Annotated in this window: 53 protein-coding genes, 1 tRNA gene and 1 riboswitch (2 of these 55 only partly in view); of the genes, 19 read left to right on the top strand and 35 right to left on the bottom strand. The window is 62.7% G+C overall.

All coding sequences use genetic code 11. From position 1 onward, the window contains the following. The 4 genes in view from hmgA to QZM35_RS29910 are tightly spaced (at most 28 nt apart) and all read right to left on the bottom strand, a layout consistent with a single transcriptional unit that may run on beyond the window. Positions 1 to 58, bottom strand: the start of a protein-coding gene (gene hmgA / locus QZM35_RS29925) for a homogentisate 1,2-dioxygenase (protein ID WP_301777368.1). Its footprint begins 1,277 nt before the window's first position; the window shows 58 of its 1,335 coding nt (coding positions 1-58); its start codon is at positions 56 to 58; its stop codon lies off the left edge, out of view. A gap of 15 nt (positions 59 to 73) precedes the next feature. Further along, positions 74 to 1,435 (bottom strand): MFS transporter, encoded by a 1,362-nt coding sequence (locus QZM35_RS29920; protein ID WP_301777367.1) that lies wholly within the window; start codon positions 1,433 to 1,435, stop codon positions 74 to 76. Beyond that, positions 1,432 to 1,662: a DUF2783 domain-containing protein gene (locus tag QZM35_RS29915; RefSeq protein ID WP_069247256.1), complete on the bottom strand. Its 231-nt coding sequence runs from the start codon at positions 1,660 to 1,662 to the stop codon at positions 1,432 to 1,434. Before QZM35_RS29915 ends, QZM35_RS29920 begins: the two co-directional genes overlap by 4 nt. Positions 1,663 to 1,690: 28 nt before the next feature. Then, the gene (locus QZM35_RS29910) at positions 1,691 to 3,352 is read right to left on the bottom strand and encodes an FAD-dependent oxidoreductase (RefSeq protein ID WP_089424611.1); all 1,662 of its coding nucleotides are present in this window, start codon (positions 3,350 to 3,352) and stop codon (positions 1,691 to 1,693) included. A gap of 364 nt (positions 3,353 to 3,716) precedes the next feature. Between QZM35_RS29910 and QZM35_RS29905 the strand changes: the two genes are divergently transcribed. Beyond that, entirely contained in the window at positions 3,717 to 4,520 is an 804-nt protein-coding gene (locus QZM35_RS29905) for an EAL domain-containing protein (protein WP_089424610.1), read from the top strand. A 205-nt stretch (positions 4,521 to 4,725) separates the two neighbouring features. On the opposite strand, the gene QZM35_RS29900 is transcribed toward QZM35_RS29905, so the two are convergent. Next, on the bottom strand, positions 4,726 to 5,136 hold the full coding sequence (locus tag QZM35_RS29900; RefSeq protein WP_089430670.1) for a GFA family protein: 411 nt from the start codon (positions 5,134 to 5,136) through the stop codon (positions 4,726 to 4,728). A 131-nt stretch (positions 5,137 to 5,267) separates the two neighbouring features. Next, the gene (locus QZM35_RS29895) at positions 5,268 to 6,059 is read right to left on the bottom strand and encodes an IclR family transcriptional regulator (protein WP_174973361.1); all 792 of its coding nucleotides are present in this window, start codon (positions 6,057 to 6,059) and stop codon (positions 5,268 to 5,270) included. A gap of 213 nt (positions 6,060 to 6,272) precedes the next feature. Between QZM35_RS29895 and QZM35_RS29890 the strand changes: the two genes are divergently transcribed. Further along, on the top strand, positions 6,273 to 7,460 hold the full coding sequence (locus tag QZM35_RS29890) for an acyl-CoA dehydrogenase (protein ID WP_021157157.1): 1,188 nt from the start codon (positions 6,273 to 6,275) through the stop codon (positions 7,458 to 7,460). Between the two features lie 150 nt (positions 7,461 to 7,610). Here QZM35_RS29890 and QZM35_RS29885 read toward each other — a convergent pair whose 3' ends face one another. Beyond that, positions 7,611 to 8,249, bottom strand: a complete 639-nt coding sequence (locus QZM35_RS29885; RefSeq protein ID WP_069247250.1) for a peroxiredoxin — start codon at positions 8,247 to 8,249, stop codon at positions 7,611 to 7,613. Between the two features lie 318 nt (positions 8,250 to 8,567). Here QZM35_RS29885 and QZM35_RS29880 point away from each other — a divergent pair, with 318 nt between their 5' ends. The 3 genes from QZM35_RS29880 to QZM35_RS29870 all read left to right on the top strand — a co-directional run bounded on the left by QZM35_RS29880 (position 8,568) and on the right by QZM35_RS29870 (position 9,870). Further along, positions 8,568 to 8,870 carry a YqjD family protein gene (locus QZM35_RS29880; protein WP_006494044.1) on the top strand — a complete coding sequence of 101 codons (303 nt, stop codon included), beginning with the start codon at positions 8,568 to 8,570 and terminating at the stop codon, positions 8,868 to 8,870. 123 nt (positions 8,871 to 8,993) lie between these two features. Beyond that, positions 8,994 to 9,383: a phage holin family protein gene (locus tag QZM35_RS29875; protein WP_011351086.1), complete on the top strand. Its 390-nt coding sequence runs from the start codon at positions 8,994 to 8,996 to the stop codon at positions 9,381 to 9,383. Between the two features lie 43 nt (positions 9,384 to 9,426). Then, the gene (locus QZM35_RS29870; protein WP_089424607.1) at positions 9,427 to 9,870 is read left to right on the top strand and encodes a DUF3318 domain-containing protein; all 444 of its coding nucleotides are present in this window, start codon (positions 9,427 to 9,429) and stop codon (positions 9,868 to 9,870) included. Positions 9,871 to 9,927: 57 nt separating this feature from the next. On the opposite strand, the gene QZM35_RS29865 is transcribed toward QZM35_RS29870, so the two are convergent. From QZM35_RS29865 to glyA, 7 genes are all read right to left on the bottom strand, one after another. After that, positions 9,928 to 10,374, bottom strand: coding sequence for a type IV pilin protein (locus QZM35_RS29865; RefSeq protein WP_089424606.1), 447 nt, complete (start codon positions 10,372 to 10,374; stop codon positions 9,928 to 9,930). Continuing rightward, positions 10,371 to 10,832 (bottom strand): hypothetical protein, encoded by a 462-nt coding sequence (locus tag QZM35_RS29860; RefSeq protein WP_301777380.1) that lies wholly within the window; start codon positions 10,830 to 10,832, stop codon positions 10,371 to 10,373. The genes QZM35_RS29865 and QZM35_RS29860 overlap by 4 nt, the downstream gene beginning before the upstream one ends. A 203-nt stretch (positions 10,833 to 11,035) precedes the next feature. Then, positions 11,036 to 11,869 (bottom strand): PilW family protein, encoded by an 834-nt coding sequence (locus tag QZM35_RS29855; RefSeq protein ID WP_301777366.1) that lies wholly within the window; start codon positions 11,867 to 11,869, stop codon positions 11,036 to 11,038. Then, entirely contained in the window at positions 11,859 to 12,260 is a 402-nt protein-coding gene (locus QZM35_RS29850) for a hypothetical protein (RefSeq protein ID WP_089431352.1), read from the bottom strand. Before QZM35_RS29850 ends, QZM35_RS29855 begins: the two co-directional genes overlap by 11 nt. Positions 12,261 to 12,265: 5 nt before the next feature. Beyond that, the gene (locus QZM35_RS29845; protein ID WP_089430666.1) at positions 12,266 to 12,829 is read right to left on the bottom strand and encodes a GspH/FimT family pseudopilin; all 564 of its coding nucleotides are present in this window, start codon (positions 12,827 to 12,829) and stop codon (positions 12,266 to 12,268) included. A gap of 153 nt (positions 12,830 to 12,982) precedes the next feature. After that, entirely contained in the window at positions 12,983 to 13,462 is a 480-nt protein-coding gene (nrdR, locus tag QZM35_RS29840; RefSeq protein ID WP_089424602.1) for a transcriptional regulator NrdR, read from the bottom strand. A 6-nt stretch (positions 13,463 to 13,468) separates the two neighbouring features. Then, a complete protein-coding gene (gene glyA, locus QZM35_RS29835; protein WP_021157166.1) occupies positions 13,469 to 14,716 on the bottom strand; it encodes a serine hydroxymethyltransferase in 1,248 nt (415 codons plus the stop codon). 137 nt (positions 14,717 to 14,853) lie between these two features. After that, a riboswitch (ZMP/ZTP riboswitch) is annotated at positions 14,854 to 14,954 on the bottom strand. Between the two features lie 180 nt (positions 14,955 to 15,134). On the opposite strand from glyA, the gene QZM35_RS29830 reads away from it, so the two are divergent. The 9 genes from QZM35_RS29830 (at position 15,135) to QZM35_RS29790 (ending at position 21,678) form a co-directional block, all read left to right on the top strand. Beyond that, the gene (locus QZM35_RS29830; RefSeq protein WP_089430665.1) at positions 15,135 to 15,881 is read left to right on the top strand and encodes an SDR family NAD(P)-dependent oxidoreductase; all 747 of its coding nucleotides are present in this window, start codon (positions 15,135 to 15,137) and stop codon (positions 15,879 to 15,881) included. A 102-nt stretch (positions 15,882 to 15,983) separates the two neighbouring features. Continuing rightward, complete coding sequence (ybgC, locus tag QZM35_RS29825) at positions 15,984 to 16,469, top strand: tol-pal system-associated acyl-CoA thioesterase (protein WP_089424600.1); 486 nt, start codon at positions 15,984 to 15,986, stop codon at positions 16,467 to 16,469. 130 nt (positions 16,470 to 16,599) lie between these two features. Next, a complete protein-coding gene (gene tolQ / locus QZM35_RS29820; protein WP_021157170.1) occupies positions 16,600 to 17,277 on the top strand; it encodes a protein TolQ in 678 nt (225 codons plus the stop codon). 10 nt (positions 17,278 to 17,287) lie between these two features. Then, a complete protein-coding gene (gene tolR, locus QZM35_RS29815) occupies positions 17,288 to 17,737 on the top strand; it encodes a protein TolR (RefSeq protein WP_011351075.1) in 450 nt (149 codons plus the stop codon). Beyond that, complete coding sequence (tolA, locus tag QZM35_RS29810; RefSeq protein ID WP_089424599.1) at positions 17,734 to 18,789, top strand: cell envelope integrity protein TolA; 1,056 nt, start codon at positions 17,734 to 17,736, stop codon at positions 18,787 to 18,789. Before tolR ends, tolA begins: the two co-directional genes overlap by 4 nt. Before the next feature lie 109 nt (positions 18,790 to 18,898). After that, positions 18,899 to 20,194 carry a Tol-Pal system beta propeller repeat protein TolB gene (gene tolB, locus QZM35_RS29805; protein WP_043189432.1) on the top strand — a complete coding sequence of 432 codons (1,296 nt, stop codon included), beginning with the start codon at positions 18,899 to 18,901 and terminating at the stop codon, positions 20,192 to 20,194. Positions 20,195 to 20,211: 17 nt separating this feature from the next. Further along, positions 20,212 to 20,724, top strand: coding sequence for a peptidoglycan-associated lipoprotein Pal (gene pal, locus QZM35_RS29800; RefSeq protein ID WP_089424598.1), 513 nt, complete (start codon positions 20,212 to 20,214; stop codon positions 20,722 to 20,724). A gap of 19 nt (positions 20,725 to 20,743) precedes the next feature. Next, positions 20,744 to 21,493: a tol-pal system protein YbgF gene (gene ybgF / locus QZM35_RS29795; protein ID WP_011351071.1), complete on the top strand. Its 750-nt coding sequence runs from the start codon at positions 20,744 to 20,746 to the stop codon at positions 21,491 to 21,493. Between the two features lie 108 nt (positions 21,494 to 21,601). Continuing rightward, positions 21,602 to 21,678, top strand: a tRNA-Lys gene (locus QZM35_RS29790). A 689-nt stretch (positions 21,679 to 22,367) separates the two neighbouring features. Here QZM35_RS29790 and QZM35_RS29785 read toward each other — a convergent pair. The 6 genes from QZM35_RS29785 to QZM35_RS29760 form a co-directional block, all read right to left on the bottom strand. After that, complete coding sequence (locus QZM35_RS29785) at positions 22,368 to 23,795, bottom strand: class I SAM-dependent methyltransferase (protein WP_301777365.1); 1,428 nt, start codon at positions 23,793 to 23,795, stop codon at positions 22,368 to 22,370. A 147-nt stretch (positions 23,796 to 23,942) separates the two neighbouring features. Next, a complete protein-coding gene (locus QZM35_RS29780) occupies positions 23,943 to 26,168 on the bottom strand; it encodes a glycosyltransferase (protein ID WP_174973345.1) in 2,226 nt (741 codons plus the stop codon). A gap of 55 nt (positions 26,169 to 26,223) precedes the next feature. Beyond that, on the bottom strand, positions 26,224 to 29,859 hold the full coding sequence (locus QZM35_RS29775) for a rhamnan synthesis F family protein (RefSeq protein WP_301777364.1): 3,636 nt from the start codon (positions 29,857 to 29,859) through the stop codon (positions 26,224 to 26,226). Positions 29,860 to 29,962: 103 nt separating this feature from the next. Then, on the bottom strand, positions 29,963 to 30,613 hold the full coding sequence (locus tag QZM35_RS29770) for an ABC transporter ATP-binding protein (protein WP_174973340.1): 651 nt from the start codon (positions 30,611 to 30,613) through the stop codon (positions 29,963 to 29,965). Then, on the bottom strand, positions 30,610 to 31,401 hold the full coding sequence (locus QZM35_RS29765) for an ABC transporter permease (protein WP_174973338.1): 792 nt from the start codon (positions 31,399 to 31,401) through the stop codon (positions 30,610 to 30,612). The genes QZM35_RS29770 and QZM35_RS29765 overlap by 4 nt, the downstream gene beginning before the upstream one ends. Position 31,402: 1 nt before the next feature. Next, on the bottom strand, positions 31,403 to 32,563 hold the full coding sequence (locus QZM35_RS29760; RefSeq protein ID WP_174973336.1) for a hypothetical protein: 1,161 nt from the start codon (positions 32,561 to 32,563) through the stop codon (positions 31,403 to 31,405). A 428-nt stretch (positions 32,564 to 32,991) separates the two neighbouring features. Between QZM35_RS29760 and QZM35_RS29755 the strand changes: the two genes are divergently transcribed. Both QZM35_RS29755 and QZM35_RS29750 read left to right on the top strand, forming a co-directional pair. Next, the gene (locus QZM35_RS29755; RefSeq protein ID WP_174973334.1) at positions 32,992 to 34,302 is read left to right on the top strand and encodes a hypothetical protein; all 1,311 of its coding nucleotides are present in this window, start codon (positions 32,992 to 32,994) and stop codon (positions 34,300 to 34,302) included. A gap of 174 nt (positions 34,303 to 34,476) precedes the next feature. After that, positions 34,477 to 34,983, top strand: coding sequence for a hypothetical protein (locus QZM35_RS29750; protein WP_301777363.1), 507 nt, complete (start codon positions 34,477 to 34,479; stop codon positions 34,981 to 34,983). A 30-nt stretch (positions 34,984 to 35,013) separates the two neighbouring features. Here QZM35_RS29750 and QZM35_RS29745 read toward each other — a convergent pair whose 3' ends face one another. The 8 genes from QZM35_RS29745 to QZM35_RS29710 all read right to left on the bottom strand — a co-directional run bounded on the left by QZM35_RS29745 (position 35,014) and on the right by QZM35_RS29710 (position 42,253). Beyond that, a complete protein-coding gene (locus QZM35_RS29745; protein ID WP_301777362.1) occupies positions 35,014 to 35,961 on the bottom strand; it encodes a fatty acid desaturase family protein in 948 nt (315 codons plus the stop codon). Next, the gene (locus QZM35_RS29740; RefSeq protein ID WP_089425854.1) at positions 35,958 to 36,575 is read right to left on the bottom strand and encodes a phosphatase PAP2 family protein; all 618 of its coding nucleotides are present in this window, start codon (positions 36,573 to 36,575) and stop codon (positions 35,958 to 35,960) included. The genes QZM35_RS29745 and QZM35_RS29740 overlap by 4 nt, the downstream gene beginning before the upstream one ends. Then, positions 36,572 to 37,729 (bottom strand): hypothetical protein, encoded by a 1,158-nt coding sequence (locus QZM35_RS29735; RefSeq protein ID WP_301777361.1) that lies wholly within the window; start codon positions 37,727 to 37,729, stop codon positions 36,572 to 36,574. The genes QZM35_RS29740 and QZM35_RS29735 overlap by 4 nt, the downstream gene beginning before the upstream one ends. Continuing rightward, on the bottom strand, positions 37,726 to 38,475 hold the full coding sequence (locus QZM35_RS29730; RefSeq protein WP_301777360.1) for a hypothetical protein: 750 nt from the start codon (positions 38,473 to 38,475) through the stop codon (positions 37,726 to 37,728). The genes QZM35_RS29735 and QZM35_RS29730 overlap by 4 nt, the downstream gene beginning before the upstream one ends. Then, a complete protein-coding gene (locus QZM35_RS29725) occupies positions 38,472 to 39,488 on the bottom strand; it encodes a hypothetical protein (RefSeq protein WP_301777359.1) in 1,017 nt (338 codons plus the stop codon). The genes QZM35_RS29730 and QZM35_RS29725 overlap by 4 nt, the downstream gene beginning before the upstream one ends. A gap of 65 nt (positions 39,489 to 39,553) precedes the next feature. Further along, positions 39,554 to 40,618, bottom strand: a complete 1,065-nt coding sequence (locus tag QZM35_RS29720; protein ID WP_301777358.1) for a glycosyltransferase family 2 protein — start codon at positions 40,616 to 40,618, stop codon at positions 39,554 to 39,556. 140 nt (positions 40,619 to 40,758) lie between these two features. Then, a complete protein-coding gene (gene yiaA / locus QZM35_RS29715) occupies positions 40,759 to 41,202 on the bottom strand; it encodes an inner membrane protein YiaA (RefSeq protein WP_069249222.1) in 444 nt (147 codons plus the stop codon). Between the two features lie 103 nt (positions 41,203 to 41,305). Continuing rightward, positions 41,306 to 42,253 (bottom strand): AraC family transcriptional regulator, encoded by a 948-nt coding sequence (locus QZM35_RS29710; RefSeq protein WP_175018990.1) that lies wholly within the window; start codon positions 42,251 to 42,253, stop codon positions 41,306 to 41,308. 129 nt (positions 42,254 to 42,382) lie between these two features. Here QZM35_RS29710 and QZM35_RS29705 point away from each other — a divergent pair, with 129 nt between their 5' ends. The 3 genes from QZM35_RS29705 (at position 42,383) to cysC (ending at position 44,532) form a co-directional block, all read left to right on the top strand. Beyond that, positions 42,383 to 42,712 (top strand): carboxymuconolactone decarboxylase family protein, encoded by a 330-nt coding sequence (locus tag QZM35_RS29705; RefSeq protein ID WP_011351062.1) that lies wholly within the window; start codon positions 42,383 to 42,385, stop codon positions 42,710 to 42,712. Positions 42,713 to 42,932: 220 nt separating this feature from the next. Next, positions 42,933 to 43,766 carry a class II glutamine amidotransferase gene (locus QZM35_RS29700; protein WP_089424591.1) on the top strand — a complete coding sequence of 278 codons (834 nt, stop codon included), beginning with the start codon at positions 42,933 to 42,935 and terminating at the stop codon, positions 43,764 to 43,766. Positions 43,767 to 43,899: 133 nt separating this feature from the next. Further along, complete coding sequence (gene cysC, locus QZM35_RS29695) at positions 43,900 to 44,532, top strand: adenylyl-sulfate kinase (RefSeq protein WP_254600195.1); 633 nt, start codon at positions 43,900 to 43,902, stop codon at positions 44,530 to 44,532. A gap of 144 nt (positions 44,533 to 44,676) precedes the next feature. On the opposite strand, the gene QZM35_RS29690 is transcribed toward cysC, so the two are convergent. From QZM35_RS29690 to QZM35_RS29660, 7 genes are all read right to left on the bottom strand, one after another. Next, positions 44,677 to 45,351: an N-acetyltransferase gene (locus QZM35_RS29690; RefSeq protein ID WP_301777357.1), complete on the bottom strand. Its 675-nt coding sequence runs from the start codon at positions 45,349 to 45,351 to the stop codon at positions 44,677 to 44,679. Beyond that, positions 45,348 to 46,676, bottom strand: a complete 1,329-nt coding sequence (locus tag QZM35_RS29685; protein ID WP_039361294.1) for an aminotransferase class I/II-fold pyridoxal phosphate-dependent enzyme — start codon at positions 46,674 to 46,676, stop codon at positions 45,348 to 45,350. Before QZM35_RS29685 ends, QZM35_RS29690 begins: the two co-directional genes overlap by 4 nt. 64 nt (positions 46,677 to 46,740) lie before the next feature. Continuing rightward, a complete protein-coding gene (locus QZM35_RS29680; RefSeq protein WP_089430657.1) occupies positions 46,741 to 47,658 on the bottom strand; it encodes a UDP-3-O-acyl N-acetylglycosamine deacetylase in 918 nt (305 codons plus the stop codon). Further along, on the bottom strand, positions 47,655 to 55,292 hold the full coding sequence (locus QZM35_RS29675) for a type I polyketide synthase (protein ID WP_301777356.1): 7,638 nt from the start codon (positions 55,290 to 55,292) through the stop codon (positions 47,655 to 47,657). Before QZM35_RS29675 ends, QZM35_RS29680 begins: the two co-directional genes overlap by 4 nt. A 3-nt stretch (positions 55,293 to 55,295) precedes the next feature. Beyond that, positions 55,296 to 56,825, bottom strand: coding sequence for an LTA synthase family protein (locus QZM35_RS29670; RefSeq protein WP_301777355.1), 1,530 nt, complete (start codon positions 56,823 to 56,825; stop codon positions 55,296 to 55,298). Continuing rightward, positions 56,822 to 57,613 (bottom strand): SDR family oxidoreductase, encoded by a 792-nt coding sequence (locus QZM35_RS29665; protein WP_301777354.1) that lies wholly within the window; start codon positions 57,611 to 57,613, stop codon positions 56,822 to 56,824. The genes QZM35_RS29670 and QZM35_RS29665 overlap by 4 nt, the downstream gene beginning before the upstream one ends. Further along, positions 57,606 to 57,671, bottom strand: the 3' end of a protein-coding gene (locus QZM35_RS29660) for a capsule biosynthesis protein (protein ID WP_174973315.1). It continues 1,140 nt past the right edge of the window; only the last 66 of its 1,206 coding nucleotides appear in the window; the start codon falls outside the window, past its right edge; the stop codon is at positions 57,606 to 57,608. Before QZM35_RS29660 ends, QZM35_RS29665 begins: the two co-directional genes overlap by 8 nt.

Genomic DNA, 57,671 nt, shown 5'->3' with positions numbered 1-57,671 from the left:
CGTTCGCGAAACCGCTCTGGTAGCCGGCGGTTGCCGGTTTCGACAGGTCAAGCGTCATCGTTTCCTTTCTCCCTCAATTCATCGCGGCGTTCGGCGCCTGCGCGTCGTTGCGCCGCGTCACACCGGCCAGCCCGAGGACGAACAGCGCCGAGCACAGCACGGGCACCGCGGCCGCGTGGAACAGCGCACCGTTCGACCAGTTGAGCGCAATCAGTTGTCCGCCGACGAGCGGCCCGAGCACCGAGCCGATCCGGCCGATGCCGAGGCTCCAGCCGATGCCCGTCGAGCGCAGCGACGTCGGGTAATACTGGCCCGCGAGCGCGTTCACGGCCGGCTGCCCGCCGACCACGCAGAACCCGCCCGCGAACACGACCACCAGCAGCCACGGCAGCGCATGCGCGACCGAGCCGATCAGCCCCACCGACACGGCCGCGCACGCGAAGCAGGCGAACAGCACGCGCACGAAGCCGTAGCGTTCGATGAACCAGCCGAGCGACAGCGTGCCGATCACGCCGCCCGTCTGCAGCACCGTGCCGACGATCACCGCCGTGCCCTGCGCATAGCCCGCGTCGCGCATCACGGTCGGCAGCCAGTTCGACAGGAAGTACAGATCGATCAGGTTCATGAAGCTGATCGCCCACAGCAGCAGCGTGACCGGCAGGCGGCCGTGGCTGAACAGCTCGGCGACCGGCGCGCCGGTTGCGGCGCGCTCGCGCACGACGATCCGCGTGTTCGCGTCGATGCCGGCCTGCGGCGCGAAATGCGCGAGCCACGCGCGTGCCTGCGCGACGCGCCCTTTCAGCACCAGGAACTGCAGCGACTCGGGCAGCCGCGCGACCATCGCGATCGTCAGCACGAGCGGCACCGCGCCGCCGACGAAGAACACCGACCGCCAGCCGAGCGCCGGAATCAGCGCGGCGCTGATGAAGCCGCCGAGCGCCGCGCCGAGCGTGAAGCCGCACGACACGATCATCATCCGCTTCACGCGATGCGCGGCCGGGCTGAACTCGCCGACCAGCGCCATCGCGTTCGGCATGATGCAGCCGAGGCCAAGGCCCGTGACGAAGCGCAGCGCCATCAGCACCGGGATCGAACCCGCGAACGGCGTCGCGAGCATCGTCACCGCGAAGAACAGCGTCGAGCCGATCAGCACCGGGCGCCGCCCGATCCGGTCGGCCAGCACCGACAGCCCGAGCGCGCCGAGCAGCATCCCGAACAAGCTCGCGCTGAACACGGGCCCCAGCGCCTGCTTCGGCACGCCCCATTCGGCGATCACGCTCGGTGCGACGTAGCCCATCGCCTGCGCATCGAATCCGTCGATCACGAGGCACAGCCCGCACAACACGAGCAGCATCCAGTGGAAGCCCGGGCGATGGGTCTCGTCGATCACGCGCTCGACTTCGAGCACGCGCGCGTCGGCCGGCGCCGCGCTCATTGCGTCACCTCGGCGGCCGGATGCACGGGCGGCGTCACGCCCTGGCGCGCGAGCGCCATCGCTTCGCGCAGCACGTCGGCGTCGCCGATCTGGTTCGCGAGCAGCAGGATCAGCTTCGCGTTGACGAGCTGGCTGTCGGCGTCGGACAGGTCGCGATGCATGTCGATCAGCGCTTCGTAGAACGCGTCCGGATCAGCCAGGCGCGGGCGGGTGTCGAGTGGGGGCATGACGGAGTCTCCGGTGTCTTTATCGTTTTCAGCGTGCGCAGGTCGCGCGCGCCAGTGCGTCGGCCAGCGCCTGACGGTCGAGCGTGCGCGTGCGCGCGCACACGTGCTGGTCGGGACGCAGCAGGTAGAACGTGCCGGGCTTCGCGTCGTAGCGTTGCGCGGCGAAGCCGTCGACATCCTCCACGACGACGACACCCGCGACCGCTTGCGCGTGCCCGGCCGGCACGACGAGCACGGGCCGCACCGGCAGCGCGAGGCCGTCGAGCGCCTGCGCGAGCGCGGCCGCATCGCCCGGCAACCCGAACAGCACGCCGGTGAAGCCGCTGCCCAGATGCTGCAGCAGCCAGCCCGACGCGCCCTGCGCACGCACCGGCGCATCGGCCGCCGCCGCGCCCGGCCGCATCGCGCCCGCGAAGGCGTCGCCGTTGCGGTCCGGTGTGTTCAGAGGCGAATCGGCGAGCACCGCCGGCACCGACAGGCGGCCGCTGTTCACGAGCTTGCGCGCGAACTCGCAGTCGCGCGCCAGCTTCAGCGTCGCGTCGCGGAACACGCGCGATACCGGGCTCTTCGGCGTGATGAAGTCGGTCGAGCGCGTCGAGTTGCGGATGTTCTCGTCGGCCGCGAACTCGCGCTCGCTCGCATACGTGTCGAGCAGGCTGTCGGCCGACCGGCCGTCGAGCACGAGTTTCAGTTTCCACGCGAGGTTGTCGGCGTCCTGCACGCCGCTGTTCGCGCCGCGCGCGCCGAACGGCGACACGCCGTGCGCGGAATCGCCCGCGAACAGCACGCGGCCGTGCCGGAACGATTCCATCCGCTGGCAGCGGAACGTATAGACACTCACCCATTCGAGCTCGAACTCGACGTCCGGCCCGAGCAGCGCACGCACGCGCGGGATCACGCGCTCCGGCTGCTTCTCGGCGACGGGATCGGCATCCCAGCCGAGCTGGAAGTCGATGCGCCATACGTTGTCGGGCTGGCGATGCAGCAGCACCGACTGATTCGGGTGAAACGGCGGGTCGAACCAGAACCAGCGCTCGGTCGGAAACTCCGCCTTCATCTTCACGTCGGCGATCAGGAAACGGTCCTTGAACGTGCGGCCGTGGCTTTCGAGGCCCATCATCGTGCGCATCGGGCTGCGCGAGCCGTCGGCCGCGATCACGTACTGCGCGCGCAGCGTCGCGACGCCCTCCGGCGTTTCGATCGTCAGCACCGCGTGTTCGGCCGACTGGTCGATGCCCGTGACCTTGTGCTTCCAGCGGATGTCGATGTTCGGCAGCTCGAACGCGCGGTCGGCCAGGTAGCCTTCGACGTAGTACTGCTGCAGGTTGATGAACGCGGGGCGCGCATGCCCTTCCTCGGGCAGCAGGTCGAACGCGTACAGCTGCTCGTCCTGCAGGAACACCTTGCCGACGTGCCAGCTCACCCCCTTGTCGACGAAGCGCTCGCCGCAGCCGAGCCGGTCGAAGATCTCGAGCGTGCGCTTCGCGAAGCAGATCGCGCGCGAGCCGGTCGACAGCGTGTCGTCGTCGTCGAGCAGCACGACGCTTACGCCCTGCTGCGCGAGGTCGATCGCGGCCGCGAGGCCCACCGGGCCCGCGCCGACGACGATCACCGGGTGAACGGTCGTGTCCTGCGCACGCGGGCGGTATTCGAACTTCAGCGTCTGGTAATCGATGCTCATGGTCGCCATCCGCTCCTCAACCCTGCCGGGCGCGGGCCGGCACGCCCGTCTTCCCGCCCGTCGCCTGCCGGCGCGCCGCGCCGCTCTCCCGCGTGCCATTCCTGTCAACCGCCACGTCTCGCTCCTTGCTTCCTGTTGATTCGTGAACGGCGCCGTTTCGCGGCGCCCGCATGCCGCATTTCTTGATCGGCGACAAATCCTGGATTTACGAATAGTAAAACCAATTACGAATAGTGAAATCAACGTAAACCCTAGGCGAAGCGTCGACGACGGGATAACCATATGAACGAAACGCCGAGCCGAGCTTGGCCGGCACTGCTAATATCAAGCTACGAGGCGGCCCGTTCGGCCGCCGTTTTTCCTTCTTACGCCGATGATTCCGCCCACCATTCCCGAGCTGGTCGCCCGTGCCGGGCAACTGCCGTATCTGCGGGATCACCTCGCGCTCGCCGATGGCGGCACCGCAAGCGCGAACCTGCCCGAGCGCACGCTCGGCAGCGCCTACGAACCGATCTACGACGTGACGATGCCGGGCGCACCGCAATCGACGTCGTTCGCCGACGCGATCGAGCGCTACGGCGACGAACTCGGCTTCCAGGCCGTGACGGTCGTCACGGGCGCGCCGCACGATCCGGTCGACTCGGCCGTCGACGACCAGACGCTCGTCGCGATCGACCGCCTGTCGCGTGCGCTGCACGCGATCAATTTCTTTGGCGCGCAGCGCCATGGGCTGCTGTTCCTGCGCGTGCACGAACGGCTGCTGAAGAGCGTGAAGTACGACCACGGCAAGCATTTCTCATCGGTGCTGCAGCGCTTCGGGCTGCCGGCCGAGCGGATCGTGATCGAGCTGCCGGCGGTCGCGGTCGCGCACAAGACCTTCCTCGGCTACCTGACGCGCAGCTATCAGCATCACGGCTTCAAGGTCGCCGACAAGCTGCCGGACCCGGGCCGCATCCTCGCGGTCGAATCGGAGATGGCGCGCCCGGACTACATCAAGATGGACGCGGGCATCGCGTTGCGCGACGGGATGGTCAAGGCGCTCGTCGCCTATGCGCAGCGCGTGCGGATTCCGCTGATCTTCGACGGCGTCGTCGACGAAACGCAGTGCGAGCTGCTGCGCCAGTACGACGTCCGGTTCATGCAGGGGCCCGTGTTTGCGAAGGTCGTGACGGCCTGAGCCTCGGTGCATGAGGGGGTTCGCACACGCGGGGCGTCGCGTGCCGACAGTGGAATGCAGGTGATGTAACGTGGGGATCGGGCCGCCTGGCTCGCCCCGTCGTCCGAGGTCCGGCCGGCGGTTGCCGGCCTCGTGGAAAGACCGGCTTAGCGGGAACGCGCGCGCCTCGCTTCCGGCACGGTCGATGTCGGCGGTGACCTACCGCTTACGCCCTTCCACCGTCATCGTACTTGGGCAGATCGTCGTCGATCTCGATGCCCGGGAAGCGATCCCCATACCAGACATGCCAGGCCGGACGTAGCCGCGACGGCTCGTCGAGCGTCGCGTAATTGATCTCGACCGTCCTGGGTGCATCACTGAGCCGGTATTCGAGCTGCGCGCCGCAACGGCCGCAGAAGCGCCGCTCGCCCCACGCGCTCGACGCATACACCGTCGGCTCACCTTGCAGGTATTCGAACGCGTCGATCGGCACCGACGCCGACGCGACGACCGCCGCGCCGGTCGTGCGCTGACAGAGCCGGCAGTGGCAAAAGCCGGCGTCGGCCGGGACATGGGTGATCCGGTACCGGATCGCGCCACATGCGCATCCGCCTTCCATCGATTCTGCGTGAGACATGGCAAGCCTCGTCGTCGGTGAGCTGGCGAACGATCATGCGCGCGGTTCGTCCGTGACACAACCGGCGGCGGTGTCGCGCGCGTACGCTGCCGACCGTACCGGCGACGGCCCCCTACCGCTCGCGCCCCCGCTCAGGCCGTCTGCCCGAGCCGCTGCGCGAGCGCCTTCAGCTTCGGCCCGACCTGCGTACGGAACACGTCCTCGTCCATCGACGATGCGGGGCCGCTGCAGCTCAGGATCAGCCAGCGCCCCTCGCGCGGCTCGCGAAACGGGACGGCCGCCGCGTTGACGTCCATGTGCCACGCCCGAAACGAATAGCAACAGCCACCCGCCGAGAACTCGGCCACCGCCTGCTGCGCGGCGGCGACGAGCGCATCGGCGTCGGCCGCGCCGCCGGCCGCACGATGCAGCTCCGCATAAAGCGCGCGTCGCGCGTCTTCCGGCTGCACGGCCAGGTACGCGCGCCCCATCGAGCTCGTCAGCATCGACAGCCGCGAACCGGGCGCGAGCCCGAGCGTCAGCGCGGTCTCGCTGCGGATCGTCTCCAGGTAGATCATGTCGAGCCCGTCGCGGCAGCCGAGCGACACGGCCGCGCCGATGTCGCGTGCGAGCGCCTGCATGTGCGGCCGTGCGAGGTCGATCGTGCCCGAGCCCGACAGCAGCGCGTAGCCGAGCGACAGCACGCCGGCGTCGAGCGCATACTTTCCGAGCGTCTCGTCGTAACGCAGGTAGCCGAGCACGGTCAGCGTGTAGGCGAGCCGGTTCACCGTCGCCTTCGGCAGCCCCGTGCGCTCCGCGAAGTCGCGGTTGCCGAGCATCGTCTCCCCGGGCCGGAATGCGCGCAGCAGGTCGAGACCGCGCGCGAGCGCGACGACGAACTTGCGTTCGTCGATCGTGGTTTCGTCGATGGTTGAAAGTGTCATCTGGTGCTACACTGGGTTCGATTTGCAAAACATTGTTCCGCACAGCGGAACTTCCGTCAAGCAAACTCTCAGGCAACAAACCCGACTGAATCAGGGACTGACCGCAAAGCATGGGATCCGAGTACGCGCTAAAGCGCTAACTCGGGTCGACCGCAAAGCATGGGACCCGAGTAAGCGCTAAAGCGCTAACTCGGGTCGACAGGAGATGAGACGATGAGTGCTGCAACTTTTCATTGGGACGATCCGCTGCTGCTCGACCAGCAACTGACCGAAGAAGAGCGGATGGTGCGTGATGCCGCGCAGGCGTACGCGCAGGACAAGCTCGCACCGCGCGTCACCGAAGCGTTCCGCCACGAACGCACCGACGCCGAAATCTTCCGCGAGATGGGCGAAGTCGGCCTGCTCGGCCCGACGATTCCCGAGGAATACGGCGGCCCCGGCCTCAACTACGTGAGCTACGGCCTGATCGCCCGCGAAGTCGAGCGCGTCGATTCAGGCTACCGGTCGATGATGTCCGTGCAGTCGTCGCTCGTGATGGTCCCGATCTACGAATTCGGCTCCGACGCGCAGAAGCAGAAGTACCTGCCGAAACTCGCCACCGGCGAATGGATCGGCTGCTTCGGGCTGACCGAGCCGAACCACGGCTCCGATCCGGGCAGCATGGTCACCCGCGCGAAAAAAGTGCCCGGCGGCTACTCGCTGTCCGGTGCGAAGATGTGGATCACCAACTCGCCGATCGCCGACGTGTTCGTCGTGTGGGCGAAGCTCGAAGAGAACGGCAAGGACGCGATCCGCGGCTTCATCCTCGAGAAAGGCTGGAAAGGCCTGTCGGCGCCCGCGATCCACGGCAAGGTCGGGCTGCGCGCGTCGATCACCGGCGAGATCGTCCTCGACGAGGTGTTCGTGCCGGAAGAGAACCTGATGCCGAACGTGAGCGGCCTGCGCGGCCCGTTCACGTGCCTGAACTCGGCGCGCTACGGGATCGCATGGGGCGCGCTCGGCGCCGCCGAGTCCTGCTGGCACACCGCGCGCCAGTACGTGCTCGACCGCCAGCAGTTCGGCCGGCCGCTCGCCGCAAACCAGCTGATCCAGAAGAAGCTCGCCGACATGCAGACCGAAATCACCCTCGGCCTGCAAGGCGTGCTGCGCCTCGGCCGGATGAAGGACGAAGGCACGGCGGCCGTCGAGATCACGTCGATCATGAAGCGCAACTCGTGCGGCAAGGCGCTCGACATCGCACGACTCGCGCGCGACATGCTCGGCGGCAACGGTATCTCCGACGAATTCGGCGTCGCGCGCCACCTCGTGAACCTCGAAGTGGTCAACACGTACGAAGGCACGCACGACATCCACGCACTGATCCTCGGCCGCGCGCAGACGGGCATCCAGGCATTCTTCTGATCGTCCGGATGCGGCGAGCGCGGCAAGCACGCCGCGCCGTGCTCGCGCAAAAGACACGGCCCGCCCGGCAGTCATGCCGGGCGGGCCGTTTTTCATCGGATCCGCGCACCAGGCCGCCGGCCCGGTAGCGCGTTCCTCTGCAGCCGATGCTTACTTGTTCGGCTGCGGCGTGAGGCGCAGATACGGACGCACCGCGTTGAAGCCCTTCGGGAAGCGTTTCTTCAGCTCTTCCGGATCCTGCAGCGACGGGACGATCACGACGTCGTCGCCATCCTTCCAGTTGCCGGGCGTCGCGACCTTGTAGTTGTCGGTCAGCTGCAGCGAGTCGATCACGCGCAGCACTTCGTCGAAGTTGCGGCCCGTACTGGCCGGATACGTGATGGTGAGCCGCACCTTCTTGTTCGGGTCGATCACGAACAGCGAACGCACCGTCAGCGTTTCGTTCGCGTTCGGGTGGATCATGTCATACAGCTGCGAAACCTTGCGGTCCGCATCGGCGATGATCGGGAAGCCGACGACCGTCGACTGCGTATCGTTGATGTCGTTGATCCAGCCCTTGTGCGACTCGACACCGTCGACCGACAGCGCGATCACTTTTACATTGCGTTTCTCGAATTCGCCCTTCAGCTTCGAGGTCAGCCCGAGTTCGGTCGTGCACACCGGCGTGTAGTCGGCCGGATGGGAGAACAGGACGCCCCAGCTGTTGCCGAGCCATTCGTGAAACTTGATCGGGCCCAGGCTCGATTCCTGCTCGAAATCCGGTGCGATGTCGCCAAGACGCAGACTCATGATGTTCCCTCCTCGAACGATGCTGGTTGAAACCGCGCCCGGATCGGCGCGGGAAAGTCTGTCAGCTTACGGGAAGCAATGGGGCATGCGAACGATTATTCCGTTTGATATTCATACTTTTTTGTCATTTTTGCCTGGTGTCGGGGCGGGACAACCGGCCGAAAGGGAAACTTTTCAACCCGTTTGTCGCTCTGTTCATGATTGCGAGTCGTTTACCATGCAGTCTTGCACCGCCACCGTGTGTCTTCCCGGCTCGCCAGCAGGCAGGCGTTTCGCTAGGATATGAACCTGCAGCATGACAGCACGAAGGGAGTTGCAATGTCGGAAATCAACAAGGAGAAACTGATGTCGGATATCAAAACCGTTCTCTCGGACGCCGAAGACCTGCTCAAGCAAGCTGCGAGCAGCACGGGCGACCGTGCGGCCGAGCTGCGCGAGAAAGCCATGTCGCGCCTCAAGCAGGCCAAGGAAAAGGCGGCCGACGTCCAGGTCGTGGTGGTCGAGAAAGGCAAGAAGGCCGCACGCGCGACCGACGACTACGTGCACGAGCATCCGTGGACGTCGATCGGCGTTGCCGCCGGCGTGGGCGTGCTGATCGGCCTGCTGATCAACCGCAAGTAACGCGCTCTGCGCCGTTTCGTCCCGTTGGCCGCGTCGCGCGGCCTGCGGGCGTCGAAGCCAGCCGGCGGTTTCCGCCGGCCGGCTTTGTCCTAGCTGCACACTGCACGCGCACGCACCTCACCCATGACGACAGACACCACCTCGCAGCCGTCCGGCCAAGGACCGCTGCGCCGCCTCGTCGGCTCCGCGATCGGCCTTCTGCAAACGCGCCTCGAACTGGTGGGCATCGAGCTTGCCGAGGAGAAGGAGCGCCTGATGGGCGTGCTGTTCCTCGGGCTCGCCGCGATGATGCTCGCCACGATGGCGCTCATCAGCCTGACCGTGCTCATCGCGATCGCGTTCTGGGATACCTACCGCTGGCAGTCGCTCGCGGCGATCACCGCGCTGTATGCCGCGGGCGGGATCGCTTGCGCACTGAAGGCCCGCTCGGGCCTGCGCGACGCGCCGACCGTATTCGAGGCGACGCTCGCCGAACTCGAGAAAGACCGCGAACTGTTCCGCGGCAAGCCGTGAACGCAGTCGCGCTCACCCCTCCCACCTACTTCGCCGACGCGCCATGAGCCAGAACGTCACGGGCAATTCACCCCGCTCCCATTCGTCGCGATCGAACTGGAGCGCGTCGCAGCATCGCGCGCTCCGCAAGGAACTGCTGATCCTGCGATCCGAAGTCGAGCGGCTCGAACTCGCGGAAGCCGCCGGCGACATGCGCCGCGCAGTGACGCGCTTCAGCTGGCTCAAGGTGTTCATCCCCGGCCTGTCCAGCAGCAAGTTCAGCCAGTCTGCCAAGAACCTGAACGCGAACCTCGGACAGCTCGTCAACCAGTATCCGATGCTGAGCTCGCTCGCATCGCTCGTGCTCGCCAAACCCGTTCGCTCGCTGCTGCGCGCGAGTGCGGGCCCCGCGCTGAAGTGGGGCACCCTCGGTTTCGCGGCGTGGGAGGTCTACCGGATCTGGAAGCAGTCCCGCGACGAGCGCGGACTCGACACGCACGACGACTGACCGTCGTCGGCATCCCGCGCGCACGGCCAAGCGCCGTGGCGCGCCCTCCCGCCGCATTCAACGCACGCCCCAGCACGCCGCGACCTGTCCGTCGGCGCCGTCACTTCGCACATTGCCTTTCGTCCCGTCCGAACGCAGCGTGAATGCACCGCACGCGTCGTCGTGCATCGGGCCCGTGTCGAGCGGGATGGCCTCCAGGTCATAACTCGCCGGCGAATCGTCGCGGTCCGGCCGCCTGAGCGCCAGTCGATAGACCGCGCGCCCGTCCGGCGGCGCTTGTGTGAGCGCCGTCGGCAATGCCGAAGGCGGCACACCGTCCAGTGTTTCAAGATATTGGGCCGCACGGTACAACGCGGCGACCGCCGACGCGCGATGAACGCGCACGACATGCTCGCGATACGACGGGATGCCCCATCCGGCCAGCACCGCAACGATCGCGAGCACGATCATCAGTTCGATCAGCGTGAATCCCGCCGAGCGGTACACGGACGCGCGACCGTTCATCGAAGCACCGTCGCGACGCGACGCCAGTGCAGGGCGACGATGTGTCCATCGCGGATCGCGACCTGGTGCTGCAGCCAGACTGCGCTCGATGCATGCGCACCGACGCCACGGGCGGTGACGACGTAAGCGCGGCCGCCGGCCGGCCCCGCCCCGCGCCACGCTTCGATCAGGCATCGCGGCGGTTGAACGGCCATCGGCCATCCGGCGAACGGCGCGAACGCTTCGGCGGCCACCAGCGCCGGCATGCGCCGCCACGCGTCGGGCTCCGCGCGCGACTCGCCTTCGCTCACGTACGGCACCGCGCCCCGGCGCAATCGCGCGGTGCACGCTGCCAGCGCGGCATCGGCCGCGTGGAATGCAACCAGCCGATCGGACAATGCGCGCGTGCGGCGCGACTCCGTCAGTGCGGCTTCGAACCACGTGCCGGTCAGCGCCGCCACCGCTGCGCCAACCGCGATCACCGCAGGCAATGCAAGGCCCGCGTCGCGACGCCAATCGCGGCTGGCTGACCGCAAACGTATGTGCGGCGCTTGCCGGCTCGCGGTTTGGACTTTCGCGCCTGCAGCCTGCCGCGGACCGTCACTGCGTGTTTCGATTCGCTCATGCGTGTTGCGGGTCGCAACGCACCGCGACCTCTTGCGCGCATACGGCCTCGCTCCGTTCATCGCGGCACCTCGGGTTCATCCGTGACATCACGCGACGTATCGTCGAATGTGCGCGCGGCATTGCGCAACGCGACGATGCGATCGAGCGTCAGACGCACGCGGCCGTCTTGCGCAACGACAATGCGGCCGTCGCAGTCGACGTGCCGCACCGGCTCGCCCGTCGGTTCGCCGCGCGCCCGCACGCAGACATGCACCGCCACGACATCGCGCCAGTCGTCGCCGCGCAATGCATCGGCATCGATGAACTGCGTGGCGCCGCGGCGAAGATAGCGCACCCGCAACTGATCGATTCCCGACACGACCGGCTGCGGCGTGCCCGGACGGCCGCTTCCTTCGCAATACAGTTCAGGTTCGCCCGTCGACGGACTGGTGTGCACATCGAAGCGGTTCTCCACCGGCGCACGTTCGCCGGACACGCCGACACCCTGCCCGAGGCAATCCGACACCTGGCCGCTAACGGTGAGCCACGTCGACACGGCATCGCCGACATACCGGATCAGCAAAGCGTCCGACGCACCGCGCACCGGCTCGCACCGTACCTGCGCGCCCTCTCCCCTCACGCGCGCCATCGAACAGCCGAATACGGGTGGCAACGACGAGACGCCTTCCAAATCGAGCGGCCGAAATCCGGCCATCTGGACCTGCTGGCCGATCAGCATCAGTGCGGTGCCAGCCGCATCGCGCATCCGGAACCCGTCGTCCGCGCGCCGCTGTGCGACGCGCTGCGCGTGGTACAGCGCACCGGCCGCCGCGAGCACGAGCAGACCGACGGTCATCGCAATCAGCACTTCAAGCAACGTATGCGCACGCATGCGGCGATCAGCGTTCATCGGCTTCAGCCTCCCGATACGGAATCCGGACGCACGACGGCGGCTGCGCCGAGCTTCCCGCCGCTTCGCATCGCGGCCCGGTGGCCGCATTGGCGCCGCGCCAGCCGACAACCGTGTAGCGAACGCCATCCGGCCCGTCACCGCGCGTCATCGTGCCGCCGGGCAGCGACGCTGCGGCTCGCGCCGCGAGGCCATCGTCGGCCACCGCAGCGACGTGCAAGCGCTCGATACGCGCATCGGCCAGCCACAGCGCGCGCTCACGCCAGATCGTCGCGCGCTGCGCACGCGCCATCGCAAGCTGGCTGCCCGCTACCGCCAGCATGACGGTCGCGAGCAGCGCGATGGCCAGCATCGATTCGATCAGCGACGTGCCGCGCATGGCGTTGCGCATGACGCTCACGCCGCGTCGCAACGGCCGGCGACAACCCGCGCCCGGCCGCCTGCCGCGATCCGCACGCAGCGCGACGTATGCGCGTCGTCCGCCCCCGGCACGTCGCGTCGCGGACGCAATTCGAAGCGCCGGATGCCACCGATTGCCTGTCCGACCGGCGGTGCGAACGCGAGATCGTGCGCGGCACCCGCGACAGCCACTTCGGCATCGCGCGGATAGCGCCGCAGCACGCGCGACTGCCCGTCGACCTGCCCGCTGACGATCCAGTCACACGACCATTCAGCCGGATCGCACCGCTCACCCGCACGCAGACAGGTGCCGCCGCCACCCGCCCGGCACAGCGTGACGCGCACGCCGAGACGCGTCGCCTCGTTACGTGCAAACGACAGCGCACCGAGCAACGCGCGCGAGCGTGCATCCACGCGTTCGCGCATGCGCCACTGGTCGAACGCAGGCGCAGCATAAAGCGCGAGCCCGGCCGCCAGCGAGATGGCGACCATCAGTTCGACGAGCGTGAATCCGCCCGCGCGTCGCAATACATTCTTCAGGGGTTGAGCGTGCAGTCCCATCGCAGTCGTCCGTCGCCAAGGTGATGCGACGACTGTAGCGACACGTGCGGACACGCACCATTTGCCGAATGGCTGACTGGCGGCATGCGATCGCGACCGACACAATCGGCGCGAACTGACCCAACGGAGTAGACGATGAACGAACGCAGCGCGTCAGCGCTTACGTGGAGTCTTGGCGGGAGAGGCGCGACGGAACTCTTCGATCACGTCGGCAAATTCGGAAACGTCCTCGAACCGGCGATACACCGATGCGAAGCGGACATAAGCGATCGTATCGAGCCCGCGCAACTCGTTCATCACGAGTTCGCCGAGTTTCTCGCTACGCACTTCGCGCTCGCCTGTCGCGAGCAGTTGATATTCGATGCGGGCGACCGCCGCGTCGATCGCGTCGGCAGCGACCGGCCGCTTGCGCAGCGCGAGTTGCATGCTGGCGACGAGCTTGCGACGGTCGAATTCCGTGCGGCTGCCGTCTTTCTTCACGACGAACGGCAGGGACAGCTCGACCCGCTCGTACGTCGTGAAGCGCTTGTCGCAAGCCGAGCAGCGACGGCGCCGCCGGATCGCGGCGCCATCTTCGGACACGCGGGAATCCACGACCTGCGTGTCGTCATGCCGGCAGAACGGGCAGCGCATCGTCGATCAGCGATAGACCGGGAAACGCTTGGTCAGCTCGGCGACCTGCGCGCGCACGCGCTCGATCGTCGCTGCATCTTCCGGATTGTCCAGCACGTCCGCGATCAGGTTGCCCACCTGCTCCGCTTCCGCCGGACCGAAGCCACGCGTCGTCATCGCCGGCGAACCCAGGCGCACGCCGCTCGTCACGAACGGCTTTTCCGGATCGTTCGGGATCGCGTTCTTGTTCACCGTGATGTGCGCCGCGCCCAGTGCCGCTTCCGCTGCCTTGCCCGTGATGTTCTTTGCACGCAGGTCCACCAGCATCACGTGGCTTTCCGTGCGGCCCGACACGATCCGCAGGCCGCGCTTCACCAGCGTTTCAGCCAGCACGCGGGCGTTCTCGACCACCTTTTCCTGGTACGCCTTGAACTCCGGCGACAGCGCTTCCTTGAACGCCACCGCCTTGCCCGCGATCACGTGCATCAGCGGGCCGCCCTGGATCCCCGGGAAAATCGCCGAGTTGATCGGCTTCTCGTACTCGGCCTTCATCAGGATCACGCCGCCGCGCGGGCCGCGCAGGCTCTTGTGCGTCGTCGTCGTCACGAAGTCCGCGTGCGGCACCGGGTTCGGGTACACGCCCGCTGCGATCAGGCCCGCGTAGTGGGCCATGTCGACCATCAGGTACGCACCGACCGACTTCGCGATCTTCGCCAGACGTTCGAAATCGATCTTCAGCGAGAACGCCGACGCGCCCGCGACGATCAGCTTCGGCTTGTGCTCCTGAGCCAGCTTCTCGGCCGCTTCATAGTCGATGTCTTCGTTCTCGTTCAGGCCGTAGCTCACCACGTTGAACCACTTGCCCGACATGTTCACCGGCGAACCGTGCGTCAGGTGGCCGCCGTGCGCGAGGCTCATGCCCATGATCGTGTCGCCCGGCTTGAGCATCGCGAAGAACACGCCCTGGTTCGCCTGCGAGCCCGAGTTCGGCTGCACGTTCGCGGCTTCCGCGCCGAACAGCTGCTTCACGCGGTCGATCGCCAGCTGCTCGACCACATCGACGTATTCGCAACCGCCGTAGTAGCGCTTGCCCGGATAGCCTTCCGCGTACTTGTTCGTGAGTTGCGAACCCTGTGCGGCCATCACCGCCGGGCTCGTGTAGTTTTCCGACGCGATCAGCTCGATGTGATCTTCCTGGCGGCGGTTTTCCTGCTCGATCGCGGCAAAGATTTCGGGATCGACGTTCGCAATGGTGCTTTGGGCTCTGTCAAACATACGGTTTCCGTTAAGTGTGTACAGGTTGACCGGAGCGGCCGAGTACGGTGCGCTGCTGGCGGGACCAGCTCGACGTGGCGGAAGAATCCGTATGACGCGAGGCAGGACAGCCACCGGCGATGCACGCGACGGCGCACAACGGCTGCCCAGGCGAACGGCAAAAACGGCGCCCCGCGCTTCACGGTGGGATGCTCCACCTTGAACCCGAAGGGTTCTATCGCCAGTCACGCAGGGGTGATGAGCGCGTTAGTGTATTGGATGCGTCATGAATAGGCAACCGCACGGCGGTGCGCCGGAAGCAATTGGGGCCAGACTCTACGCGCCCGTGCGGGAACGCTGTGCCGCCTTGCCGCGGTGCGGCAATCTCAGTAGGCTTGCGGGATATCACTCGCTATTTTGTCATCCACCAGGAGCAGCAATGATCGTGTTCGTCACAGGCGCGTCCGCCGGCTTCGGCGCCGCCATCGCCCGTGCCTTCGTCAAGGGAGGCCACCGCGTCGTCGCGACCGCGCGCCGCAAGGATCGTCTCGATGCGCTCGCCGCCGAACTCGGCGATTCCCTTCTGCCGCTCGAGCTCGACGTACGCGATCGCGCGGCCGTCGAGGCCGTGCCGGCCGCCCTTCCCGCCGAATTCGCGGCGCTCGACGTGCTCGTCAACAACGCCGGCCTCGCGCTCGGCGTCGAGCCGGCCCAAAAGGCCAGTCTCGACGAATGGCACACGATGATCGACACGAACTGCACGGGCCTCGTCACGGTCACGCACGCGCTGCTGCCCGGCATGATCGACCGCGGCCGCGGCCACATCTTCAATATCGGCTCGGTCGCGGGCTCGTACCCTTATGCGGGCGGCAACGTCTACGGCGCGACCAAGGCTTTCGTCAGACAATTCAGCCTGAACCTGCGCGCCGACCTGCTCGGCACGCCGCTGCGCGTCACCGACATCGAGCCTGGCCTGTGCGGCGGCACCGAATTCTCGAACATCCGCTATCGCGGCGACGACGCCAAGGCGGCGAACGTCTACAACAATGTTCAGCCGCTGATGCCCGAGGACATCGCCGACACGATCTACTGGATCGCGACGCGCCCGGCGCATGTCAACGTCAACACGATCGAGCTGATGCCGATCGCGCAAGCCCCCGGCGGCCCGACCGTCCACCGCGGCTGAAGCCACGCGGGCCCGGCCCCTCCGGGCCGGCCCGCGGTGTGCTACGGCATACTACATTCCGTTACGAATCGGTTACGAATCAGGCTCTTGCCTTCCGGTAGAATGCGCGCCATGACCCAGCCTACCCGCTCCCCGGAAGCGCCGTCCGGCTTCATCTGGCCGGTGCGCGTGTACTACGAGGATACCGACGCAGGCGGCATCGTCTTCTATGCCAACTACCTGAAGTTCTTCGAACGCGCCCGCACCGAGTGGCTGCGCGCATGCGGCATCGACCAGCGCCAGCTCGCCGACGACACCGACGCGATCTTCGTCGTCCGCAGCACGTCGCTCGACTACCGCGCCCCGGCGCGACTCGACGACACGCTGGCGATCACGAGCCGGCCCGGACGCATCGGCCGCGCGTCGGTGGAATTCGCGCAGGAAGCCTGGTGCGGAGACACGCTGCTCGTATCCGGGCACATCCGTCTCGGCTGCGTCGACCGTACCGGCATCCGGCCCGCGGCCATCCCGCCGGCCGTGCTCGACGCGCTGCAGCGCGGGCCCGTCATCGACGACGGGCAGACTGCACTGTCAACGAAGCTCGCATGAGCGCCGTTTAGACAAAGCCTATGAACTTGCCTTTCTGATTCGATACTAAGCAAGGTTCGGCGCCAGGCATGGCCGGCGCGCCGCGCCACACGCATACCGGGCGCCCCGAAGGGACGTTACTCAAACCTCTATGAACACTTCTCAAGACCTGTCGATCATTTCCCTCGTCCTCAACGCGAGCGTGCTGGCCCAGGCCGTGATGGGGCTGCTGCTGCTGCTGTCGCTGATGTCGTGGACCTTCATCTTCCGCAAGTGGTTTGCGATCCGCCGTGCGCGCGCGCAGACCGAACGCTTCGAGAAGGATTTCTGGTCGGGTGGCGACCTGCAGGCGCTGTACCAGAGCGCAGCCAACAACCGCCACACGATCGGCGCGCTCGAGCGGATCTTCGAGTCGGGCATGCGCGAATTCCTGAAGGCGAAGGAAAAGCGCATCAGCGATCCGGGCCTCGTGCTCGACGGTGCGCGCCGCGCGATGCGCGCGTCGTTCCAGCGTGAAATGGACGTGCTCGAAGCGAACCTCGCGTTCCTCGCATCGGTCGGCTCGGTCAGCCCGTACATCGGTCTGTTCGGCACGGTCTGGGGGATCATGAACTCGTTCCGCGGCCTCGCGAACGTGCAGCAGGCCACGCTCGCCAACGTCGCACCGGGCATCGCCGAGGCGCTCGTCGCCACCGCGATCGGCCTGTTCGCCGCGATTCCGGCGGTGGTCGCGTACAACCGCTACGCGCACGACATCGACCGCCTCGCGATCCGCTTCGAGACCTTCATCGAAGAGTTCTCGAACATCCTGCAGCGTCAGGCCCAGTAAGGAGCGCGCCATGGCAGGAAGCCCCATCCGATCCAGCATGCGCGGCGGCCGCTCGCGCCGCGCAATGGCCGACATCAACGTCGTGCCGTACATCGACGTGATGCTGGTGCTGCTCGTGATCTTCATGGTCACCGCACCGCTCGTCGCCCCGTCGATCATCAACTTGCCGACCGTCGGCAACGCCGCGCCGCAGGAGCAGACACCGCCCGTCGTCGTCAACATCAAGGCCGATCGCACGATGAGCGTCAAGTACAAGGGCGACTCGGGCGCGACCCAGGAAGACACGATGACGAAGGCCGAGCTCGACAGCTTCATCGTGGCCCGGCAGGCTGACCATCCCGACCAGCCGGTCGTGATCGCGGCCGACAAGACGGTGCAGTACGATGCCGTCATGACCGTGATGTCCGATCTGAAGGCGCGCGGCGTCAAGCGCGTCGGCCTCCTCGTCAAATCGCAATGAACCGGCAGCAATCCACGCGCAGCTCCGCCTACCCGCCTCAGCCTCCCCGCGAGCGCGGCACCTGGCGCGCATTCGCGCTCGCCGCGCTGATGCACGTGCTGCTCGCGCTGTTCCTGTATCACGGCGTGCAGTGGCAGAACAGCACGCCGGCCGGCGCCGAAGCCGAGCTGTGGACCGAGGTGCCCGATGTCCCCGCGCCGCGGCCCGTTGTCACACCCGCACCGCCCGTGAAGGTCGCGCCGCCCCCTCCCCCGGTGCGCGACGAGCAGGCCGACATCGCGCTGCAGCAGAAGAAGCGGCAGCAGGAAGCGGCCGCGCGTGAAGCACTGCTCGAGCAACAGCGTCGCGCGCAGCAATTGAAGGCCCAGCAGGAAGAGCAAGCCCGGCGCGCGCAGCTCGCGGCGCAGCAGGCAGCCGCACTCGCCGCGCAAAAGGCCGCGGAACGCGACAAGCAGAAGCAGGCCGACAAGCTCAAGCAACAGCAGCTCGCCGAGCAGCAGAAGCTCGAGCAGCAGAAACTCCAGCAGCAAAAGCAGGCGCAACTTGAAGCGCAGCAGGCGGCGAAGGCGAAGGCCGACGCGGCCGCGAAGGCAAAGGCGGAAGCCCAGGCCAAGGCGAAGGCCGAAGCCACGGCGCGCGCGAAGGCCAATGCGGCAGCGAACGCGAAGCTCGACCGCGAGCGCAGCGCACGCCTGGCACAGATGCAGGGCCTGTCCGGCGCCGGTGAAGGCGGCGGCGAAGGCCTCGCGAAAAGCGGCACGGGCACGGGCTCAGGCGGCAATGCCGCGACGCCCGGCTATGCCGACAAGGTGCGCCGCCGCGTCAAGCCGAACATCGTTTGGGGCGGCGAGCGAGCAGGCCTGACCACCGTCGTCAAGATTCGGTGCACGCCGTCCGGTGACGTATTGAGCGCATCGGTTTCCCGCTCCAGCGGGAATTCGGGGTGGGATCAAGCCGTGGTGAGTGCAATCCACGCATCGGTCCCGTTGCCGCCCGATTCTAACGGTCGTACCCCGTCTGACATTACGATTACCTTCAAGGCGGCGGAGTGAAAAGAATTGCGCTTACACTCCGGGCGTCGCTGTCGGACGGGAACGAATCGGGTATTTTTACTGTCTCTGCCGTTGCGCAGCGATCCAAGCCATACGGGAAGCAAGAAGCATGAGTTTGATGACAAAGCTAGGTTTCAGGGCACTCGTGGCCTCGTGTCTGATTACGGCGGGCAGCGCCGCTAACGCCCAGGTCAACGTGCTGATCACCGGTGTCGGGTCGACCCAGTTCCCCATCGCCACGGCGAATTTCGCGAATGAGGCGAACCTGCCGCAGCAGGTCACGTCGATCGTCCGCGCCGACCTCGCCCGCAGCGGCAAATTCACCAACATCGACGCCGGCAGCACGCCCGTGCCGGAGAGCGCATCGGTCGATCTCGGCGCATGGAAGGCCAAGGGCGCGAATGCGTTCGTCGCCGGCAGCGTGAACCGCGAGGCGAACGGCCAGTACAAGGTCAACTTCATCCTGTACGACACCGTGAAGCAGCAAAGCCTCGGCGGCCTGTCCCTGACGGCCACCGACACCACGCTGCGCACGGCCGGCCACAAGATCGCCGACTACATCTACCAGAAGCTGCTCGGCGTGCGCGGCGTGTTCGCCACGCGCCTGTCGTACGTGATCAAGACCGGCAACCGCTACCAGTTGCAGATCTCGGATTCGGACGGCCAGAACGCGCGCATCGCGCTGTCGAGCACCGAACCGATCATCTCGCCGTCCTGGTCGCCGAGCGGCACGAAGGTCGCGTATGTCTCGTTCGAGCGCAAGAAGCCGATCGTCTACATCCACGACCTGCCGACCGGCCGTCGCTACATCGTCTCCGACCAGAAGGGCAACAACAGCGCACCGGCCTGGTCGCCGGACAGCAACACGCTGGCCGTCGCGCTGTCGCTGACGGGCAATACGCAAATCTATACGGTCAACTCGACGGGCGGCGGCCTGCGCCGCCTCACGCAGAGCAGCTCGATCGACACCGAGCCGTTCTACTCGCCGGACGGCCGCTGGATCTACTTCACGAGCGACCGCGGCGGCGCGCCGCAGATCTACCGGATGCCGGCACAGGGTGAAAGCGCCGGTGCCGCGCAGCGCGTGACTTTCACCGGCAGCTACAACACGAGTCCGCGTATCAGCCCGGACGGCAAGCTGCTCGCTTACATCTCCCGCACGGGTGGGGGCTTCAAGCTGTACGTTCAGGATCTGCAGTCCGGCGCGGCGAACGCCATCACGAATACGAATCGCGACGAATCGCCGAGCTTCGCGGCAAACGGCCAGTACCTTCTGTACGCTACCCAGTCGGGTGGTCGCAATGTTCTGGCAGCAGTGCCCTCGGACGGCAGCGCGCCGCCGCAAATCCTGTCCGTCCAGGGCGGCTCCGTACGTGAGCCGTCGTGGGGGCCCTTCATGCAATGACCACAAGGAGAGTAAACATGATGTCGAATAAAGCTCGTCTGGCCCTGGCCGTGATGATGATCAGCGCGCTCGCAGCGTGCAAGTCGGGCGTGAAGCTCGACGACAAGGCGAATGCCGGCGGTGCGGTCAGCACGCAACCGAGCGCCGACAACGTCGCGCAAGTGAACGTCGATCCGCTGAACGACCCGAACAGCCCGCTCGCGAAGCGCAGCATCTACTTCGACTTCGACAGCTATTCGGTGAAGGACGAGTACCAGCCGCTGATGCAGCAGCACGCTCAGTACCTGAAGAGCCACCCGCAGCGCCACGTGCTGATCCAGGGCAACACCGACGAACGCGGCACGAGCGAGTACAACCTCGCGCTGGGCCAGAAGCGTGCGGAAGCCGTTCGTCGCGCGATGGCACTGCTCGGCGTGAACGATTCGCAAATGGAAGCCGTGAGCCTCGGCAAGGAAAAGCCGCAGGCAGCGGGTCACGACGAAGCATCGTGGGCGCAGAACCGTCGCGCCGACCTCGTCTACCAACAGTAAGTAACGGAAGAATCGCCGTATGACGCACCGTGTATCCCTGCTGCGCGTTGCCGCAGCATTCTGCGTCGCCGGCGCGGCGTGGTCGGCCGCGCCGGCGCACGCCGGCGTGTTCGACGACAACGAAGCGCGCCGCGCCGTGCTCGATCTGCGCAGCAAAACCGACAACCTGGCGAGCCAGTTGTCCGCCGCCCAGCGTACGATCCTCGATCAATCCGGCCGTCTCGACCAGCTGAACCAGCAGGTCGCGACGCTGCGCGGCGAGAACGAGGACCTGACGAACCGGCTGACGACGCTCGAGCGGCAGCAGAAGGAGTACTACCAGGATCTCGACACGCGGCTCAAGAAGTTCGAGCCGCAGCAGGCGACGATCGATGGTGTCGAAGGCACCGTGCAGCCGGGTGAAACGGATGCGCTCAGCGCGGCGCAGCAGCAGTTCCGCAACGGCAACTTCAAGGCGGCCGCGGCTTCGTTCCGCGCGTTCATCGCGAAGTATCCGCAGAGCCCCTACCAGCCGACCGCGCAGTACTGGTACGGCAATGCGCAATACGCGCTGCGCGACTACCGCGGTTCGACTGCAACGTGGCAAGGGATCGTCAGCAAGTTCCCGCAACATCCGCGCGCAGCCGACGCCCTGGTGGCAATCGGTACGAACCAGCTCGAACAAGGCCAGAAGGCGGCCGCGAAGAAGACGTTCGAGCAGGTCGTGTCGCAGTACGCCGGGTCGAACGCAGCGCAGACCGCGCAGGGCAAGCTCGAGACGATCAAATAATTATCGCGGCGGGTTGTTGACAGCCTGACAACCCGTCGCTATAATCTTTTGCTCTTTGGGTCGTTGTCCAAGTTGTTGAAGCAACGAACCAACAGGTTTCAAGAACGTGGGGTGGTAACTCAGTTGGTTAGAGTATCTGACTTTTAATCAGAGAGTCGAGGGTTCGAGTCCCTCCCACCCTACCAACTATCTTTGATAGTGCAAATTAAAGCCTCCCAAGCGGAGGCTTTTTTGCATTCGCCTCCTGTTGCGTCGAGCTACCCCGTTCTGACTGAGTGCGCGCGCATCCTTCATCGGTCTGGCTTGCCGGTGACCACATCGCATCCAAGCGTCACCTCAAGACTCAAACAATTGCCCCAGGACCCTACAGTGTCCATCGTGCGACTCACAATCGCGTAGTCCGCACTCCGCAGTTCCTCAATCCAGGGTATGTAAATCTGCTTGATCGCATGTTCGCGTCACACACGACCTGCCTAGGATCCGGCAAAGAACCCAGCCATATGATCAGGCTCTAGGCGTGTTTTATAACGCGCCCATCACCACAAGAAGTGAAGTCGGACATAGCTCTATCGCGCTAACGCTCATGGCAAGAACACATGCGAGACGACCCAACGACGCGGCGCAATCAGTTCCAACATGAGCCCGTCATGGCAATGACCCATACCAGCACAGAACATGACGCCCTCCCTCAACAGACGCGAACGGGGCACAATATTGACACCGCGAGGGCCACCGCCATCCATCGCCGCACAGCATTCCGGATCGTCACGCGGCCTTACTCCAAAAGAACCGCCGCATGACTCGAAGATCGCACATTCCATGTCCCACCACTGGCGTCGCGCTCGTCTTCGCTACGATTCAATCACTCGCCATATTATGGGCGCTGCCTACCGGCGACCTCCTGCCTCAATCTGCTCAACTGCTCGACATAGCCGTTGAACGTTGCATCAACAGCCGCAACCCTGGCCTCCCACCCGAAATTTAAATACCTCATAGCTACTCGCACACTCACTCCGCGATCAGAAAGTTCCGATGGAATGGTTGGAATAGTTAGCTGCGGGTCACTCGTCGAAAAAAAGTATGTTGCTCCAGCCCTGAAATCGGCGTTATTCAAAATTTTTCCGGAAAATTCTGTGTCACCGACTTCCGATGCAATGGTTATTGCCTCGACCTGCACAACAACACTTTCATTAGATGGATCAAGACGCAATGATTTTAAATTTTTACCAGGAGCAATAAAAAATTCAAATATCTCCATCTCTCCGTCACCCTTAATACGGCGCGTCTCCGACAAATCTTCGAAGTAGCCAGCTCCGAAATTGAAAAATATTTGAAAAAAATCACCATCGGGCTGCATCCGCTTAACACGAAAGCACCCCCCTCCGCTTTCGCTACGTGAAGCATCAGAATTTGAATCGATGCCATCGGCATCACTCATTTTAGACACATCATCTTCGCGAAATCCGAGCCTCTCAAAAAAATCGCGCTCCTCACGTAGCCGGTGCGCATTAAAATCACTTTGCGATATCAATTGAATCTGTTGTAAATTCGCACCATTGACTTGCAATACTTCAGGCAACACTGGAGCATACTTGCCGGCAACGATGCGCCGCCCCAATATGTTGGTTGATTCCGGCGCCCGCCGAATCACGCACATCGAATCATGAAACTCGATTGATCTGATTTCTTTTAGATCCGAAAACCTAAAATCGACACCGTGAATTTTCGAGAAATTATCCAGCAAATCAAACATACCCTCATCTCCACCCCAATTATTTCGATTGACAATATCGATAATAATCTTAAAAAATGAAATTGCCGATGATCTCAAAAACAATCCGCCCTCAAACTCCGGCCAGTAACTGCAGTGCAAATCCTCAACTATATAAACACCACCATCGCGCAACATCGGAAAATATCTAGCAAACGATTTTATTACATCACTTGAACGATGCGATCCGTCATCTATAACCACATCAAAATACTCAGACCGCTTTTCGATGGCAATCCTTGAATCTTCGAAATTAATATCACCGACGACGACGTATATTCTTGGGTCATCAAAAATTAAATCCCCACACTTTTCGTTTACATCACATCCAACAATACTCGTCGCATGGGAGAAATATTTTGCCCAAATCTCCAACGACCCTCCATTTTGAACACCAATTTCGAGCAGACTTCCAACACTCTCGCGAATGCCCCCAAATACGTCGTCGTAAACATCAATATAATGAGACCACTTGTCCGAAACCTTCCCCTCATGAGTCTCATACAACTTACAAATGGAATTTGAAGTCAAGCTCGATTCCTCCGTAACACTTCGGATCGTCGTTATGCTACCCAAGCCCACCATGCAAAGGTAGCGCGAAATTACCTAGTGCTATATCGGCACAACCCGGGAGCACCTTGAGATCACCAGATCGCAACAACGCACTCCGTGAAATACTCAGAAACCCCTACGTGCAATTGTGGCAATCCCAACTCTTGATGGACTGGCGAGCGTGTATAATTTTCCGTTTAAGCTCAAATTGGGGTTATACACTGGATCATCCTGAATGTACTTTCCCCATCGAGCCCGCATGCATTCGAGTTCGCGCAATGCCCGCTTTATCTTTTCCGGATTATCATCTAGGCCACGAGACGCCGATTCATGATGAAACAATTCCGCGTGCGGCGTCCAGACGTTGCGGTAACCTGCATCATGAAGTTTCAGACAAAAATCAACGTCATTAAATGCCACAACGAAACTCTCCTCATCCAATCCACCAACCATTTCGAACAAAGACTTCTTAACAATCAAACATGCCGCCGTGACCGCCAAATAGCAATTAACATAGCACGCATTTCCAAAATAACCGGTTGACGAACGGGCCTCGTAGCGGTGAACATGATCCGCTCCACCGTGGATACCCATGATCACACCAGCATGCTGAATTCTCCCGTCCGGATATAACAATTTCGCACCGACTGCCCCAACCCCTTCCTGCTGCGCACAAAAGACCATTTCATCAAGCCAGTGAGGCGAGAGCACTTCTATATCGTTGTTAAGCAATCCGATGAACTCGCCTCTCGCCAGCTCAACCGCCCGGTTATTCAAAAGGGAATAATTGAACGGAACATCCATGCGAACAACCGAAATTTTCGCATCTTCATTGATTTCACTTAAATATTTGAGGCTTTCCGCCTCGTTCGACCCATTGTCAATCACGATAATTTCGAAATTTTGGTATCGCGTTTTTTCGAAAATCGAATCTATACATTGGCGAAGCAAATCACAACGATTTCTCGTCGGGATAATCAGCGAAACGAGTGGCTCGTGTCCCGTCCTTGCACACTCAACACGACGACCGTGAGAGGACATCGAGACATTTACAACCTTCCCAAATTTCTTAAAATACGCTTGGAGCTGTTGACGCTCCCGAATCAACGAGCCCCCCCCGTTCAACCCTCCCATCCTTTTCTCATTTATTTTATGCGCGAGCACCACAGGAACATGAATAATATTTCGAGGAGAAATGTTATCAAGCACCTCCAATGCCACACCAAAAGCAGCCAAATCGTGGATATCAGATATAGAATTAATCGCCCCCTTCAGCGCACCGACCCGAAAGGCCGTCATGCCCGACAATATGTTTTTCGAAAAAAATAATTCTTTGTTCCAGCACCCTTTGAAGTATGGAGAATGGCGATTTCCGTCAAAGTCAATCGAATCCTCATCTCCAAAAATAACATCCGCTGACTGCGCGTTAGCGATAGCCGCTTTCAATGCTCGGGCAGCAGCGTCCGAGACGATATATTCATCACCTACTATAAATAGCCAATCGTCGTCATCCAGGGAAGTAAGTGAATTGTCAAAATCAACCTCCTCGAAATTTGCATCAATCTGATTTTGACTGCTCCGCTCCGCAGGTTCATCAAGTTTGAAAACGGCAGGAGTTCCCGCTTTTCCCCTTTTAAACATCACTAACACATCTTCGAAATTCTCCTTGAATCCAATGAGAGGTTTTTTTGCTTCCAGCACATCATCGCTTTTCCGGATATCTTGGTCGATGAATATTCCACGACGGCCCAGCATCCGGGCCATTCTATCAGCCTCTGATTTAAATATAGAATTCAGAATATTTCTCTCATATTCCTTAATCCATATCGCGTAGGGAATTCCACCTGATAAATCACGAAAAATGAGACAATAATCCCGCCATTTTTGTTTGAGTGAGACTTCGAGTGCGTTTACCCCAACATAATCAGGGTGAAGCGCAGTCAGCTTTTTATCAATTCTAGATTCCGCGAACTTCGCAGACAGGCGCACGAGTTTAAAATGCGAAATACTCCTCACCATATTTTCTCGATTAAAACCCACACGCAAATCATCCAACATTTTATCGATAAGGACGATTCTCTTGCCAATTTTCCGATTCGCAAGGGGGATTTCAACGTTCCATTCAGTGTTATTTTTATGCCCAGCTTCATCCAGATTCAATCTTCCAATGACATCCTCTCCTTCAGCCAACACCTCTATCTCCAGCATGTACCAGCCCGCCGGAATCTTCGATTTTATTTCGATTTCGACAACTGGCCCGGTAGACGTTGACTTCGCATGGTCACCCTCCTTTCCTCTAGTAATCAACAGGCTTTTCAGTCCCCAGTGAAATCGAAGGATATTACGAAGCATCTAAAATTACTCGTCTCAAATTACAAAAAAGGGCGCCAATTTGGCGCCCTTTAAATTAACCAGCAGAAAATAGTCGACGCACCGAATTTGCGACATCTCGACTCAATTGATGAACATTCGATTTTCCATCGAAAAACCAATCTATTTTAGCCCTGCCACCACGGGCAGTCATCGACTCCTCGGCAAGATTTCGCAGCTCAAATGCGACATCCTCCAGATCAAAGCTATCAAACGATCGAATATTCTCATGCAGATCCGACAAGTTCTTATTCTTGTACGTATTCGTTAATACAAGCAAGCCGGCTTCCGCCATTTCCAGAGGAGGGTAACTGGGATGCGGCGATACCATGAGGGACAAGCCCAGACGCGCAACAGACAACCATCGAGCATACTCATCCAACGTAAGCCGGCCAAAAACTTCAATACGATCTGTCGATAGATATGAATTCGCATCGAAATCCTCCCCGACCGCCAGGAATCTCCAATCTCTCCAGAATTCCGGATCCTTTTGAGTTGCATATGCAATTAGAGAATCGGCAAATTCAAGGCAATTTCGTTGCGCATGCGGACGCATGTAAATCAGCATAACGTTCTCACGCCGCTGCGTCCGATCAACCGCCGACATAATCTCTTCGTTTACTGGAGGATTATAAACATGACCCTCGTCAAAGTACCCTTCCCTCTTAAAATAATCCGCCAAAATTTCTGTATTAAAAACTGGAATTACCTCATCCGGATACTTATACGTGGACTCAGCGAGCATAAATTTGCTCGACCATGGATAAAAACCACTTTCGTAATCCTGGATCAGATAGACATACTTGCCCGGCGACGATCCATAAATGGTTTCCTGCTGCTTCAAAATATCCCGAGCCAACTTAGCTGTCCACCACGACGTAGCCACAAACACATCGGACTGTCGCACAGAAATCGGCAGACTTGATCTCTTAGTTCCATCGCATACAACATTGATCTTATTTGCGTCGTCATCACAAATATCACATATAGACTGTCCTGGTTCCGGAGCATATTGATTCGACATCGGAATATCGGTCGAAATCACTCGACAATCGAAATCACCTCCGAGCGCCTCCTTGACTCCGGAGAATAGCCGCAACGCCTCGGAAACACCTGCATAGCCTTTGCTTTTTTCGGCTCCGGGAATTAGCAAATTCAGTCGAGGGCGTGAATTTCCGCTCCTGATGGCCGAAAAATCACGAATCTCAGGATAATTACGTACCAGTGATGTCTTACGAGACGAAATCGGAAGAATACTCTGCTTATACAATCCAAGATCCGCTGCATCGACGGCCGGCGCTCCCGATACGACCCTGAAACGTATCCATTTAAAGCCAGAAATTTCGCATATCAAGAAAAACGCACGCTCGATGGCATGAGCCATCGTACCGTCGACTTGACCGGCCTCGGGATCAAAATGATATGTCTTTAGTTCAAGATCAAGCAAACTACGGATTGCTGCTGACCGGAACCAGAACATGGAACCCGATGGCAATTCGAGCAAGTTCGAGTCATTTACGCTCAATTCACCATTCGTCATCAACTCGACCAACGCATTAACTTGCGAAACGTTACCGCCCCATTGAATCAGCGGATCGATCGGTGGATATTCGACTGGCGCGACCATTCCGATTGATTTATCGGAAAACAGTGCAATGATGTTATCGACTAAATTTTGAGAACCAAGATTCGAGTCAAACAGATAATTACGCCATTCGTCAAACGCCTTTGCATAATGAGTAGACTTCTTGGAATGAATATGTACACAAAGATCGACCTCGCGAATTTTATCCGCAAAACCGACGATCATTGGCGCGATATCCCGGCCACGATTTTCCAGAACTCGAACCTCAACCGGATGCAGCGACTCTTTTTCGGCGTATTTAGAAATAAACTCTGCTTTTGCAGGACTATCGGTAGAAATAAAAATGGTACACGGATTACGCACATTTTTCGATAACTCGATAACCCGACCGATCATATCCGGGTAAAAAAGATGTGCAAAAATTCCAACCTTTTCATCACCCTTCTTGTCGGCGACAGGTTTTACATTTTTCTTGACACCATCCAATTCTGCAGCATGACTATTCGGATTTCTATCCGCATGAAGAATTGGCTGTTGCACCGGACGGATCGAATGTCCCTTCTGGTAGCCGTGGCTCAAATAGTATTCAATTGGAGTACTATTTACCGGGATGCTAGCGTGATAATTCGTTAAATAAAACTGGTTATCAAAGAGTGGATGCGGGTAGCAGACCTCTCTCGATCCGGCAGCGATATAGTGAAGCAAGGGATTGATGTTCGCCGCTGCAACGTCTGGACGATGCGTCAAATAATATTCCGCCGAGAAGAGCGGATGCGGATTCTTCCAGTCACGCTCCGCAATAAGAAAATCAACCAGGCCCAATTCATGGTGCTTGTTCTTTCCTTGCGCCGCGTAATATTTTGCGTCAAACAACGGATGCGGATCCACCTTGCCCATCGTCGTGAAATAATGCTCTAAAGCTGACATGCCCCGATCTATCGGCATTCCTGCAATTTCGCACTTCTCCGCATAGAATTCCGCATTGAATGCCGGATGAGGCGATACATGAGTCCGTTCGCTTCTAACGAGATAGTCGGTAAAAAGGTCGATTTGTGGATCTGCCTCCGAACCGATTTGGCCATGATACCAATCCGCCGAAAAAAGCGGATTTGGAACGTGGCCCCGATGCCAGCCGTCGGTCAGATAGTGGTAGAGAGGATCTCCCCATACGCCATCATACTGATCAACATACCATTCAGACCAAAATGTCGGACCAGGCTGATAACCCAGCCGCCAACCGATTTCAACATAATGCTGAAAAGCACCCTCGTCATCATTGATATCGTATGTTTTCCTATACCACTCCGAGTTAAATAGCGGGTGCGGGTCTCGATTTTCTCGGCAACCAAATTGCCGAAAGTGCGAATAAGGATTAGTCTGAGCTCCTTCGATATCCGCGTTCCGACCATTGTAAAAACTCGGAATAAAATATGCAGATGGCGAGTGACTACCAATCTCTCCGCCGGAACATTGCTTTTCGTAATGACGAAGTACACTTTCGGCATCGATCAGATTTCCGTATTTTCGACGATACCAGTGAACGTCAAGGATCGCGTCAATCAATGCTCGTTCATTTCGCTCAATTCCCGTAGAATTCCTTCTATCGAAAGCAGCAGCACCAGGTAGATTGATAAATTTTGAACGATTCATTTTTTCCCGCGGAATGGTAAGTTCTTCATTTTGAGTGATTATAGGGCTGACAATCGCCCCTTGTAATTTATTATCAATTATTGTTATGCGCCTCTCGAGCACCTCCAGACGCTGTGAAGACTGCGTCGGCCATGTACGCCTCAACAGCGCATGGATTGCCCCGAGAACAGGAAGCTTGCTTCGGCGAAATTTCGAAATTTCGTCATCAAGATCCACTAGGCATGGTACCTTGCTCGATCCTTCTTGACCGGTTCTCAGTTGCTTAAGGATCTCCAGCTTCTTCACTCCCGATCTCAAACGAGACAGGTAGTACTGCAATCCCTCGGGATCCGGCGATCGCCCGAGAATGCACGCATAGGCAGTTGCAATAAACTTCTCGTCATCGTACTTCTGAAGGTCAGCAACTTTCGTTGGAAGAGCTACGGAGTTGTATCCCATAGATTACCTATCTTTATATCTATTGTTACTCGAATGGCGACGCTGCTTCGCCAGCTTCAATTCATCTTAAGCATGCTGCCAACGTCGAAATTACGGCACGCAGTTAGCCCTCAGCAGAATAGAAGTCGAGCGCACTCCCAACATCCTCGAAACTATTCAATTTTCCACGCGACAGCACGGCCGCCCGTGTACAGTGAGCTTGAATATACGTAATATCGTGTGAAACTATAATCATAGCGCGATCTTTACGCTTCTCAAAAAGCTCTATATGACATTTCTTGTGAAAATTACTATCGCCGACCGCTACAATTTCGTCGATCAAAAAGCAGTCGAATTCGATAGCCATCGATATGGCAAACGCCAATCGGGCGCGCATTCCGGAGGAATACTTCTTAACTGGCTCATGCAGATAGGAACCTAGTTCGGAGAATTCTCGTACAAACTCAATAGCGGGATCAATGGGCGCTCCGTAGACACGACATGTGAAACGAACGTTATCCAGTCCTGACAAGCTTCCTTGAAAAGCTCCGCCAAATGCCAATGGCCATGAAATGCTAATGCCCCGATCGATAGTCCCGGCGGTGGGCTGCTCCACACCACTTATAAGTCTGATCAGCGTGGACTTACCCGCGCCGTTTCGGCCAAGTATGCCAATACGCTCGCCTTTTTTGATGGAAAACGAAACATCGTCAAGCACCTTTCGTGCACCATCGCGCGTCCCGTATATCTTTGAAACATTCCGGATAGAGATCATTCAGGCTCCACACGCCGACCCGCTTCGCGCACGAAAATTAATCCCATTAGCAACATCACTAGATCTACAAAGGCAAGATACGCCGGATCCTCGTAAGTCCGAACCTGACCACCGAAATATCCGTGTCTGATCATTTCGGTGCCATGCACCATTGGCACCCATAAAATCAAACTATGGAAGCGCTCCGGCAACCAGTTGACCATGAAGCCAGCACCAGACAGGGGAAACATCAAATATGTGACAATGTGCCACACTCTCTCGATAACTTCCGATCTTTCCGAAAGTGCGCCAACAATCAAACTGAGACTAAAAGCAAACAATGCAAGAAGAAGCCATCCAACGGCAACCGTCAAGATATCAACCGGCATCTTCATCCATCCGAACGAAACAAACAGAATCGTAAGCACGATCATCGAACAGGTCGCGCCGGAAATTTCCAGGATGAGCCGGGCAGCTAAAACGTCGATCACCTGAACGTTTCGGTGATATAACAACGAATGGTTAACTTCAATTGCCTTTACTGAGCGATTGCTGGTATTCCGCCATAATATCAAGGACGAGTAACCGGTCACGGCGAACGCTACGATCGGAAGACTACTACCGTGAGTCAGTCCAATCACCGACCAGAGCGTGGTGATTCCTAACGTAAACAACATCGGCTCAAAGAATAGCCACAGAAAACCGACATTATGTCGCCCGTAACGAGTAATGATTTCGCGCATCAAAAGGGCGCCAATCACTCGCCCTTGAATTTTCAACGAATTGAGAAAATCGTTCCGTTTCTCCATATCAATTCCGGTGCTCTTTCACTCCAGACACAAAAATCGTTGCGATACCCCAAATTACCAGACCGACAATAAATGTAGCCGCAATCGATCGTAGTCGGCGCGGCTCGACCGCCATATCGGGTTCGTTGGGCTGGACGATGCGCTCCAGATACAGTTGCTGCCGCTGCGCCTCCGCTCGCGCATTCTCAAGTGAGGTCATTGCCGAAGCGAGTTCCTTCGACGTAAATTCCGCATCAAGCTGAAGACGCGCATAGGCTGCGGCCTTCGTGGATAGGGAGGAGCGCTTGCCCGTAACGTCACCGGACGACTGAGCAATTTGCTGCGTCAAAACTTCGATTGAAGTTTTCAATGCGTTAATTTGAGGATTTTTAGGTGCAATCTTCTCCAACTGAGCCAGTTGAGCCTGTTCATCAAAGAGATTTTTTTGCAACGCCGCAACTTGCACCAGCTGAGTAGCAGACTGCTTATCCGGATCAAAAACGGTATTCGAATTTCGGAATGCAGCTAATGCCGCAGCCGCATTTTTAGCCTGTTGATTCGCAGCATCCACTCGACGCTGTGAAAATGTGACAGCATCCTTTGTCGCACGCTCATTTATCTTATTAATGAGACCTTCGCTCAAATCCAAAAGCTTCTCATTGATGCTTTTAGCCTCTTGCGACGAAAACGATCTGACCTTCAGTGTCGTGATCGACGACACTGTATCCAGATCGACATTTACAATGTGCGAAGAATAATACTTCCAGAGAGCCTCATTTCCGTCGCCAAAAATCTTCAAATATCGACTGGCAAAATCACCTTTTTCACTATATTCGCGTGCAATCTCACCATTCTGATTCAACACCGACAGCGCATCTCGCGATTGAATATAGTCAATCACCGGATATGTATCATCTTGCGCCTTCGACAACCCGGTACCTTGCAGCAGGGCACCCATGAAACCAGCCTGATTGCTCTTTTCCGCGCTCCGAACGATAAATCGCGACTCGGATATATAAACATCAGATGCAATGAGTCCGTAATACGTTGTCGCAACAACTGTCGGCAACAACACAGTGATCGCAAAAATACGATCGACACTCTTGATTCGGGCCACAACGCCCTTTTTTACACCGCTGTGGCGTACACTAGAAACACCACCACCGATCTCAGTATTCGACATTTATTTCAAATCCAGCATTTCAATCCGCAATTCAATTTCGACGCCTCAAGACAAGCAACGAACGATCGCGAAATCCAGGAGAAGTTATTTATCAAAGTCTACAATCAAACCATTGACGCACTTCGGTACGACTGGCGATCAACTGCCGATCGGCCAAGATCCGTGCCGTTGTCGATTGAAGGGTCCGAGCGGAGGCTGAATTCCCGCAATGCCGTCGGCATTGTACAATAATTGACCGATGCACGATCGGGCAAATCGCGCTGAGCACTCGTTCGATGCGAAAAATCTATCGATTTTTGTATTTAATAGAATATTTCAATTGCAAATCCTTGCACTTTTAAAAACGTCCGACACATACGTGTAGCAATCTTAGTGCATTCGCCTCAATATTTCATTAGGCCTACTACGCCATTGATGATTATTTTTCAATGAAAACGCACGTAATCGCCCTGCTGATATGCACTGCCTGCTCCACTGGAAAGATCCAAGCCCGTGACATTCGCAGTGCTTCCGCAACTCAGCTCGCTCCAGCCCAAATTACTCCGCCCACTCGCATTCAGAATCTATCACTTCCAGCCCCCTCGTCTACGGCCTGCTCTCCAGCACGGAAGGTCGGATTCGTGGGTGACGGGACGTTTGACAATGCCCCTGTCTGGCAGCGGTGGATATCATCGCTGTCTGGAAGAAGTGCATGCATTCAGTTCGAGGCCGGAACGTTTAGGTTTGATGCCACTGTCGATGTCAACCTCGCCTCGCGGCAAACGATCCGGGTCACCGGCATGGCCCAAGACGGAACCGAGCTTTGGTTTCCCAACTCCGATGGCATCCGCGTAGTAATAAATACTATGCTCGAACCTGGATTCATCGAATCCTCATCGATAACCGCCGATAAATTTGCGCTCACCACGAGCAATCGCAACAGATCAATTGGCCTTCAGATCATCGGAAACACTTCGAATGGTTATATTCCTAGGCAAACCAATATCGATCAAATTTCATTCCATGGACATGATCTAAATTCCGCCTGGAAAACCGATCTTTATTTAGAGAATATCTCGAATGTTACAATAGAACGCTCCGGATTTTACGGCATCCCGAATAACAACACCGAGGGCAGCGGAATCGAGTACAGAGGGGTGTCAGAAAAAAATACACCCACAATCTTAAACGTCACCAATTCGATTGTATTTTTTCGTCAAACAGGAATAAAAACGTCGGGGTACTGGCAGGGCCTTAACGTATCACAAACAAATATTGTTGATACGGAGATTGGCGTGGATTGTTCAGCAAAATCCCCTCAACCGCAATGCAACATCTCGAATTCCCAGATCAATTCAGCCAGAGGCGCCATTCGATACTCAAACATAATAACGTCAATAATATCTGGAAATTTATTTTATCAGGGCGCTTACCACGGAATGGTTGACCGGGACCCCATCATATCGCTTTCCGCTGGAAGCACGAACAACATCATCACAAACAATATATTCAGCGCATTTTCACGAGATCACGCCACTCCATATTGTATCAAGATGGCGGATTCATCGACGACCAATCAAGTTATCAATAGCAACGTATTCGCAGGCTGCTCGACTGCGGTGGCATTTAGTGATATATCGCCAGCGTCGTCACAACTTGTTGGCAATACCTTCCAGTCCACCGTAAAATCAGCCACGTCCGGTAATATCGAAGGTCTTACTCGCTTCGACAGCTTTCATCAGACACTAAATTCACGCTGACACGTACAGTTTTCAATATGGGACAAAATCTCGTCACGTCATCTAGCAGCGCATGAGGTAGTTCAGGAGTTCTCGCACTCGACCGATCCAGGCACTTCGGGAGAGAGGCAAGAAACCTTGACACAGAATCAACCTCGTCCCACCTAGCCGCCGCGACGAACGGCGAGCAGCGCCGTGTTCGCCTGCGGGGAGTTGGACGCCACCGGGCTGTCCAGGCTGAATGCAAAGTGGAATCTCTTCAGCGCGCGGCGACTGCGCGACTTGGTGCAGCTTCAACATGCTCGCGCCATGGGTCGCGATACAGTTGCGAAGAAGGGTAACCAGATCATCGGAGCCCGGCTCGACCGCGATGTCGAACGCATCGACATCCGGGATCGCGCCAGCCTGCGCGCGTGCCTGCGTATCGAATGCGTCGATGCCGCTAGCTACGCTGTTCGTCACGAACAGGTGCCGGCCGATCGCGGACAGCGCAAGCGCGGCAGACCGTCCGGACCCAATGCAGGCCGCACCCCGGTCCCGACTGCAATGACGGCCGGCGCATCAGTCTTCGCAAACATTGCCAGTGCAGGTACTGCTTTGGCACGCGCGCCAGCCACCAGCACCAGCATCGCGAACACTGCGGAAAGTACCGCGAAATACAGGATCCTTGGCTTGAAATCGCCTTTCACTCTCTTGTTCTAGGCAAGTGAGAAAGCAGCACCGTACGACACATCAGCGCACGCTCACGTCGCGCAGCACGCCACCATATCCCGTGTACAGATTGCCGTCGGGCAGCAACTGCCGCTGCGCAAGCTGCCGATGCACGACCGGCAGGTGATGGAACGGCATCCGCGCGAACAGGTGATGTTCGATATGAAAATGAATCGCGTGCGGGCCGAACAGGAACGTCTGCCACGAACGCCGGACGATCGTGCGCGCGTTGCGGCTCTGGTCGGCAGCGGCCGGCAGCCCCGCATGCTCGAAGATCGCGCGCACCTGCCCGGCCAGCGGCAGCAGCGTGACGGACGGCACGATCCACAACGTGACGTACAGCAGCGGATGCCCGGCCCATGCGAGCGCGCCGAACAGCACACCGTTGCCGGCCAGCATCGACGCGACTTCCCACGCGGCGTACATGCGCGACTTCCCGACCTTCGGCAACGCATGCGCAAACTCGCCGCGGGCGAGCTTCACGACGCTCGTCACGTAGCCGATCCCGCATGCGTACGCGAGCAGGCGGCCGATCAGCCGCCGGCGCGTCACCGGATAGTCGTGCACGCCGAACAGCAGCGCGACGGGATCGTCCGCCGCCATCGGTGCGCGATGGTGCTTCAGATGGCCGGCACGATACGTCCGCAGCGACAGCCATAGCGGGCCGGCCGCGAACAGTTGGCCCAGCGCATCGTTGACGCGCCGGTTCCGCGCCAGCAGACCATGCGCGCCTTCGTGCATCATGACCGCGAGCGCAAGCTGGCTGCGCGCAATCACGATCGCGGCCAACGCGTACACGAGCGGATGCGCAAACGCGATTGCAACCGCGAACGCGACGGCAATCATCAGCCAGTCGCCTGCCAACGCTGCGCCCACACGCAACGCGCTCACGCGAAACAGCGCGGGATCGGGCACGAACCGCGCAAGCTCGGCATCCGGCCCGGCATGATGAACGTGGGCATCCGTCACGCGAGCCTCCCGCGCAGCGATCGCCGCTCGACCCAGAGCGCACTGACCATCGCGAGCGCCACGCCACCCAGCACGTCGACAACCGTATGCTGCTTGAGCGTCAGCGTCGACGCGCAGATCAGCAGGCCGACCGCCACAGTCACGAGTCGTCGCCGATCCACCAGCATCCGGCAGGCAAGGCACGTTACAGCGACATGCAGGCTCGGAAAGCCATTGGCCGCGAGATCGAGCTGCCACATGCGCGCGAGACGGTGGCGTACGAACGTATTGCCGATCTCCGCGACGTCGGGCCGCGGCACGGCTTCCGGAAACAGCAGGAAGCACACGACACCGAGCACGAACGCGATCAACACGGCCTCCTTGAATGCGGCGAACGCAAGCGGCCGCGCATACGCGGCAAGCGCAATCACGAACGGAAAGAAGCCGACATAGACGAACCACGACCATGCGATGAACGGAATCCGCGCATCGATCGACGTGGCAAACACGTAGCGCGGCGTGACGCTACGCTCCAGCAGAAAGAAGATCGCGAGGCCGGCTGCCATGCCGAACGTCGCGGCCAGCATCTGCCGGATATCGGGCCGGCGATCGTCACGAAACGACAGCGAACTCATCGTGGTGCCGGCGCCTCGCATCGCGTCTCCGCATCGGCCACCTTCGCATGCGGACGCAACGCGAGGAGGCGCGACGTCCATGCGTCGACGCGCGCACGCGCATGCTCGCGGCCGGCGATCGTTCCTGCCTGCGTACCGGGATGGCGCATCAATTCGGCTGCGGCCTGCCCGACTTCCTGCCGGAACGCGCCCGCATCGCCGCGCCAAGTGACGACGCGATGCACGAGCTGCAGCCGTGCAGCGCGAGCGGCGTTGCTCGCCTGCTCGGGCTGGTCGGACTGCACGAGCAGGATCGGGCGGTGATACACGCGTGCGATCGACAGCGCAGCCATGCCGGGCGCCGACACGATCAGCGGTGCATGGGCGGCGCGCGTCACCCAGTCGGCGTCGACCCCGGTCCAGCCGTCGTGTCCGGCGTAGCCCTCGCCCACGCGATGGGTGGCGAGCCCCGCGTCGCGCATGCCAGCCGACAACGCATCGGCGAGCGCGATATCGCGGAAGTGCGGGTTCAGATAAATGGCGGCTGCAGCCGGTTTCGAAGCGGGTTGCCCGGCGACGATCGGCACTGGCGTCGGCAGACGGTAATGCGCGCACGATCGCCGGACGGCATCGGCGGCATCGTACGCAAAGTCGTGTTCGATGCAGCACCGCGCCGAATCGATCTGCCAGTCGACGATCCGTGCAAATGCACGCGCCAGTGCGCGCGGCAGCCGTGCATCGAAATTCTCGGTCAACGCGCGGCGCAGGCTGCCGCCATACACGTGGACGATGCGGCGCCGCCAGCCCGGCATCGCCCCCATGAACAGCAGCGCCGGATGAAACGAGTCGTTGACCACGAGATCGGCATCGCGGACGATCGCACGCAGCCGCGCGATGTCTCGCAGCATGCGCGTCGGCCTGAACACGTAGTGCGCGACATTGCGATCGGTCGCGTCGCGCAGCATGTTCTGTCGTTCGTCGAACTGCACCGCGTAGTGACGGGACAGCACGGCCGCGTCGATGTCGAACGCAGCCAGGAACGCCTGCCCCGCATCGGATGTCGTCAGCACGTCGACCTGGGCGCCGGCCGCACGCAGCGCATGCACGAGCAGTTGCGCGCGCATCAGGTGGCCGCGTGCGTCGGCCGTCGCGAGATAGACGATCCGCGGCATCATGCGCGCGGACGAAGCGACTGGAACCAGCCGGCCGCGACCATCGCCAGCGCGCCCGTCACGCCGAAACCGGCCTCGATCGCGCGGATCTCGTTCAGCAACGCGGCGAGATGCGCTGCCTCGGACGGCGCAACCAGACGGCGCAGCGTGTCCGAGCAGAGCCGGACATGCCGCGTCTCGTCGGCGAGCACGCGCGAGAGCAGCGGGTACAACGGATGGGCATCGCCGATCGTCGCGCAGTGACGCGCGAGTATGCGCATCGCCATCTGTTCCGCGCACAGGCCCGTCGCATAGGCCGGCACGAGCACGCCTTGCGAGAAATGCGGCGCATGGCGCTGCGCAAGCCGGCGCCATCGCATGATCTTGCGCCGGCTCAACCAGTCGGGCTCGTGCGGTGCAGTCGACGGCGCGACACCGCGCTCGCGCAGCGCATCGGCGAACGCCGCTGCGTGGCGACGCTCGTCCGCGAGGTGCTGCTCGATCCGCGGTGCAAGCCAGTCCGGTGGCTGTCCGGTCCAGTCCTCGTGCAACGCGCACTCGGTCGCTTCCTCGCCGATCAGGTACATGCGCAGCACCCAGCGCTCGCCATGCACGCTGCGATGCAACTGCCGGATCGCCGCCCGCTTGAGGCGATCGACGAGGTACGCGCGCACCCGCGCCGCCCCGCGCGGCACGGGCGCCTCGAGACAATCGAAGCGTGCATCGTGCGCTGCCTGCGGCGACGCCGGCAGTTCGCCTGCCGCGCTCATGCCGGCTCGCCTCGTGCAGACGCGGACTTCGTCGCAGCCGCCGCGGCGCCAGCCGGATCGCGACGCCATCCGAGGATCAGGCCGATGAAGCTTTCCTGCATGAACGCGTGCGCGGATGCGGCTGCACCCGCAAATGCTTCCTCGCGGCCGTTGACGCGCAGATAGCCATTACCGTCACGCGCACCGAACTCGATCCGGTCGTTCTTCCTGAAGCCGCGCGTAAGCATGTCCTTCACCAGCGCGCTGCCGTCCAGGCCGAACAGGAACAGCTCGCGCCGGGCGACCCACACCGGAATGTGATTGCTCAGTGCATCGAAGCGAATCGTCCACGTGCCGGATGCGAGTGCGCGATCGACGTCGGCATCGTGCGGCGCGTTCGATGCAAAGCTCGCACGCGCGACCGACTTCGTCAGTCCGCCGACGCCGAGCCCAATCGTGATGTCGTCCGCGAACGGCTGCTTCGGATCGGTCGCGCTCACCTTCACGAGATGCCGCGCGAGACGCGATGCCAGCGACGGATGCGCGAACAGTGCCAGCGTTTCGTCCGGCGTGAGCACGTCGCGCTCGCCCTCACCCTCCTTCACCCGCACGCGATACGGATCGATCCGGACCTCCGTGAACGTGCCGTGCACGGGCGCATGGACGTACACGTCGCGGTCCCATTTCGCGCCGTCGCGACGCAGCAGCACGTGCACGCTCAGCGGCACGCGCCGGCCTTCGCCGTCGACGCCCGTGCCCTGCAGCAGCACGTCGCCGAGCACGTCCTTCGTGCGGCGCGTCGCATCGCTCGAGAAGACGATCGCGTGCGCATCGGTATCGATGCTCGCGTGAACGTCCGGCGCATCGAGCGCGACGCGATTGCAGTCCGCGGCTGCCGCGTTCATGAACGGGCAGCCGCTTTGCGATGCGAAGTGGTAGATCCCGCGCCCCGCATGGTCGACCGGCGCGGCATGGGCGCCAACGCTGGCGGCAAACAGGGCGAGGCAGGCAACACGGGTGGCGAGCGTGGACATGGTCGTTGTCAGGATGGATGCTGGGTGTCGGCGTGTCGTGGCCGCGCGTGATGCGCGGCGCCGGTTCAATGACGGTGATAGGACAGCGCGTCGAGATCGCGCCGGGCCGATGCACGCCCGGCGAGACCGAAACCGCGTGCGAGTGCGCCGAGCGTATCGACGGCGGACGCCGCGATCGTAACGCCGACGGCCGCGAGATAGCGGACGACGCCAAGCTGCGGCAACTCCTGGTGATTCAGCGCACGCAGGCTGTAGCCGAGCCGCATCGCCATCACGCAGAACGGGCCGAGCGGGCCGCTGCGACCGAGCCACTGCCAGCCGCGCGGCAGGTACGCGTTCACGAGATACGGCGTCAGCCCGACGCTGTCCTCGCCGCGCATCCAGCGCAGCTTCAGCGATTCGCGTTGCGTGTCCGGCAGCCGATGTTCGGTGTGCGCGGCCGGTGCGAACTCGACGGCCACGCCGGCTGCCTGCATCCGCAGCCCCATCACCTGGCAATGCGCGCGATAGACGCCGTCGAGCGGCTCGTAGCGGAATTGCGCGAACACGTCGCGCCGGAACGCGACGTTGTTCGCGTAGAAATTGCGTGTCGCACCGTCACGCAGCGGGCTCGGAAAATACATGAAATCGATCGACGTCAGCGCGATGCCGAGCACGTTCGGCGCATAGCTGGTGCGCCCCGCCACCGCGACGGGCGCATCGTCGGCTTCGCGCGCGAACGGTGCGAGCAGGTGCTCGAGCCAGTCGTCGGCCGGCCTGCAATCGGCATCGCCGAACACGACGATGTCGCAACGGGCCGCGTCGACGCGGTCGAACCCGTCGTTCTTCGCATCGTAGTAGCCGGTGCTTGCGCCGATCTCGACGAAGTCGATCGGGCGGCCGGCCAGCGCGGCGATCTCCTGGCACGCATCGGCCGGCAGCCCGTCATGCGTGATGATCCATTGCGCGAGTGCCGCGGGTGGCACGGTCTGCTTCGACAGCGCCGAGACGAGGCGCTTCAGGCTGTCGACGGCCTGCACGAGCCCCGCGCCGCCGCGCAGGTTGTTCGTCTCCAGCACGAGCGCGGCCCGCGCCGCCACGGCACGGGCCGCCGCGCGGGTGTGCCGCGTGGTTTCTGTGAAGTCTGGCATCCGGAATATCTCCATCGTCATGCGCACCGGCATGGATGAAACGAATGGGCGGGGAGCCCGCCGCGCATCGGCGAATGCGGGTTCGCCCACGACCGTCGTCGCAAAACGGGCGCCCTCGAAGGCGCCCGCTTCGCGTGCCGTCACTCCTGGACGGACGGCGCCGATTCGGCGTCGGGATAGCGCGGCTTCGCGTTCTGCAAGTCACGCGTGTTCTTCTGCACGGCGACCGAGCCGAACAGCGCGAGCACGAACGACATCGCGTAGAAGCCCTTCTCGCTCAACTGCAGCGTCGCGTTGAAGAGGCCGACGACCAGCAGCGCGATCGACAGCAGCAGCGCGATCCAGCTGAGGCCGTAGTAGATGCCGGTGACGGGAATGCCTTCCGCGCGGTCGCGGACGCTCTTCTGCAGCGAGATTGCCGCATAGAGACCGAACACCAGCACGGTGAAGTAGTAGCCCTTCTCGTTGAGCTGCATGCCGGCGTTCCAGAGACCGATCAGGAATGCCGCGAAACCGGCGAGCAGCGCGGCCCACGACGCGGCCACGAACGCGAACGACGGCTGCTGGATGGTGGTCTGGTTCATTGCTTTGCCCTCTCTTTCTTTTTGTTCGAAATCGTTTTCGTTGAACTTCGTTTCGCGCATGGTAGCAGCTTTGGCGCGTGCCACGACAGCGTCGCTTGCAGTCTTACATGCCGCGCTGCGCCCGCCGCCAGCGTCCCGGCGTCGTGCCGAGCACCGCGCGAAACGCCTTGCCGAACGCAGCCTCGGACTGGTAGCCGACCGCCTGACCGATTTCCGCCTGCCCGCGCTGCGTATCCTGCAGCAGCGCGCACGCGTGCATCATCCGGATCTGCGCGACGAACGCGCCGACGCTCATCCCGGCCCGCTCGCGAAAATGGCGTGCGTACGTCGCGCGCGACATCGCGGAGGCGTCGCCGAGCGACTCCACCGTCCACGGTTTTTCCGGCGCCTGCAGCACGGCCTGGACCGACGGGCCGAGCCGCGCGTCGGCCGCCAGCGCCAGCCAGCCCGACGGCACGCGCGCACCCCGCCCGTATGCGCGCAGGGCGTACGCGAGCAGCGCCTGGCCGAGCGCGTTCACGATCGCGCCGGCGCCCGGCTGCCCGTTCGACGCCTCGGTGCGCAGCACGCTCGTCAGCAGTTGCAGCGGCGCGAACCCCGACGCCTCGCGCAACCCGACATGCAGCACGTGCGGCAGCGTGCGCATCAGCAATTCGCCCGCGCCGCGCGCATAGACGAACCGCCCGCACAGCAGGTCCACGCTCGCGCCGCCCGGTTCGGCCGGATCGAGATTCGACTTGACCGGCAGCACCGCGCCGCCGCCGGCGCCCTGTTCACGCAGCGCCGCAGCCGGCCGCGATCGGCCGGCCCCCGCGTCGAGCAGGTCGTGCGCGCCACCCGCGGGCAGCAGCACGAAATCGCCGTCGGCGAGCTGCAGCGTGCGCCCGTCCGCGGTACGCAGCCGGCAGGTTCCGGCCAGCACCAGGTGAAATGCCGCCTCGCCGGACGGCAGCGGGTCGTGCGGCATCGCGAATGGCCCGTCGAGCAAGCAGCGCACGTCGAGCTCGACATGGCTGCGGCCCAGCGACAGGAGTTGACTCAACGCGTCCATGAGACGATTGCGCTAAAAATTGACACTCTAGCGTATCGAAACCCTCAGCGCGAGCGATCAGAATAGCCCTGCATCGCCCGAGATCGCGGCCCCCGCCGCCCTCCTCACCCCTACTCGAAAGGACGCATCATGCTGAACTGGAACGAATACCGGAAGGAACTCTCGACGCGCATCGGCGAGATCGCCAAGCTGTCGCCCGATACGCTGGCCGGCTACAAGGCGCTGTCGGGCGCCGGCGCCAAGACGGGCCATCTCGACGCGAAGACGCGCGAACTGATCGCGCTCGCGGTCGCCGTCACGACGCGCTGCGACGGCTGTATCGCCGTGCACACCGCGGAAGCGGCCAAGCATGGCGCGACCAAGGAGGAAGTGGCGGAAGCGCTCGGCGTCGCGATTGCGCTGAACGCGGGTGCGGCGCTCGTCTATTCGGCGCGGGTGATGGACGCGCTCGGCGAGTGAACCTGACGGCCGCGGCGTCGCCGTCAGGCGGTGACGCCCGGCCGCATTGGCCGCATGGGCTGCATGGCCGCCGGTTGCGCATCGCGCATCCGGAGGGGCGCCCGATGTATGAAGATTGGCCAGCCTACCTGCCCGAATGACCGGCCGCGTGCGCCCAGGCACGGATGCGCCGCGAAGTCGGCTACCATGCTGCGAACGATCCATCGTGAAGGAGCGCTCCATGTGCCGCTGGCTCGCCTATACGGGTAATCCGCTTCATCTCGAGACTGTCCTGTTCCGCGCGAAGCATTCGCTGATCGACCAGAGCCTGCATTCGGAGCTGGGGGCGACGACCACCAACGGCGACGGCTTCGGCATCGGCTGGTACGGGCGCCCCGACGAACTCCCGTTCCGCTACCGCTCCGTGCATCCCGCGTGGAACGACCGCAACCTGCGCGAAGCCGCGCGCGCGATCCGCTCGCGGATGTTCATCGCGCACATCCGCGCGGCCACCGACACCCCCGTGCAGGAAACCAACTGCCACCCGTTCCGCCACGGCCGCTGGCTGTTCGCGCACAACGGGCTGATCCGCGATTTCCACAAGCTGCGCCGCGACCTGACGATGAAGGTCGATCCCGCGCTGTTCCCGACGCTCGAAGGCTCGACCGACTCCGAACTGATGTTCCGCCTCGCGCTGACCTATGGCCTCGAGCAGACGCCGCTACCGGCGCTCGAGAGGATGGTCGGCGTAGTCGAAGAGAGCGCCGCGCGGCATCGCGTGGCCGACCCGCTCAACATGACGATCTGCGCGACCGACGGCGAACGGATCATCGCGGTGCGCTATTCGAGCGAACGGCAGTCGCGCTCGCTGTTCCACAGTACGTCGTTCAAGCACCTGCACGAGCTGTATCCGCACAACCCGCGCATCGCCGAAGCCGGCGACGACGCGTTCATGGTCGTGTCCGAGCCGCTCGTCGACTTGCGGGGCGCGTGGGAGGAAGTACCGGAGAGCACGGCGATCGTTGCGCAGGGGGCCGATGTGCAGCAGCGGCCGTTCGGGCCGCGGCACAAGTAGCGCATTGATACCGTTGACCGCATCGAGACGGCGGTATCAGACACACGTGCACGAAGCAATTCGTTAAAAAAGGAAGGGATTACAAACTTTCCGTCGCGTTACAATCCGCCCCAGGAGTAAACCGAACCCAAGAATGCAACTTCACGGTCGCCCGCACCTCACATCGGAAATGCCCCAGGATTTCAAGAATTTGTCACCCGCCACGCCGACGAACGGTTGCTCCACCAGTCCGGACGGAAAACAGGATCGCGCCTTCGTGGTGTGGCTGACCGGTATCTCCGGCGCAGGCAAATCGACGCTGGCGACTTTGCTACAGGAACACCTCGATGGCCGCGGACTTCGCACCTATCTGCTGGATGCCGACCGCCTGCGCGAGGGGCTGAACCGGGATCTCGGATTCAGCGATGCCGATCGCCATGAAAATATCCGGCGAACCGCCGAGGTGGCGAGGCTGCTTGTGGATGCCGGATTCGTCGTCATCGCTGCGCTGATCTCACCATTCCAGGAGGCGCGCGCCAAAGCGCGGGCGCGCTTTGCGGCCGGTACGTTCATCGAGGTCTTTGTCGATACTGCACTCGAAGTCGCAGAGGCTCGCGACCCGAAGGGACTCTATGCGTTGGCAAGGCAAGGCGCGATTCGCCAATTTACCGGCATCGATTCCGTCTATGAGCCACCGCAGTCCCCTGACGTTCATGTCAGGACGGCCGAGGCAAGTCCCTCGGAGTGTGTGGACGCGATCATCCGGAAACTGCCGCTGGGCGGCTGACGCCGTCGCGATCGAACGTCATCCCACGCGCGTCGGTGTGCTATTCGTGCGAATGGCAACCACGCTCGCACAAGATGCCAACATACCCACCGCCGGCCGTTCAGTCCGCGGCACAAGTAGCACGACGGGCTGTCACTCGCGCCGTCAGGCGCGGCGAGAAAACCGCATCCGGATCGAATCGAACTCGACGGGCAGCCGACGCGACCGTGCACGCGGCCGCGGCAGTGCACTGAACCCCAGCCGCTCGTACAGCGCGCGGGCCCGCACGTTGCGCGTCAGCACGTCGAGCACGACGTCGCGGCTGCCGTCGGCCGGCAACGCGCCGGAATCGAGCGCATCGCGGAACAGCGCACTGAAGATACCCGTGCCGCGCTGCCGTTCGTCGGTCGCGCAATGCGCGATGAGGATCTGCGAACGCTTCGGCGCCGGGAGTTCCGTTTCGAGGATCAGCCCGCGCAGCAACTGGCCGATCGTGCGGCGCACGCCGAAGAAGCGCGCCAGCGCCCACACGACATGCGCGTCGTCGAACATCGTCTGCTGTCCGTCGTGGATCGCCATCACGGCGAGCACGGTGCCGTCGTCGGCGACTGCGACGCGATGCCGGCGCCACGAGAAGCGCCCGTAACGCGACCGAAACGCCTGCTGCAAAAACGCAACGCAGCGTGCATCGCTTTCGCCGAGAAAGAACCCGAATTCGGCCACGCCGGACGCAAACACGAGCGGTCCGCACGCAGCCGCATCATCCGCATCCGCCGCGCGAAACCGCACGCGCTCACCGGCGCGCGGCACCGCGTGCGCGAACGCACCGGCCAGCGTCACGCGCTGCGCCCCGCGAGACGCGACAACACGGCGACCGTCCGGCTGATCTGCTCCGGCTCATGCGTCGAGCAGATGAAGAAGCGCAGGCGCGCGGCCTTTTCCTCGACGGCCGGATAGAAGATCGGCTGCACGTTGATCCCTTCGTCGAACATCGCATTGGCCCATTGCGCGGCTTTCAGCGAGCTCCCCGTGATCACCGGCACGACCGCGAACCCGGCGCTCGTGCCCGTGTTCAACCCGGCGGCGCGCGCCTCGGTCAGGAACTGCCGCCCGCGCGCCTGCAGTTGCGCGACGCGCTCCGGCTCGGCCTGCAGGCGCTCGAGCGCGGCCAGCGACGCTTCGGCGAGCGTCGGCGCGAGCCCGACGCTGTACAGAAAGCCCGGCGCCAGGTGCCGCAGCATGTCGACCAGCGGCTGGCAGCCGGCGATGAAACCGCCGCAGCCGGCCAGCGTCTTGCTCATCGTGCCCATCCACATGTCGACCTGGTCGGGCGCGACGCCGCAGTGCTCGCGGATGCCCTTGCCGGTCGCGCCGAGCACGCCGAGCGAATGCGCCTCGTCGACCAGCAGGAATGCGCCGTGGCGCGTCTTCACGTCGACGAAACGCTGCAGGTCGGGGAAATCGCCGTCCATGCTGTACAGCCCTTCGATCGCGATCAGCACGTGCCGGTATTCGCGGCGCACGCGCGACAGCAGTTCGTCGAGCGCCTGCCAGTCGTTGTGCGCGAAGCTCAGCCGCTTCGCGCCGCTCAGCTGCGCGCCCTGCACGATGCTGTTGTGCGCGAGCGAATCGTGCACGACCAGATCGCCCGGGCCGAACAGCGCGCCGATCACGGTCACGTTCGTCGCATGGCCGCTCACGAACGCGACGCAATCGTCGGTCTCGTAGAACGCGGCCAGCGCGCGCTCGAGATCGCGCTGCACCGGACGTTCGCCCGCGACCATCCGGCTGGCGGAGGCCGACGTGCCGTAACGGTCGATCGCGGCTTTCGCGCGCGACGACACGGCCGGATCGCCGGCCAGGCCGAGGTAGTTGTAGTTCGCGAAGTTCAGGTACTCGCGGCCGCCGATCTGCGTCGTCGCACCGGCCACGCCTTCATGCACGCGGAAAAACGGCGAGTCGACGCGCAGCTTCTCGCCCATCTCGCGCATGATCCGGACCTGCTGATACTGCGGCATCGACTCGAAGCGGCTGCGCGCCGATGCGGTCTGCGCGGCCAGCGTGCCGGGCACGCCCGGCGCCGCAGCCGCATCGGTCGCGCGCTCCAGTTGCCGTTTCAGCGCTTTCGCCGCCAGTTGCTGGCGAAGATGCTCTCCCAGTGCCATTGCTTCCTTCGCTGTATCTCGAAAAGGCGCTATGTTACGCCGCGCATCATGAAAAAGCGTGGTGTCACGCGTCGGGAAACTCGGCCCACTGCCACGCATCGGGTTCGGCCAGCAGCGCGTCCACCAGCCGGAAATTCATCTCGTGGCTCGGCCGCAGTGCGCTCACGCGCGCCAGCAGCGGCGCGCCGGCCAGCGCGAGATCGCCGACCAGGTCGAGCACGCGATGCCGGACGAACTCTTCCGGCAGCCGCATCCCGCCCAGCACGCGATTGCCGACGATGGACGCCGTGCACGACGGCCGCGCGCCGCGCAGGATCGGCACGCCGCGCAAATAACCGGCGACGATCGCGGGCACGGCCCACTTCACGCGGCCATACGAGCGCGACGGTGCGATTTCGGTCGCGAATGCGGCCGGCGTCAGCGCCCCATCCCAGTGCATGTCGCCGAAGCCACGCAGGTCGTTGCGCACGCTCAGTTCGTAACGCGGCGCCGGTTCGATCCGCATTTCGCGCCGCTGGTCGCCGTCGCCGTCCGTGACGACGACGGGCCGCAGCACGCGGATGAAGCGCTTCGGCGCATCGAGCGCGACACGGCCGCACGCGCGGATGGCGTCCACCCACGGCGCGGCGCTGCCATCGAGAATCGGCACTTCTTCCGCATCGATCTCGACGATCGCGTGATCGATCTCGCATGCAAGCAGCGACGCGAGCAGGTGCTCGATCGTGCGAACGCCGACGCCGTCGGCATTGCGCAGCATCGTGCACAGCGGCTGCGCGCGGCGCAGCGCGGGATCGACCGGCAGCGTCGCGAGCGTGCGCCCCTGCGCGACGCGACGGAACGCGATGCCCGTCACGCCCTCTTCCGGACGCCCGGGCAGGATCCGCACACCCACCCGGCGCCCCGTGTGCAGCCCGTGACCGTCGATCGCCAGCGGCCGTGCCAGCGTGCCCTGACGCGTCGCCCACCCGGACGGCGCGCTCATCGCGCGACCTCCAGCGTCGGCGACGCCTGGCCCGCCACGGGCGCCTGCCGCGCATCGAGCATCGCGCGCGCTTCGCCGTCGATCGCATGCTTCGCCGCGAGCGCCGCGACGGCCTCCTGCGCGGCATCCGTCGCGGAACCGGCATCCGCATCGGTCGACGCGCCGATCGAATCGACGATACGTCCGGCCAGCGTCGTCACCGACGCGCCTTCGGCAATCGCCATCACCGACAGCTTGACCTCGAACGCTTCCTCGACCGCGAGGCCGAGTTCCATCCCCATCAGCGAATCCATGCCCATGTCGAGCACCGACTTGTCGAGCGCGATGCGATCCGGCGTCATGTGCAAAATCCGCGCGATCTGCGCCTGCAGCGTCCGCGCCACCAGCGCGATCGCTTCGTCGCGCGGCAATGCCAGCACTTCTTCCCGCAACTGCGTGCCGCCGTCGCGCGCATCACCGCTGCTCGCGTGCGATTGCAGCAGCGAATACCGGCGCGCCTTCGCGGCCGGCATCCCGCGCGCTACCGCGTGCCAGTCGAGCCGGACCACGGCCTCGCCGGCCGCGCCCGCGACCAGCGTGCGTTCAAGCGCGACCATCGCTTCGTCGGACGTGATCGACGCACCGCCGATCCGCGACTGCAGCGCCTCGCGCGTATCCGCGTGGCGCGCGAGGAAGCCGACGTCCTCGAGCGGCCCCCAGGCCATGAACGTGCCCGGCAATCCCGCCGCGCGACGATGTTCGACGAGCGCCTCGAGGAAGGTGTTGGCCGCGACGTAGTTCGACTGCCCCGGATTGCCGAGATAGGTCGTCGCCGACGAATAGACCACGAACAGGTCAAGCGACAACGCGCGCGTCGCGCGATGCAGGTTCCACGCGCCGGCCACCTTCGGTGCGAGCACCGCGGCCATGCGCGCATCGTCGAGATTGCGCACGAGGCCGTCATCGATCGACATCGCGGAATGCAGCACGCCCTTGAGCGGACTGCCGCGCCGGACGATCGCATCGATCATCGCGTCGACCGCCGCGGCGTCGGTCACATCGCACGACACGACATCGACCGTGACGCCGAGCGTCGTGCGCCAGCGCTCGACTTCCTCGCGTGCGGCCGCAGCGAGCTCGCCGGAACGGCTCGCCAGCGTCAGCCGGCGCGCGCCGCGCTCGACCATCCAGCGCGCGCTCGCGAAACCTAGCCCGCCCGTGCCGCCGACCACCAGGTACGTGCCAAGCGGATCGAGCGCGAGCGAACCCGCGCGCGTGACGCCGCGCGTCGGGGCCGGCGTGCCGGACGGATAGGTCACGAGTACCTTGCCGATCTGGCGCGCCTGCTGCATGTAGCGGAACGCATCTTCCGCCCGTTCGGCCGGAAACGCGCGATACGGCAGCGGATGCAGCACGCCTGCCTCGAACAGCGCCATCACTTCGCCGAACAGGCGCGCGGTCAGCTCCGGGAGCGCCCCCATCAGCTGGTCGGCGTCGATGCCGAAATAGCTGATGTTGTTGCGGAACGGCCGCAGCCCGATATGGCTGTTTTCATAGAAGTCGCGCTTGCCGAGCTCGAGGAAACGACCGAACGGCCGCAGCGTATCGATGCTGCGCACCATCGCTTCGCCGGCGAGCGAATTCAGCACGATGTCGATGCCCTGGCCGCCCGTCAGCGCGCGAATCTCGTCCGCGAACGCGAGGCTGCGCGAATCGAGCACGTGGTCCGCGCCGAGCAGACGCACGAACTCGCGCTTCTCGTCGCTGCCGGCCGTCGCGAACACTTCCGCGCCGAAGTGGCGCGCGAGCTGGATCGCGGCGATCCCGACTCCACCCGCGCCGCCGTGCACGAGCACACGCTCGCCGCGACGCAGCCGCGCAAGCTCGACGAGTGCGTAGTACGCGGTGAAGAACGTGGTCGGCACGGTCGCCGCTTCCTCGAACGACAGCCGCTCGGGTTTCAGTGCAATTGCTTGCGCGCGCGTCCTGACGCGCGTCGCGAACGAAGCCGGCGCGAAGCCGAGCATCGCATCGCCCGGCGCGAATGCCGTCACCGCGTTGCCCACCCGCACGACGCGGCCGGACAGTTCCATCCCGATCGTCGCGCCCGCGAAGCCGGTCTCGACCGCTTCATCGGACAAGAGCCCCATCGCATACATCACGTCGCGGAAATTGAGGCCGGTGGCAACGGGCTCGATCTCCACCTCATCGTCACCCAGCGGGCTTTCCGGCAACGCGAACCATTCGAGATTGCGCAACGAGCCCGGCGCGTCGAACGCGAGCACGGCCGCACGCGCGATCGCACCATCGTTGCGGGCCGCGGCCTGCGCGGCGGTCAGCATACGCGGCACCTGCCGCCCGTGTGCACCCAGGACGACTTCTTCCTCGACCGCCGCGCCGGTCAGCTCGCGAATCAGCGCGTCAGGGATCCGGTCCGCCGCTCGATCGACGTCGATCAGGCGGCACGCGAGTTCGGGATGCTCGTTCGCCAGCACGCGACCGAGACCCCACAGCGTGGCCTGTTCCGGATGCGCATTCGCGGTCCCGGCGAACGGCGCGCCGCCACGCGTGACGACGGTCAGCCGCGTGGCCGCGTTCGGCTGCACACCGAGCGTGCGAACGAGTTCCGCAAGAGCGATCACGCCGTTACGCTGCGCGGCCATCAGGCCATCCCCCGTCGCCGATTCGGCGAGCGGCGTTTCCGGCGCGCAGAAGACAACATGCGCCGGCCGTCCGGCCGGCAACGACGCAATCGCATCGGCCGCGTGCGTGACGTCGACGATATCGGCCGGATAGCCCGCGCGCGCCAGTGCATCGGCGAGCCGCCCGCCGAAACTACCGGCGGCATCCGGTGCGTGCATCACGAGCCATTGCTCGCTGCGTGCAAGCGTATCGAGATCGCTCGGATCCTCGCCGCGTTGCGCGACCACAGCGCTCGCGGGGTTGCGCGCGATGACGAACGTCGGCGTGCCGTCCAGATCGAGCGATTGCTCGACGTGCCGCACGACGTCGACGAAGCCCGCGCGTTCGAGTGCCGCATCGAGATCCGCCGGCGCCAGCGGCACGGGCGCATCGGCTTCCGTCGACGAAGCCTGCGCGCCGAATACGATGTCGGAGAAACGGCCGCGACGCGACTCGGCCAGCAGCAGCAATCCGCCCGGCGCCAGCCATGACCGCATTGCATTCAGCGCGTCGGCCACATCGTGCCGGCCGCTCAACGCGCGGTTCGCGACGATCAGGTCGTAGGGGCCGGCTTCGTCGGCCGCCAGCGACAACCGCTCGCCCGACTGCAACGCAACCGTGCGCACCGCCGCTTCCGCATCGGCGTCGAACCCGGCGAGTTGACCGGCAGTCGCCGCAATTGTGTGATCGCAGCGCGCGGCCGCGAGATGCATGCCGAGCGTCTGCAGCACGTCACCGTCCGTCGCGCCCAGCTCGAGCACACGCAACCGGCGTGCCGGTTGCCATGCGCCGACTGCCTGCTCGACGCTTGCGGTCAGCAACGCGTGCACGTGCTGCCACGTCGGCGATGCGGCAAGGAGTTGTTCGACCAGGCTGTGGCCGGTCGGCGACAGCAGGCGGGCGCCGTCCTTCGCGCCATTCAGCACGTCCGGCAACGCCGCGCCGCAATGCGCGAGCAGCGTCAGCTCGGCCACGTGACCCGGCGATTCGGCCAGCAGCCCGCGCCACAGCTCGTCGAGCGGCGGCAACGCCGCGCACGCCGCGTCGTCGCGCACGAGCAGCGCGCCATCGCGATGAGCGAGACCGTCTTCGACCAGCATATCGGCAAGACGTGCGGCCAATGCCTCACGCCCGGCCGCCGGCTGCCATGCCCCGCCGAACGCGCCGAGCGCATCGAACGCGCGGAGCGCGTAGAGGCTCGCCAGCACGTCGAGCAGCGGCAGGATTTCGGTCAGATGCTGCGTCCGGCGGCCGTCGTGCCCGGCTGCATCGAGCCGTGCGGCAGCAAGCGCGAGCAACGCGTCGGGGGCCGGCAAACCGGCTGCATTGACGTCACCCGGCAGCGGCACTTCTTCAAGGCGGTAGACGAAGCGCGCGGGCAGGTTCTGACGGCGGCCGACGAGGTCGACACGCCGGAACCGGCATGCGCCGAGCCGCGCGACGATCGCGCCGCGCGCGTCGAGGAATTCGAAATGCGCGACGATCGAATGCGGGCTGTGGCGGTCGATCCGCACCAGTACCCGCTCGACCGTGTCGCCGCGCAGATAGTCGACCCGGCCGATCTGCACCGGCACGTAAGCCGGATGCTCGCCTTCGCGCGCGTGCGCGGCAAGCAGTGCGAACAGCGGATGAAACCCGCTGTCCATCAGCGCCGGATGCAGCAGATAGGCAGACAATGCCCGCGCGTCGCCGCATGCTGCCGGCGCGGCAACGTCGGCCAGCGCCGCGCCGTCATCCGCGGAGACCCGCACGGTGCGGACCCAGCGGAATGCCGGCCCGTAGCTGAGGCCGATGGCCGCCGTGTTTGCATACAGCGTGTCGCCGTCGGCCGCGGGCAACGCGAGCAGACGATCGAGCGCGTCGGACGGCACGACGCTCGCATCGCCGAGCGTGTTGCCGCTTTCCAGCATCCGCCCCGTCACGTTCAGCGTCCATGCACCATCGGACATCCGGTCGCGCGTCTCGATCGTGAAGGTCGCGGTACGCGGCTCGATCACGAGCCGGAACAGCTTCGCCTGCTGCGGCTGGAATACCACCGGCGTGCGGATCTCGACGTTTTCGAGCGCCGCATCCGGCGTATCGAAGAAGGTGCGTGCCGCGGCGAGCGCCATCTCCACGTACCCGGCCCCCGGGAACGCCACGCCGCCGTCGACGACGTGATCGGCCAGCATCGGCAGCTTCGCCGGATCGAGCTGGTTTTCCCACGCGAATGCGTGCTCGTGGAGACGATAGCCGAGCAGCGGATGCTCGCGGCGACGATTGACGAGGCCATAGCCTTCGACGGTCGGCGTCAGCCAGAAATGGTCGCGCTGCCATGGATAGGACGGCAATGCAGCACGCGCTTCGCCCGGCGCGAAGCGGTCGGGATCAACGCTCGCACCGTGCGCGATCGCCGCGAGAATCGCTTGCCGCAGCGTCGCCGCGCTGCCGTGATCGCGCTTGAGCGTCGGCAGCGCCACGCCGGTCGCGCCGGCGGCCGCGAATGCCTGCTTCACGTACGTGCGCAGGATCGAATGCGGCGAGACCTCGACGAACAGCCGGACGCCCTGCTCGATCAGATGCGCGATGCCGTCGCCGAAGCGCACCGGCTCGCGAATGTTGCGCCACCAGTAACGAGCATCGAGCTCGGTGCCGGCCAGCGCGCCACCGGTCACGGTCGACACGAACGTGCCGTTGCCCGGCTGCGGCCGCAGGCTCGCCAGCTCGGCCAGCACGACCGGCTCGATGCGGTCCATGTGGCTGCTGTGGAACGCGTAGTCGAGATCCAGCATCTGGAAGAACTTGCCGCTGCCGCGCAACGCGGCCTCCAATGCCTGCAGGCCCTGCAGCTCGCCCGCGAGCGTCACCGCGTCGGGGCTGTTGATGCCCGCGATCTCGACGCGCCGCGCCAGCCCGTGGCGCGCGATCAGTTCGCGCGCCGCCGCGTCGCCGATGCCGACCGCCGCCATCCGGCCGCTGCCGCGCGTCATCGCTTGCGCGCGGCTGCGGATCTTGATCACGCGAACCGCGTCGGCGAGCGACAGCGCGCCCGTCACCCACGCCGCGGCAATCTCGCCGACGCTATGGCCGATCGCCGCGTCGTAACGCATCCCGCGCGCGTCGATCACGCGAATCATGCCGACCTGGATCGCGAACAGCAGCGGCTGCGCGTTCTCCGTCGCGGCGAGCCATTCGGCACCCGCGCCGGCCAACCATTCCGCGCTCGGGCCGCCGCGCATCACGTCGACGAGCGACGGGCTGCCATCGGCGCACCACAGCGCGTCGACTTCGTCGAGCGCCGCGCGGAACACGGCGTTCTCCGCATAGAGTTCGTTGCCCATCCCGACCCACTGGCAGCCGTTGCCAGAGAAGACGAGCGCGGTGCGAACCGCGTCGGCCGGGGCCTGGCCGGTTGCCACGCAGGCCGGCAGGCCTTCCGCTGCCGGCTGGGCCAGTGCCGCGAGTGCCGTGCGCCCTTCGGCCAGGTCGGCCGGCGCGACGATCGCGCGATGCTCGAGCCATTGACGACGACGTGCGGCCGCTGCGGCCAGTGCCTGCCAGTCGCCGCCGTTGTCGAGCGCCACCAGATAGCGGCCCGCGAGCGCGCTGAGCGGGTTCGCGCTGCGCGCGGTCAGCACGAGCGGAGACAGTTGCGCTTGCGTCGGCTCGGGCTCACGCGCGGCCGCCAACGCCGCGTTTGCAACCGGCGCCTCCGTCAGCACGACGTGTGCGTTCGTCCCGCCGAAGCCGAACGAGTTGACGCCGACCGTCAGCGGCGCGTCGCCCGCGTCGAGCGGCATGTAGCGATCGACGACGCGCAAACGCCCGCCGTCGAAATCGATCCCGGGATTGGGCGTGACGAAATGCAGCGAGCGCGGTACCGCGCGATGCTTCAGGCACAGCACGGCCTTCAGCAGCCCGGCCATGCCGGATGCGGTCTCGAGATGGCCGATGTTGGTCTTGACCGAACCGATGAGCAGCGGACGGTCCGCCGGGCGCTCGCCCGACACGACGTCGATCAGCGCACGCGCTTCGATCGGATCGCCGACCGCCGTGCCGGTGCCGTGCGCTTCGAGATACGCCAGCGACTGCGGATCGATGCCCGCGCGCGCGTACACGCTGCGCAGCAGCGACGCCTGCGCGGCCGCGCCCGGCACGCTGATGCCGCCCGGCGAGTGGCCGACCGAGTTCACGCCGGAGCCGGCGATCACCGCGTGGATCGTGTCGCCGTCGGCGAGCGCGCGATCGAGCGGCTTGAGCAGCACGAACGCGCCGCCTTCCGAGCGGACATAGCCGTCGCCGGTTGCATCGAACGTGCGGCAACGGCCGCGCGGCGACAGCATCGACGCCTTGGAGAAGCTGACGAAACCGAACGGGTGCAGCAGCAGGTTGACGCCGCCCGCGAGCGCCACGTCGGCTTCGCCGGACTGCAGCGCCTTGACGGCCTGGTGGAGCGCGACGAGCGACGACGAGCAGGCCGTGTCGACGGACATGCTCGGGCCGCGCAGGTCGAACAGGTAGGACACGCGGTTCGACGCGATGCTCAGGGTGTTGCCGGTCGCCGAATATGGATCGATCACGTTCAGATCGTCCATGTTGCGGTTGCCGTAATCCATGCTGGCGGCGCCGACGAAGACGCCGCAGTTGCTGCCGCGCATGTCGGCGGGGCGCACGCCCGCGTCCTCGAACGCTTCCCATGCGAGTTCGAGCAGCAGGCGCTGCTGGGGGTCCATCTGGGCCGCTTCGCGCGGGGAAATGCCGAAGAACGCGGCATCGAAGCCGGCGACGTTGTCGACGACGCCGGCCGAGAACGTGTAGCTCTTGCCCGGCTCGCGCTTGGACGGGTGCTGGTAGAAATCGGTGCCGAAGCGGTCGGCGGGGATTTCGGTGACTGCGTCGCGTTCGTCGCGCAGCAGTTGCCAGAAGTCGCCAAGATTGTTAGCGCTCCCGGGAAACCGACAAGCCACCCCAATTATTGCAATCTTACTGTTCATCTTTTATGTCGCTTTCTCGGATGCGCACGGCTCTTCCGCACGATTTCCGTCATCTTGTACCACACTCAGCAGTGCCGCCCCAAGCTCTTCGGCTGCCAAATTCCGGCATTCTGGAGCATCTGTGCCGTAATTTCGCCAAATAAAGTAGTCGCTGGTTTGTGGAGAAACGCCCAGCTTTTCGAATACGTGAGGTAACGCGGGAACATGGTCGCCGTAAAAACAAACGACTGTTTCACGATCGCCGGCGCGCAAATGATCGAGCAAGCGGCCGATCATAGCGTCGGCGTTTTCAATATGGCGGAGGTATGCAGTCAGGTCGCGCCAGGAAGCGCCCTCGCCCAGAGTATGCCTTGAAGACGATTCGCCCGGCAAAACCTGCTCGAGATGCAATGGGCCGTGGTTCTCCATCGTCATTGCGAAGATGAACTGTGGGTGGTCGCGCGGCGCATCGAGCGCAGCAACGATCGCATCCGCGACAGCCGAATCCGAAATATACGGCCCGCAACGACGCGCCGCCGCAAAATGTTCGATATCGAGGAATCGCTCGAATCCAAGCATTGGAAATACGCGCTTCCGACCGAAGAAATCGGCGTAATACGGGTGAACGGCCAGGGTTTCGTAATTTCCACGCGAAAACCAGCGTGCAAGGGATGCGCAAGCATTACGCACAAATGCGTAAGGATAGAAGCGCGCATATCCCAGCGATGCCTGCGGCAGCCCTGTCAACACGGCAAACTCCGTGCGCATCGTGTTGGCCCCCCAAGCCGGCACAGACAGCTTTCCGTGATACACCGATTCGCCGCGTGCGCGGTCCAGACAGGCGTATGCCGACGAATCGAGCGCACCGCTGATACGACGCATGTCGAAGTACGATTCGCTCTGGATCAAGATCACGTCCGGGTGCCGGCGGGGTCCCCCGGTCGCATAGGGCCCGGTCACGAGCGAGCGCCTGAAAAGCGCCAGTGTCGATGGACGCAAACCGTTCAGCAGATACGCAACAAAGACGGCAAAAAAACCGTTCCTGGACTGATCGGCAGCCGGCTCAAGTGTCAGCGTCAAGCGCGCAGCAAGCAGCTGTCCGGCGAAAAGCGATGCAACGACCAACCACCACGCTGCGAAACTGGAACCTGATGCAGTCGGCCGCTCGGCGATGAAACCACCAATCACGATCACAATCCCGCCTGCGATGGCGGCGACCTTGCCTAGGCTTAAAAACGGCAGATACAGTCGTGGATGCGAAAACAGCTGGCTGAAAAGGCTGAGATCGGTAAACACGAACGGTTCACGCAACGACTCGTACTTTGCGTTGCTGACCGCAGCGACAAGACCGACGAGCGCAACCGAAGTGCACGCCGAGATGATCGGGCGTGACGTGACGGCCAGTACGATTCCGAAAACGAACGATACCGCAAGAATATGGAGCATCAACGCGGCTACCGGACGACGCCAACCTGCTCGCGGCATCGCGATCCTGTCCGGCACGAACGATAGTCCTGCTGCAACAACAAGCGTCAACGCGATTCCACCGTTCAATTGACACGCTCCTCGCGTGGCAGATAAGACAGGCGATCAAGAATTGCATCGGCCAACTGAACCGGGAGTATCGTCAACAAGCGCATCCCCACCGACAATAGCTTTGGAAAGGCAATTTCAGCGCGCCCGGCGTCGAGCTTGCGACGAATGTGGGCCGCAGCACGGTCTGCGCTCCACATGAATGGCCTGTCGCCAGGAAACACATCGCTCATCGCAGTACTCACGAAACCGGGAAGAATGACGGTCATCCCGACGCCGTCTCGGGCCAGGAGTGGCCGCACCGAATCTCCATATGCCTTGATTGCAGCCTTGCTCGCGCAGTATGCGGGCGAAATCGCCATCCCGCGGAGCGACGCCAAGGAACTGACCATCGCGACGCGTCCCTGCTTGCGCAAACGCATCCGATCAAGTACCGGCAGCACCGTATGCATTGAGCCGTAGAAATTTGTGTCGACAACGGCACACGTACGATCTAGCCCTTCCCAGTCGCCCGCCGACGCGAGCGTGCTCGCGATCCCCGCATTCGCGATCAACAGGTCGATGGGATAGCGATTGTCAAAGTCGACCAGCCAGGCGCCAATTGCGGCGGCATCACGAACGTCAACCACGCCAGTCAACACCTCTGCCCCACGCGCTCGACACGCCTCGGCAGTCACTTCAAGTTCCGCCGCATTGCGGGCGACAAGCCCCAGCACGCAACCCGGCTGCGCATAGGCGTATGCGAGAGCCCGGCCCAAACCTGCGCTTGCACCGGTGATCACGACTCGCTGCGTCATCGCACTAGACACGCGAAGCCTCCAGTCGACGTACCGTTTCAGAAACGGCCATGGCGATACCTCTACGCGT

The organism is Burkholderia sp. AU45274, assembly GCF_030482505.1.
Lineage (GTDB): Bacteria > Pseudomonadota > Gammaproteobacteria > Burkholderiales > Burkholderiaceae > Burkholderia.
The sequence above is the reverse complement of the archived record's forward strand: the minus strand, read 5'-3'. Positions and strand labels throughout refer to the sequence as shown.

Coding starts and splice junctions, on each gene's coding strand:
- QZM35_RS29920 (WP_301777367.1), bottom strand. CDS start 1,435: ATGAGCGCGGCGCCGGCCGACGCGCGCGTGCTCGAAGTCGAGCGCGTG.
- QZM35_RS29915 (WP_069247256.1), bottom strand. CDS start 1,662: ATGCCCCCACTCGACACCCGCCCGCGCCTGGCTGATCCGGACGCGTTC.
- QZM35_RS29910 (WP_089424611.1), bottom strand. CDS start 3,352: ATGGCGACCATGAGCATCGATTACCAGACGCTGAAGTTCGAATACCGC.
- QZM35_RS29905 (WP_089424610.1), top strand. CDS start 3,717: ATGATTCCGCCCACCATTCCCGAGCTGGTCGCCCGTGCCGGGCAACTG.
- QZM35_RS29900 (WP_089430670.1), bottom strand. CDS start 5,136: ATGTCTCACGCAGAATCGATGGAAGGCGGATGCGCATGTGGCGCGATC.
- QZM35_RS29895 (WP_174973361.1), bottom strand. CDS start 6,059: ATGACACTTTCAACCATCGACGAAACCACGATCGACGAACGCAAGTTC.
- QZM35_RS29890 (WP_021157157.1), top strand. CDS start 6,273: ATGAGTGCTGCAACTTTTCATTGGGACGATCCGCTGCTGCTCGACCAG.
- QZM35_RS29885 (WP_069247250.1), bottom strand. CDS start 8,249: ATGAGTCTGCGTCTTGGCGACATCGCACCGGATTTCGAGCAGGAATCG.
- QZM35_RS29880 (WP_006494044.1), top strand. CDS start 8,568: ATGTCGGAAATCAACAAGGAGAAACTGATGTCGGATATCAAAACCGTT.
- QZM35_RS29875 (WP_011351086.1), top strand. CDS start 8,994: ATGACGACAGACACCACCTCGCAGCCGTCCGGCCAAGGACCGCTGCGC.
- QZM35_RS29870 (WP_089424607.1), top strand. CDS start 9,427: ATGAGCCAGAACGTCACGGGCAATTCACCCCGCTCCCATTCGTCGCGA.
- QZM35_RS29865 (WP_089424606.1), bottom strand. CDS start 10,374: ATGAACGGTCGCGCGTCCGTGTACCGCTCGGCGGGATTCACGCTGATC.
- QZM35_RS29855 (WP_301777366.1), bottom strand. CDS start 11,869: ATGAACGCTGATCGCCGCATGCGTGCGCATACGTTGCTTGAAGTGCTG.
- QZM35_RS29850 (WP_089431352.1), bottom strand. CDS start 12,260: ATGCGCAACGCCATGCGCGGCACGTCGCTGATCGAATCGATGCTGGCC.
- QZM35_RS29845 (WP_089430666.1), bottom strand. CDS start 12,829: ATGGGACTGCACGCTCAACCCCTGAAGAATGTATTGCGACGCGCGGGC.
- nrdR (WP_089424602.1), bottom strand. CDS start 13,462: ATGCGCTGCCCGTTCTGCCGGCATGACGACACGCAGGTCGTGGATTCC.
- glyA (WP_021157166.1), bottom strand. CDS start 14,716: ATGTTTGACAGAGCCCAAAGCACCATTGCGAACGTCGATCCCGAAATC.
- QZM35_RS29830 (WP_089430665.1), top strand. CDS start 15,135: ATGATCGTGTTCGTCACAGGCGCGTCCGCCGGCTTCGGCGCCGCCATC.
- ybgC (WP_089424600.1), top strand. CDS start 15,984: ATGCGCGCCATGACCCAGCCTACCCGCTCCCCGGAAGCGCCGTCCGGC.
- tolQ (WP_021157170.1), top strand. CDS start 16,600: ATGAACACTTCTCAAGACCTGTCGATCATTTCCCTCGTCCTCAACGCG.
- tolR (WP_011351075.1), top strand. CDS start 17,288: ATGGCAGGAAGCCCCATCCGATCCAGCATGCGCGGCGGCCGCTCGCGC.
- tolA (WP_089424599.1), top strand. CDS start 17,734: ATGAACCGGCAGCAATCCACGCGCAGCTCCGCCTACCCGCCTCAGCCT.
- tolB (WP_043189432.1), top strand. CDS start 18,899: ATGAGTTTGATGACAAAGCTAGGTTTCAGGGCACTCGTGGCCTCGTGT.
- pal (WP_089424598.1), top strand. CDS start 20,212: ATGATGTCGAATAAAGCTCGTCTGGCCCTGGCCGTGATGATGATCAGC.
- ybgF (WP_011351071.1), top strand. CDS start 20,744: ATGACGCACCGTGTATCCCTGCTGCGCGTTGCCGCAGCATTCTGCGTC.
- QZM35_RS29780 (WP_174973345.1), bottom strand. CDS start 26,168: ATGCTTCGTAATATCCTTCGATTTCACTGGGGACTGAAAAGCCTGTTG.
- QZM35_RS29775 (WP_301777364.1), bottom strand. CDS start 29,859: ATGGGATACAACTCCGTAGCTCTTCCAACGAAAGTTGCTGACCTTCAG.
- QZM35_RS29770 (WP_174973340.1), bottom strand. CDS start 30,613: ATGATCTCTATCCGGAATGTTTCAAAGATATACGGGACGCGCGATGGT.
- QZM35_RS29765 (WP_174973338.1), bottom strand. CDS start 31,401: ATGGAGAAACGGAACGATTTTCTCAATTCGTTGAAAATTCAAGGGCGA.
- QZM35_RS29760 (WP_174973336.1), bottom strand. CDS start 32,563: ATGTCGAATACTGAGATCGGTGGTGGTGTTTCTAGTGTACGCCACAGC.
- QZM35_RS29755 (WP_174973334.1), top strand. CDS start 32,992: ATGAAAACGCACGTAATCGCCCTGCTGATATGCACTGCCTGCTCCACT.
- QZM35_RS29740 (WP_089425854.1), bottom strand. CDS start 36,575: ATGAGTTCGCTGTCGTTTCGTGACGATCGCCGGCCCGATATCCGGCAG.
- QZM35_RS29735 (WP_301777361.1), bottom strand. CDS start 37,729: ATGATGCCGCGGATCGTCTATCTCGCGACGGCCGACGCACGCGGCCAC.
- QZM35_RS29730 (WP_301777360.1), bottom strand. CDS start 38,475: ATGAGCGCGGCAGGCGAACTGCCGGCGTCGCCGCAGGCAGCGCACGAT.
- QZM35_RS29725 (WP_301777359.1), bottom strand. CDS start 39,488: ATGTCCACGCTCGCCACCCGTGTTGCCTGCCTCGCCCTGTTTGCCGCC.
- QZM35_RS29720 (WP_301777358.1), bottom strand. CDS start 40,618: ATGCCAGACTTCACAGAAACCACGCGGCACACCCGCGCGGCGGCCCGT.
- yiaA (WP_069249222.1), bottom strand. CDS start 41,202: ATGAACCAGACCACCATCCAGCAGCCGTCGTTCGCGTTCGTGGCCGCG.
- QZM35_RS29710 (WP_175018990.1), bottom strand. CDS start 42,253: ATGGACGCGTTGAGTCAACTCCTGTCGCTGGGCCGCAGCCATGTCGAG.
- QZM35_RS29705 (WP_011351062.1), top strand. CDS start 42,383: ATGCTGAACTGGAACGAATACCGGAAGGAACTCTCGACGCGCATCGGC.
- QZM35_RS29700 (WP_089424591.1), top strand. CDS start 42,933: ATGTGCCGCTGGCTCGCCTATACGGGTAATCCGCTTCATCTCGAGACT.
- cysC (WP_254600195.1), top strand. CDS start 43,900: ATGCAACTTCACGGTCGCCCGCACCTCACATCGGAAATGCCCCAGGAT.
- QZM35_RS29685 (WP_039361294.1), bottom strand. CDS start 46,676: ATGGCACTGGGAGAGCATCTTCGCCAGCAACTGGCGGCGAAAGCGCTG.
- QZM35_RS29680 (WP_089430657.1), bottom strand. CDS start 47,658: ATGAGCGCGCCGTCCGGGTGGGCGACGCGTCAGGGCACGCTGGCACGG.
- QZM35_RS29675 (WP_301777356.1), bottom strand. CDS start 55,292: ATGAACAGTAAGATTGCAATAATTGGGGTGGCTTGTCGGTTTCCCGGG.